A 41,238-nucleotide genomic window follows, 5' to 3' on the forward strand; every position below is an offset into this window, starting at 1 on the left:
TGCTCAAAAATTGAGCAGAAGCAGTTGAACACCTGGGTCAGTTTTCAGTCGGCAGAACAGCCTCTACTGGGTCAGTTTTCGGTCAGCGGCAACAAACCATAGCCTCCTTCGGCGTCAGTCGGTTGTAATCCAGATTCGTCACCACCACGACATCGACGTCTGGACGTTTGTCACCCAGGGGGCGGATGGCTGTTGACCTGCGAACGCTGCCTTGCAGGAAGGTAGCTACGACGATGCCCTTGAGTTTCTCATCGGACTCGAGCCGGCTTCGCAAGGTCTTCGACCCGACTTTCCAATCTTCCTGCTGTGAAGGCGTTGGCCGAATTCCCGCTAGGAACTCCGCGAATTGAGGTTTGAGTTCCATGTCATTGAACCTTGAAGGTGGGGTGGTAGCTACCGTCGACGCGGCGGTTGAAATCGAACTCGTAGAAAACGCATGTGCCCATAGCTTCGGCGTGTTGACCCACAAAGAAATTGACCGCATTCGGTGCCGCGCTAAATACGTGGATTTGAGCGCCGAATGGAACCCGAGCCTTGGCCACTGCCTTGGCAACGTCGTCCGCCAGGCGGGCGGCATGGGCCCCTCCCGCTACGGCGTTTTGGCCTGGCCCCTCTGTAGGCGTGATGTGCAAAATCTTGCCTATCGTCGGCTGCTTGGCGACGTAGTCCCGCACATCGTCCACAGCATCTCGAGATATGCTCAACACAAGCGCAATGTCTGGACCAGCATGGAGTTGTTCAACAGTGACATCGGTTGCGCTCTTATCTTTGCCGTCATCTGCCCGCCAAACAGATGTCCCTGAGCGCCCCTTCTGAACGAGCTCAACCTCCATGCCGGATTTCAGCCCGAGGCATCGTCCTGCCAGGAATGCGATTGAGGTATGAACGTCCAGAAACAATCGAATACGGCGTTCCGATTGCTTTATTCGCGCCAGGAACGACTCAACCGCGGGTTGAACTACAGATGCCCAATCCTCGCCTGGTCTGAGGTGACGGCCGTCAAAGTGCTGCAATAGTGAAAGAGTGTTTTCCGGTAGCGCGTCTATACGGTCGGTTGGACCATCTGCAAACGAGCGAAGGGCTACGTTGAGGAGATTCTCAGGAGGATCGGAACGAACCCAACCTTCCTCTTGGCAGAGGGTTTCGAACTGCTGGCGCGTAAACTGGTACAGGCCTTTGCTCTTGAGGGACCTTGCAGCAGCGTCGAAACGGAATTCGGAACTGTCATGGCAACTGATCAGGCCAACTACTCGGAAGCGAAGGTTCACTTCTTCGCGCAGCTGAGTCAGAGACCGCTGGGCGGTTGCAATATGAAGTCCCTCCAGCACCTTCTTCAGTTCGTCGTCCGATGCGAGCTTGAGATGTTCGCGCCACAGCTTGCGAACCTTGCCCATTTTACTGGTGTCCGTTTTGCCAACCGATAGCTTGTCAAGGCGCAGGGAATAGTCCACGGCTGAAATGATCTCACCCAGTGGATCGCCATCTTTAACGCTGTCGATCGTAACAAGGTGATAAGCAGAGTTCTGAGGTGCGCTCTTTTTTGCCTGCTTCAATCTTTCCAGGAGAGACACCGATTCGGCGCCGATGAAGGCTGGATTGATGAGATCTGCGTAGCCGAATCGACCTGCGCCAGTGACATGAAACTTGATCTGGTGGTAGTCAACCGAGATGCGCACCGGCCCAGTGCTCGCCCGCGGCGGGTCATAGCGAATAATCACGTCGTCGAACGCTTTAGGACCGTCAGCCTCGTAGGAGACTTCAATGACATGTGACTGATCAGGGTCCCTTAATGCAGATGCATGAATCCAGAAAAATCGGGCTTGATAATCATGCCCGTGCCATCCGGCCGAAACCGCGTTTGCCATGCTCAATTCCTTATGCAGCGTTATGGCGAAACGCTATCGCCTCTTCAATCTGGATTCAAGCCGAAACGCTGGTTACGTGATCTCTCGATCGGCAGGCGGGAGGATGCGAAACAATCAGGGGGGGCTACGAAATGATGTTGGCGCGAGAAATATAGCCTCGTTCGGTTGGCTGTAACTGACTGCTTTTGGCCAAAAGCGGACGTTGGCTCGTTTGCCGAGATACATCCCTAGCTCGTTCCTAGTTCGTTTTTCGTATTGGCGAAGTGGTACGTGCGCGGGGGCTGGCGAGACCAAAGCTCTCGTCGCAAGGGATTTGTGCTAAGCCGCGTTCACTAGGGGCGTCGGAGGCCCTACCGCTCCGACTTGGCGCCGGGCTTCTGCTCACCGGTATCGTGCGCGCTGGAAGACGCCTCGACTGGCGATGGGTTTTCTTCATCCAGCTGGCAAATCGTGCAGTTCTGGCTATCTGGGCGGTTGGTTTCGACATAGCGAACGCGGCGGCTTCCCGATTGCCGGTCTGCGCTCACGCCGAAACGGGGTCGATCTGGGCTCTTCATATTCAATTCCTCACGTAGCGAAATGGATTCTTGGTAACGTCGCCTGGAGGCTGCGAACGGTGATCGATTCCCCGGGCCTCACGGGGGCTGGCATGACGTGCTCAACCCTGAGGACTGTGCTCAACCTGTTCGCAATAGCGGCGGAAATTATCCGTCAGGTCGGGTGGGCAGACACCGCACTGGCGATTCCCCGGCACGGCATGATCGATGAACGCGGGATAGGGCAAGTTCAGTTCCGCCATGATGTCGCGGAAGCGCTCCAACGTTATCGCTTCACCGAGTCGGGGGTTGCGCTGCTTTTCCTGGGCGATGGTCGAGACTCGTCGACCGCTGTAGTCATGGCCGGGATAGACCAGGGTGTCGTCTGGCAGCGTGAACAGCTTGTTTCTAACGCTGTGAAACAGGTCGTCGGCGCTGCCGTTCTGAAAGTCAGTCCTACCGCAGCCGTCGATGAGCAACGCATCACCGCTGAACAGGCGATCACCGAGGAGATAGGCAAAATGCCCGTCGGTGTGTCCGGGGGTATGCAAGGGTGTGAACTGCAGGCTGCCGACGATGAAAGGAACACCTTCTTCAATGCCCACATCCGTGCAGGGCAACTTATCGATAGCCGGCCCCGCGATACGGCAGCCGGTCTGCTTCTTCAGCTCCAGCGCGGCGGTGATGTGGTCGGCATGTATATGGGTGTCCAAGGTGAACGCCAGCTGCAGGTCCAGCCTGGCCAGCTCGGCCAGGTCGCGGTCCGTTGCGGAAATGACCGGGTCGATGAGCACGGCCTGGCCGGTGTCCTCGCATCCGAGTACGTAGGTATAGGTGGACGACACGGGCTCGAACAGCTGGCGAAATATCATGATGGTCTCGGCGAGTGGTGAGTGTTCAGCGGTGCCTGTTCCAGCGCACTGAGCAGTGCATACTTTTCCTGATCGATCTCGCCCCGCGTGCGGATACCCAGCCGGCGCAAGATCGCCAGCGGCGGGCACCAGCCCTGCAAGCCGTGTTGCAGAAGAAACGGCAGCACGACGCCAGGCAGCAGAAACCACTTTCGGTTCGCTGTCAGGCCAAGTAGCAAGCCAGACAGCGCGAGCGAGGAGGCATTGACCTCGAGCACGCGTTCCACGTCCCACTCGCGATCCAGGGCGTCGATACGCTGAAGGATTGCGCTTCGCCCCATCCCGCTGAATCGACGAATGTTCTCGTCCGTTTGCCGATCGATTTCCTGGTTCACAGGTTGGGACGTTGAGCGGCGAACCCTGTCCGCCTGGTCATGATTGGTACTGTTTTGCTGTATCGATGACATGTTGATCTCCAGGTTCGCGCCGACGGGGTGGGCGCGGCGAGGTGAAAGTCACAGCGATGCCGCATAATTGTAGGGCGTGTGCGGGAGGTCGAGTTCCGACCGGGCGTCCGCTGCCGTGTTGATACGATCTATTGAAATATATATTGATAAATCGTATTGTCAAATCCACCTGACCCACCTGAACAAAATGGCCCACATGGCAGAAATCGATATCGAAACGCTTCGTCGCAGTGCCGCGGACGCCTGCGGCTTGCTGAAAGTGCTCGGCAACCCCGACCGCCTGTTGTTGCTCTGCCAGCTGACCCAGGGCGAGCACTGCGTGGGTGACCTCGCCAGTGCGACGGGCATTGTGCAGCCGACCCTGTCGCAGCAGCTCACGGTGCTGCGCCATAACGGCTTGGTCAGCACCCGACGCGAGGGCAAGCAAGTGCATTACAGCATCGCCAGCCCTCAAGCGATGGAGGTTATGCAGGTGCTTTACCGGCTTTACTGTCAGCATCCCGAACGCGAGGAACCCTCGGCATGACGATTGACTGGGCACATTTCACACCGTGGTCCTCGCTCGCAGGGGGCGCGCTGATCGGTCTTGCTGCGACCTTATTTATCCTGTTGAGCGGGAGAATCGCGGGCATCAGCGGCGTGATCGGCGGCTTGCTGCGGCCAGGCAAAGGCGATGTGCTCTGGCGTGTTGCATTCATTGCCGGGCTGGTGATCGCGCCGGTGCTGTTTCAGGCCGCGTTCGAGCAACCAGACATCGAAGTAGAGGCGAGCACCTTGACGCTGATCGCGGCTGGTGTGTTGGTCGGGATCGGCACGCGGTATGGCTCCGGTTGTACGAGCGGGCATGGCGTCTGCGGGTTGTCGCGACGGTCGCCGCGCTCGCTGGTCGCGACGGCCGCGTTCATGGCCAGCGGCTTTCTAACCGTGTTCGTCATCCGCCACCTGCTGGGCTGAGGAGTTGCCATGAAATTGCTGAGCGCCTTTGTAGCGGGGCTGGTTTTCGGCCTTGGCCTGATCCTGTCAGGGATGGCCGATCCGTCCAAAGTGATCGCCTTTCTCGATCTGGCCGGGCCGTGGGACCCCTCGCTCGCGTTCGTTATGGGCGGTGCGATTGCGGTCGCCAGTGTCGGGTTCTATTTCGCCTCCAAACGGTCCCGGGCGGTGCTGGGAGATATCATGCGAATGCCCACCGCCACCCGGATCGATCGCCCTCTTGTACTGGGCAGCCTGGCATTCGGAGCGGGATGGGGGCTGGCTGGCTATTGTCCGGGTCCGGCGGTCGCGACGCTTTTGAGTGGTCGGAGCGAACCCTTGATCTTTGTCCTCGCCATGTTGGCGGGTATGGCGCTCTACGAGTTGCAGACACGCTTCTCAGGGAAGCCGCAGTGATAGGTTGCAGTCGCTCTAAATCGAAAGGTGATCCAAGGCTTCCGGAGCGCAACGATGGTTGAGATCGGGCTTGGGCTATTGGTCGGCCTCGTCCTGGCGCTGACCGGTGCCGGCGGCGGCATCCTCACCGTGCCGTTGCTGATCTTCGTGGTCGGGCTCGAGCTGCATCAGGCCGCGCCAATCGGGTTGATGGCGGTCGGATTCGCGGCCTGGGTCGGGGCAGTGATTGGTCTGAGGGACGGCATTGTCCGGTACAAGGCGGCGGCCCTGATGGCCTGCTGTGGCGTGTTGCTCGCGCCCGTCGGCCTCTGGGTGGCCGCGCGGGTAGCGCACGATGTGCTTGCCGTGGTGTTTGCGCTGGTGATGTTCTGGGTCGCCTTCAGGGCATTCAGGCGCCCGCCGAGCGATGACACGACCCCGAGAGCCGTGCCCTGTCGGCTGAACCCGCAGACGGGCCGCTTTCACTGGACCTCACGCTGTGCAGCGACCGTCGCCGCCTCCGGCACCTTGGCCGGTTTCCTCTCCGGCTTGCTGGGGGTCGGCGGCGGGTTCGTGCTGGTGCCGGCGCTCAGTCGCTTCAGTGATCTGCCGATGCGTTCGATTGCCGCCACGTCGTTGGCGGTCATCGGCCTGGTGTCGGTCAGCGGCGTGTTGTCCGCCGCGCTGACGGGTGGCATCCAGTGGGCAGTGGCGCTGCCATTCTCGGCCGGTGCCGTGCTCGGGATGTTCGCCGGCCGCACGGTTTCCTCTCGCCTGGACGGGCGCCTGCTGCAGCGGGGCTTCGGATTGGTCGCGGCTGTTGCCGCGTCGGCCTTGCTGCTTCAAGTCGCCTTCTGATCGCGCACCCGCAGGTGGCAAGCCAGACACCTGCGCCGCGCGACCGGATAAGACCTTAGCCTTCCTGGACCGGCAGGTTTGCCGCCTTCCAGGCCATCCAGGAACCGGGGACATTGGCCACATCACGAAAGCCGGCTTTCTTGAGGATGCTGGCAGCGATGGAGGCGCGATAGCCGGATCCGCAGTAGGTGACGGTGGTCTTGTCCGGATCCAGCTCGTTGAGCCGGTCGGCGAGGTGCGCGACGAAGATGTGCCTGGCGCCAGGCACCCGACCCGCCGCAACCTCTTGGGGGCTGCGTACATCCAGCACCTGTACATCGGGCGCTTCACGACGTGCATTCAGTTCATGAACCGTCCATTCCTGAAGCCTGTTCAGCGGTAGCGCCGCGTTCTGCCAGTCCGTCATGCCGTTGCGCAGATAGCCGCGAATATCGTCCAGGCCTATCCGGTAGAGCTGGGTGACAGCCTGGTGGACATCGTCGGCCGATTCGCCCACCAGCAGGATCGGGCGAGCGTCGTCGAGCATCCGGCCCGCCCAGTTCACGAACTCGTTGCGCAGGGCGATGTTGACCGCCCCGGGCACGTGCCCGCCGCCAAACGCGAGGATCGAGCGGACGTCCACAACCTGCATGTCGTGCGCGGCCAGTGCCTCGAAGTCGGACGGGGCGAGGGGCGGCGGCAGGGCAGGGCCTTCTATCTGCACCGCTGGGCGCAAGTTCAGTTTTTTCAGGCGCGCGTAGTGACGGGGTGGTTCCGGCATGTCCGCCAGTAGCCAATCGATGAACGCGTCCTCGCTCCGCTGCTCGCGCAACGCGGGGTTGAAGAGACGCTCGCTGCCGAGCGTGGAGTGGCGACGGTCGCCGATAGACTTGCCGCAGGCCGAGCCGGCGCCGTGGCAGGGGTAGATTTCAATCCTGTCGCCAAGGGGCAGGTAGTGATCGAAAAGTGTGTGGTACAGCGCGCCGGCCAGCTTTCGTTCGCTGCCTTCGCCCAGCAGGTCGGGGCGCCCGACGTCCAGGTTGAACAGGGTATCGCCGGTAAACAGCGCGATCGGCTGGTCGCCCTGCTGGGCGTCGAACAGCTGCAGGGAGATATGTTCAGGCGTATGCCCGGGCGTGTGCATGACCTGCAGCGTGGCCTGCCCGAGCTCTATCGTCTCGCCACCGCTGACCTGGCGAAGCTCGAACTCGTAGTTATCCGCGCGACCGCCGATGATCTGTGCCCCGGTGCGCTTCGCCAGCGCCTGGGCGCCGGACACGAAGTCGGCATGGATATGTGTTTCGATGGCGTAGGCGATTCGCAGGCCTCGCGCCTTGGCCATTTGCAGGTAGATATCGATGTCGCGGCGTGGGTCGATGACCGCGGCTACCGCGGCCTTGCTGTCGCCGACCAGATAGGAAATCTGCGCCAGGCCGTCTGTATAAACAGGTTCGAAAACAAGCATTGCCACCTCCGACGATGGTTAACGGATTGCTCAGTCAGCTATTCGGACGGTGTGCGTGGCTGGACGTTCAGGTTATCGAGGTGCCGTCTTCAGGGAGCGGGAGCCTGCAGGCTGACCACCAACTCGACGATGAGGCCGTCCGCCTGCGGCTCGAAACGCAGATCGCAGGCACAGCGCTCGGCGATCGCCTTGACGATGGACAGGCCCAGACCACTGCCTTCACCTTCGCCGCTGCGCCAGAAGCGCTCCGTCAGACGCTCGAGCATTTCCGGCGGGATGGCCGGGCCGTGATCCTGCACGCTGAAGCGAACCCGGCGTTCATCCAGCTGTGAGAGCGTCAAGCGGATGGCTGTGCCGTGCCGGGTATGGCGGCGGGCATTGTCGAGCAGGTTGCGCAACGCCGCGACCGCCAGGGTGGGCGGCATCGCCAGTGGGTGAGGGCAGACATCTTGCGCCCCGCACAGCTCGATGTGCGGCCCGGGCTGCTGACTGGCGTCAGCGATCGCCAGCTGCGCGACGTCGAGGGCCGTGCAGCTGAGGCCGTCATTGAAGGACACGCGACCTTCGACCCGCGCCAGCATGAGCAGCTGTTCGAGGATCCGGTGCAGGCGATCCGTGCCGACCTCGGCCTGGGCCAATGCCCGTTTCGCGGTATCGCCCTCGGTCATGGCCGCGACCTGCAGGTGGGTCTTGATGGCGGTCAGCGGGCTGCGCAGTTCATGGGCGGCGTCATCGGTGAGCCGACGTTCGCGTTCGAGCATGTGCGCGATCCGCGCGAACAGCTGGTTCTGGGTTTCGACCAGGGGCGTCAGCTCTCGCGGCAGTCGCTCGATGTGCAACGGCTCTACCGAGTCGGCGCTGCGCTGCGCCAGGGCCGTGCGGATGCGTCTGAGTGGCGCAAGGCCGTTGCCGATTCCGATCCACAACACGATCAGGCTGCCCAGCAACGCGACGAACACCGGCAGTGCCGCGGCCAGGAGCACCGAGCGCTGGAGTGCGGTGCGCTCGTCAAGGCGATCGGCCGTGGTGATGCGCATGCCGTTCTGGATGAAGGTGAAACTACGCCAGGCGGTATCGCCAATCATCTGGTCGTGAAAGCCGGTGCGCTGAGCGTCGAGCGTGCTGTCTGGCGCCGCATGGCTGCGCGCCAGGATTTCACCCCGCAAGGAGCTGATCTGGCAGGCCAGGCCGTTTTCGATGCCAAGCTGTTCCGCACTCAGCCGGGTGATACCGCCTTCGCCCAGTTGCGGTTGCGGCAGTTGCACCAACAGACCCGCAACCATCCGCGCCGACGCAGCAAGGCGCTGATCGAGGGACTGCATCAACTGATTGCGAACATCGAAGAGCATCCAGGTCGCGGCCAGCGCCCAGAGCAGCACGAAGGCCGAGCCGAGGGTAAGGGTCAGGCGCAGGCGCAAGCTCATGGGTCGGGTGCCTCGGTGGACGCCGACGCATGGCCGGCCGGGCCCAGGCGATAACCGATCCCTCTGACGGTTTCGACGATGCCGTTACCCAGCTTGCGGCGAAGATGGTGGATATGGACATTCAGGGCGTTGCTTTCGACGTCATCGCCCAGTCCGTACACGGCGTCCTTGAGCTGCTCGGCCGATAGCACGCGGCCGGGGTTCTGCAGTAGCGCCTGGAGCAGCGCCTGTTCACGGCGCGACAGGTCCACGGGTTCGCCTGCCATGAAGGCCGCACAGGCGGCGGGATCGTAGCTTAGCGGGCCGTGTTCGATCATCTGCGTTGCCCGCCCGGCAGCGCGGCGCAGTAGGGCATGCAGGCGGGCAGCGAGCTCACGCAGGTCGAAGGGTTTGACGAGGTAGTCGTCAGCGCCCGCCTGAAGCCCGGAGACCCGCTCGGTTACCGCATCCCGGGCGGTCAGGATCAGCACAGGCAGCTCGAGGCCGCGGCGGCGCAGGCGCTGCAGAAAGCGCAGGCCGTCTTCGTCAGGCAGACCCAGATCGAGAACCATCAGGTCGAAGCTGGCTGTGCGCAGCAGCGAGTCGGCCTGCCCGGCCGTAGCGGCATGGGCCACGCTGAAGCCCTGGGCTTCTAGCCCGGCGACGATGCCACTGGCGATCAGTGCGTTGTCTTCTGTCAGCAGTACGTGCATGTGGGAATCGCTTGATAGGCAGCAGTCAGTATCGTCCGCCTGGATTAACGGCGCGTTAGCAGATGGTACGCCGAGTTGCTCGCGCCTCAACGTCGCTCGGCCTTACAGGTTGTGTCCATGCCTCGTTAATCGCCTCTTAATCCCGAGTCGGCAAGCTCGCCGTCGAATCTGGTAATCGGGTGTTGTGCATGCGAGCGCTTTTTATCTTTCTGGCCTGCTGCCTATGGTCTGTGCAGCTGGCGAACGCTTCGCCGTTCACCTTCGGTCAGAAGCAGCAGGACTTTCTGCCCGTGGATGAAGCGTTCACGCTGCACGTCGAGCAGCCTGACGCTGGCGGCGCCGTGCTGCGCTGGGATATTGCGCCCGGCTATTACCTCTACAAGGAGCGCCTGCGATTCGCAGGGCTGCCACCGGGGAACGAGCCCCAGTTGCCGCCTGGCGAGCCGTACCATGACGAGTATTTTGGTGATTCGCGAATCTATCGCGACAGCCTGGAAGTGCAGCTCCCCGATGCGGATCTCGCGTCGCTTGAACTCGGCTGGCAAGGCTGCGCCGATGCCGGCCTGTGCTATCCGCCGCAAAGCCGCACGGTAGAGCTGGGCGGCAGCAGCACCCCTCCGTCCATGCCGGTTCAGGCCGACGACCAGGCCCTGGCCAGCGGGCTACAGCAGCAGTCGCTGGGCTGGAGCCTGCTGATCTTCTTCGGACTCGGCCTGCTGCTTGCCTTTGCACCCTGTTCGCTGCCGATGCTGCCCATCCTGGCCGGCATCGTCGTGGGTAGCCAGGCCGGGCCTCGCCGCGGCATGGCGCTGGCTGGGGCCTACGTATTCAGCATGGCGCTGGTTTACGCCGCCCTCGGAGTGGTGGCGGCGCTACTGGGTGCGAATCTGCAGGGATGGCTGATGCAGCCGTGGCTGATCGCAAGTTTCGCTGGCCTGTTCGTGCTGCTGTCCTTACCTATGTTCGGCTTCTTCGAACTGCAACTGCCGGCGGGCCTGCGTGATCGGCTGGAGCAGGCCGGCCGCAAGCGCCGGGGCGGCAGCCTCGCCGGGGCCAGCGCGTTGGGCGTGTTGTCCGGGCTGCTGGTGGGCCCCTGCATGACTGCACCGCTGGCCGCGGCGCTGCTGTACATCGCCCAAAGCGGCGACGCCGTGAACGGTGGCCTGGTGCTGTTCGCGCTGGGCCTGGGGATCGGTACGCCACTGGTGCTGCTGGTGACGGTGGGCAATCGCTTCCTGCCCAAGCCTGGGCCGTGGATGGATCGCGTCAAGGTTTCCTTCGGTTTCCTATTTCTGGTCGCCGCCCTCTACGTGCTTCGTCCGCTGTTGTCCGACCCGCTCTGGGTAGGGCTGTGGGGCGCGCTGCTGGTTGTGGGTGCCAGCGGGCTGCTGCACCTGTCGCGGGAACTGGTGCGGCATCAGGCGCTCAGCCGCGCGGTGGCGTCGCTGGCCGGCGTCTGGGGCGTAGCGCTGCTGCTCGGAGCGGCTGGCGGCGCACAGGATGTCATGCGGCCGCTCGGTGTATTCACAGGCGGCGTTGCGTCCTCGCAAGGTGCTGAGCCTGCCCACGGATTTGTCGGCTTCAGCGAGCCGGCCGACCTTGATCGTGAGCTTGCTGCCGCCAGGGCCGCGGGCCAGTGGGTGCTGGTGGACTACTACGCCGACTGGTGCGTGTCCTGCAAGGTCATGGAAAAGGAGGTGTTCGGTGACGCCCAGGTGCAGGCAGCGCTCACCGGCGTGCGGATTCTGCGGCCGGACGTGACGCAGACCGATCCCGCCAGTCGCGAGCTGCTGAACCGCTATCAGGTCATGGGGCCGCCGACGCTGCTCTTCATCGGCCCGGACGGGGAAGAGCGGCGAACCCAGCGCATCACCGGCGAGGTCGATGCGAATCAGTTTCTGAACAGATGGAACCAGACAATGGAGCGTGGCTGATGCTGACGATCAACCTGGGGCCATTGGCGCTTGCCGTCCCACATGTGCTGATGCTGGTGAGCCTGTTTATAGCGATGCTGACCGGCTGGTGGGTTGGGCGGCGCAGCGAGCGGAATCCGGAACAACAGCTCTTCAGGCTGCTGCTGGTGGCGCTACTGGTCGCGCGGCTGGCCTTCGTGCTGGTGTACGTCGAGCATTTCCGAGATGAGCCCTGGCGCGTGATCGACATACGTGACGGCGGTTTTATTGCCTGGCCGGGCTTGCTGGTGGCCGTTCTGTTGGGTTCCTGGCTGGCCTGGCGCGACAGCGGGCTGCGCCGACCGCTGGGCGCAGCGGTGCTGGTGGGTGTGCTCAGCTGGGGGTTCGGGACCTTTGCGTTGCACGCGTTCGAGCAGGGCACGCGACTGCCTGAGATGGGCCTGCGGGACAACCGGGGTAAACCCGTCGCCTTGCAGGATTACGTTGGCAAGCCGCTGGTGGTCAACCTGTGGGCCACTTGGTGCCCGCCCTGCCGGCGTGAAATGCCGGTCCTTGCGCAGGCGCAACAAGAAAACACCGACGTGACCTTTCTTTTCGTCAACCAGGGCGAGGGCGAGCGATTGATCGCCGACTTCCTCGAAGCCGAAGGGCTCGGTCTGGAAAACGTTCTGCTCGACACCGGCGGTCGTCTGGGCCAGCACGTAGGGTCTGCGTCGCTGCCCACCACGCTTTTTTATGACGCCGAGGGACGCCAAGTTGGCAGCCATCTCGGTGAACTGTCCCGTGCCAGCCTGGCGCGCGCCCTTGAGCAACTAGAGGTCAAAACCCAGCCATGAAACCGGTACGTTCACTTTCGTTTTTTATCTCAACGCTCGCCTTACTGCCGACGCCCTGGGCGCTGGCCGAAACGCTGCCTCCCGCGGTTCAGGCCATTGAAGCGCGCGGAGCCAAAGTGGTCGGCAGTTTCGACGCGCCGGGAGGATTAAAGGGCTACGCAGCGCGTTACAACGGACAGGGCATTGCGCTGTATCTGACACCGGACGGTGATCATGTCGTGGTCGGCAGTTTGCTGGATTCCGCTGGCGAAGACCTGACCAAGGCACCGCTGGAAAAGCTTGTGTATGAGCCGATGAGCAGCGAGATGTGGCAGCGGCTCGAAAGCAGCACCTGGATTGCTGACGGCGCGGCTGAGGCGCCACGGGTTATCTACATGTTTTCCGACCCGAACTGCCCGTTCTGCAATATGTTCTGGAAACAGGCGCGGCCCTGGGTCGAAGCGGGTGACGTTCAGCTTCGCCACGTGATGGTCGGCATGCTGCGCCCGGACAGCGCCGGTAAATCCGCGGCACTGCTGGCCGCGAAGGACCCTGAGGCGGCGCTCAATGAGCACGAGGCCGCGGGCAAGGCCAGCACGCTCAAGGCCATCAAGCGTATCGCGCCCGAGGTGAATGAACAGCTTGAGGCGAACCTCACCCTGATGGGCGAAATGGGCGCCTCGGCCACCCCGGCTATCTATTACCTAGATGAGCAAGGGCGTCTGCAGCAGCATCAGGGCGCGCCTCGTCCCGAGGCGTTGAATGGCATCATGGGGCCGTTGTCCAAACGCTAGCAACACGACACGGTCAGTCAGCACCGGCACCTATAACAAGAATGATCTGGAGGCTACATGAACGTCCCCCTCTGGCCCTTGGCCGGGCTCTTCCTTGCGATTTCGGTGTCCGCGCACGCCGCGGATGCCGCTGCGGTGTACAGCAAAGGCGGGGCCAACACCGCCGCGATGGCGTGCGCTACCTGCCACGGCGCCGAGGGCGAAGGCATGGCCGCTGCGGGATTCCCCCGTCTGGCCGGCTTGTCGGCGAATTACATGCGCAAGCAACTGGCTGATTTCGCATCCGGTGCGCGGGCGAATCCAATCATGCAGCCCATTGCGGCAGCCTTAAGCCGTGAGGAAGCCGAGGCCGTCTCGACGATGCTGGCTGACAAGCCGCAACCGCAGGTCGAGCGAATCGACCGCACCGCGTTGGTCGACGGGCCTGGCGAAACCCTTGCGCTGCGCGGCGCCTGGGAACGCAACATCCCCGAGTGCGTTGCCTGCCACGGCCCCAGCGGAACGGGCGTCGGCGACGCCTTCCCACCGCTGGCCGGGCAGTCGGCACAGTACCTGTCGTCTCAGTTGACCGCCTGGCGTCAGGGCACCCGCAAGAACGACCCCAACGACTTGATGGGCCACATCGCGCGTAGCTTGACCGAGGACGAGGTAATGGCGGTCTCGACATACTTCGCAGGCCTGACCGACAAAGGAGCAGCCAAATGAAGCCCCATACAAGCGCACTGCTGTTGATGTCATTGGCCTTCCCGGTGCTCGCGGACGACATCGCGATGGAAGATCAGTCGCAGATCCTGACCGGGGCCGGTGATCCCGCCAGCAGCAAGTACTTCCAACCGCCCAAGGAAAGCGAACTGCCTGACAACGCCTACGGGCAGTTGGTACAGCAAGGGCGCGCCATATTCGTCGATACCAAGACGCATGCGCCCGACTATGTGGGCAACGGCCTGGCCTGTGCGAACTGCCACCTCGAACAAGGCCGGAAAGCCAACTCTGCGCCGCTCTGGGCTGCCTACACCATGTACCCGGCGTACCGAAAGAAGAACGACAAGGTGAACAGCTATGCCGAGCGCCTTCAGGGCTGTTTCCAGTTCAGTATGAACGGCAAGGCACCCGAGGCTGACGGCCCCGTTATCGCCGCGCTTTCAGCCTATTCCTACTGGCTTGCAACCGGAGCACCCACGGGGCAAGAGCTGCCCGGTCGGGCCTATCCGGAAGTGCCACAACCCGAAGGCGGCTACGACCTGGCGAAGGGAGAACAGGTCTACGACGCACAGTGCGCCGTCTGTCATGGGCCAAACGGGGAAGGGCAGAAGTCTGGTGACCTTTATGTATTCCCGCCACTCTGGGGGGCGGACTCGTTCAACTGGGGTGCTGGCATGCATCGAATCAACACGGCTGCGGCGTTCATCAAGGAAAACATGCCACTGGGCAAAGGCGGCACCCTGTCAGATGAAGACGCCTGGAACGTGGCGGCCTTCATGAACAGCCACGAGCGACCGCAAGACCCGCGCTTGATTGATGGCTCAGTCGAGAAAACTCGAGATAAGTACCACGCCAATGACGGCGTGAACCTTTACGGCAAGACCGTTAACGGCAAGATGTTGGGTAAGGGTATCTGACAGCCAAGGCGCTGGTGTCGCTACCTGCGTTTTGCGGTCGATTATCTCAACTCATGGCTTAGGTGGGCAGCTTACCGGGCTGTCCGCTTTTGGCCGGTTGCAGCCGGTCAGACGTCTAGCTCGGTCTGTTACATCAGCGTAGGTTCTGAACCCTTTCGAGATGAAACGCATGGTAAAGATAGCCGGTGCAGGCAGCAGATCTACGATCTGCCTTCCACCGCGCGGAAGGTCAGCTTGCGAAGTATTTATTCCTTTACCTCACCACCCGAGGTGCGTAGTAATCGCTTAGTGCGGCCTCGTACCGCCCTAAGCAAATTTCGCAAATTTATTTAGGTAAATTACTCAGAACCCAGACGTTGAGAGCTTGCCGCAGTTCTTCATTCATATTTGAGTATGCCTGCTGCAGCATAGCTATTAGTCTTTCTTTATCAGACATTTTGGGTAGCCAATCATCAATGCATAGATGATCCACATTACGCCCAATGCGGATTGCAGCGATAACTAGGTCCGCTACAGCTCGTGTGTGGTTTGCAGAGTATGCCGCATCGCCTACGAATTCTATATCCAAGCTCTTTAACAGCTTAGAGCATTCGAACACACCGACATCACCTAGAAAGGCTGTCGTATCTATTTCGCAACCCAAGCCACATATGAAGCCAGTTGAACGTCTAGACCTCTGTACAAAGAAAGTTTGTAGGAAGTGCCAGTCCCCAGTTCCTGCGGCAGACGGAAGGTTTAGAGCGGCAATCCCACTGAGATACCTGTTCCGCGTGGTTTGAGGGATAACAATGCTAGACATAAGATCGAATCCATCACTAGCGTCATGTTCTGATCAATGAAGCCTTGCGCAGCATAAGACTATGATTGGTATACGCCTCACTGCATCCGGCGAGAGTGAGTACACGACGATTTCATAAGCCCCGCATATTGCTCTTATCATTCACTGAGCTAATAGGAGCAGAGTCATCTAGAAAGATTATTTTGCCAATAAATTCATGCATTTTCTCAAAGCTCCCAAAGAGAAGATGTAACACCCTCAAACTAACAGAAAGCTCATCTTCTAATGAATTGAATTTGGTACCAATTAAGCTTCGCTGGATATCCGAAATAGCTCGTTTTTTTAATTCTAGTAGATAATTCTTGTCATATCCAAGCTGTGATGTGGTGTAGTCCGCGAGCCCTTCGAAACCGATGCCTAGCCATCTTTTCTCGCTTTGATAAATGCCCGCTATAAAACTTGAGTAACGGTGCTCATTAATATCAAAATTTTCAAATTCTTCCCAATCATTAAAACTCAGACCACACTTGCAGTTATGCCAAAAACCGTCATCGGTTTCATTAAAAATTGAAAAACTTTTCGCACATGCTTGGCATTTATCTACCAAACGTACATTACAGTGTGAGCAAACAGTTACACGATGAAACTGATGCACTTTTCTCCAATAGCTAAATCCGTTTTGTTCCATGTCGTGCTTAGAGCATCTAAGGCAGATTTTAATGCTATGGTGAGCTATGTAGGAGTTTCTAACGGATCTGGTGGCTGAACTGTAATTGGACAAATATTCTACGTTTTTACCTGTAGTTAAATAAGCATGGACATCGTACCCAGTGCAAGAGCTTAGCAACAATTCTAAGCTATTAGCTGTGGTTCCAGTATTTAGTTCGGATAGTTTGGCAATGCTTTGCTTATTTATATGCCACTGGTTTATGCCGAATTTGGCATCGTGAAAATGTCTACTAACCGAACCGCTGACAATTCTGTCTCTAGCTAGAAGCGAATTTATCGTCTCGCCTGCCTGAGGTCTTACGACCAAACTGGATAACATCTATCACATCCGAAATAGCGATGGCCGAACGAGCTAGCCTTCGTGACCAGACCTTGAAACAGGTTTTATCCCCCAGAGACAGTTTTTATCCCTGAGGAACACTTGGTGGTTTACAAATAATTCTGACAATTTCAGCCCCTTGGATCAGGGGCTGGGCCCGCTTTGAAGTTAGCATTGAGATAATAATATTTCGACAATTCGCATGGTGAGAACGATTAGATGCAGGATTTTTGCCAAAATATTCTGACAAATCTCAACACCCAAAGAGCGTAAACGGTTGGCTACCAGAATTTCCCGCCAGAGTAAGCTCACTACGGTAAGCAGTTTCGCGGGATTCGGATGCACCCGCTCTGAGGCCAGCGAGTGTTTACGATCAGCTCGCAAATCGTCTGCTGGGTCTGTTCTTCGGAATCGCGCCGGATGATAAACCTTCCACCGTTGCAGATTTTGTCATCGTAGGGCCACGCTTCGAAGGCTGCTTCCTCGCATCACTTGAATATTCTAGCGTCTGTTACTCCACAGGCCTTCGCTGTACACATACCGACCCATGTCATGGCGATTTGCTGGTCACTTAGGAGCTCGGGCTTCGACCTGCGGACCTCCTTCATTCCTCCCGCAGCCTCGGGGTACGCAAACATCCCACCGAATTTCGTCACGCCATGCTTGTAGTTGAAAGTATTGATATCATATGGACCAAAATGTCTAAACACTGACCTTAGAGGTAATGATAAATGTCCCGACTGGCAGAGTACCGTAAACTGGAAGAGCAATTGAAGTCGCAAATGGCCGAACTTGAGGCCATGAGAAACGACAAGAGCCTTAAAAAGGATATGGAATTTGAAGATAAGCTTCGCTCGCTGATGGGTGAATACAGCATTACTCTACCTAGTTTGATCAATATTCTTGACCCGCAGTTTGGGACTCGTCGCGCTCCGGTTCAGCAAGGCCCGACACCACGCCGTGCTCGTCAGGTCAAGACATACAAGAACCCTCACAGCGGTGAAATAGTTGCGACCAAAGGTGGCAATCACAAGGTCCTGAAAGGCTGGAAAGCAGAATATGGAACGGATGAGGTCGAAAGCTGGATCCAGTGATAGCTTAGATCCCTCTGGTTTCAATAAGAGGTCTAATTAAGGCCTCTTAAGTTACGCATGAATATGCATTGGCCGATCCGCCGAGCAGCACAAAGCAGTACGCCACGGATTAGCAGAGGTGGCCCGCTAGTTATATTGGCCATATCGCAAATCGCTAAATAGCGTGATTTTTAAAAGCCTGGCGCCTCGATCAGATAGCCCATTCCGCGAGCAGTTTGTATCAGCTTCGGCTCGAACTCATCATCAATCTTTGCCCTTAACCGGCGTACCGCCACCTCGATTACATTGGTATCGCTATCGAAGTTCATGTCCCATACTTGGGAGGCGATAAGTGACTTTGAGAGCACTTCCCCGCGACGCCTAAGCAATAGCTCAAGAAGTGCGAATTCCTTTGCAGTTAGGTCTATGCGTTTCCCCGATCGCGTAACCCGTCGTCTCAGCAAGTCCATCTCAAGGTCGAGGAGCTTGAGTATCGTTTGGTTGGGAGCATGGCTGCCGCGGCGAAGCAGCGTGCGTATCCTGGCAAGCAGTTCGGAGAAAGCAAACGGCTTGATGAGATAATCATCAGCGCCCAACTCCAATCCCTTTACTCGATCCTGAACCCCGTCTCGGGCGGTAAGGAATAGCACTGGAACGTCATTACCGGCAGCGCGGACATTCTTTAAAACCTGCCACCCATCCAAGCCAGGCATCATCACATCTAAGATGAGCAGGTCGTATTCCCCGTGAAGCGCGTGCTGAGCAGCATCAGTCCCGTTCTCTACTCGATCGACAGTGAAGCCGGCCTCCGTGAGCCCCTGCTGTAGGTAGGTGCCTGTTTTCGGCTCGTCTTCAGCAACAAGAAGCTTCATAAGGTACTCCTGCAAGCATTTAGAACAGTGTGGCGGTTGTCGGTCCTTGCATCCAGTACCTTACAGAAACGTAATGCTCGCATCATCTGTCTGACAGCTTCTAGCGTTAACGTCTACACCAGCAGTTGCCTCCACACTCTGCTTTTTGGCCATTTCCATGCTCCTTTGGCCTATTGGCGCCTTGATGGCGCCTTTTTTTTTGCATGCTGGAACAGAACCTATTTACAGCAGGTAAAGATGCCATACACGCAACCTGCGCTTTCGCTTGTACTCACTTCTTCTGCGTTACTGACGAAACCGTAATGTTTCGATCAGGTTTCTGACAGGGACACTCGGTTAGCTTACACACAAGCCCAAGCCTCTGTTAATGGAGCTGCGCTGGGTCTCCCGTATCTTCGTAAACAAAGGTAAAAAGTCATGAAACTTTTCAAATCCCTTTCTGTACTGCTCGCCATCGCAGCAAGCTCTTCCTATGCAATGGCAGAAGGTGGTGGTGATCGTACCTTTGCTCGTATGGAGCAGGCTCGCCAAGTAGCGATCGCTAGTTATCAGGCTGACCAGAACGACCAAGCCCAGGAGCTAGCCGCGAAGGAAACTTCAGCGAAGCACGCTCATGCTAATTGCTGAAGCGAAACCGTACGCAGATTTGACTGCGCAGCTCTTAACTGTGGCAGCTTCTGCGATGTTATAGCTGCCACGGTGCTGGTATAGGCAGAAATGTTTGTAGAACCGGCGAAGCCGTTATAGCTACTTCGAACCATGGCTCGTCAAAAACCTAACCTAATATCTTCGCACCGAGCAGACCAAGTTTATACTGGCTAGTAGGTTACAACCCTCTTGAGCGGCTAAGATTTGATAATTATCCAATCTCATGAGGCCTTCTAGACTGCCCGCAAAGCCTGGAAAGATCCGCTGAAAAGCAGTGAATGAGCAACAAACTGCTAATGAACTGCTAGATTATGGCCGGACCTTTTTAGCGGCTCTTATCCAGCCCGCGGTTTAAGTAAAGCCAGCTAAAGTGACCGGAACTCTGATCGCAGACGTTTTCGGGGCGCTTTAAACTTACAAAAATGTAATCACGCGTTTTTCTTCGGCATGCCATATTTACGAATAATGGCGAGTCGCTTGATAAGACAGACCGTGCGCGAGCTTCTAAGATCGATTAACGCTGGCAACACCAACCCTAAAGGCTGGTTTCGGCTTGGCTCCTTAGCTTGATTGGAACGTACACATGCAACGTAAAACCTCTAGGCGAACCTTTGTTAAAGGCTTGACTGCCGCAGGCCTCCTTGGCGGTCTTGGCTTGTGGCGAGCTCCGGTCTGGGCAGTGAGTAGCCCAGGCCAGCCCAGCGTACTAACCGGCACGGAGTTCGATCTGCTGATTGGGGAGACGCCGGTCAATATCACCGGCGCGGCCCGGACAGCGATGACTATCAATGGGACCATCCCAGGGCCGCTTCTACGTTGGCGTGAAGGGGATACCGTCACGCTGCGCGTCAGGAATAAGTTGAGCGAAGATACATCGATTCACTGGCACGGCATGATCCTGCCGGCCAACATGGATGGCGTGCCTGGATTGAGCTTCCACGGCATCGCTCCCGATGGCATGTATGTCTACAAGTTTCAGGTTAAACAGAACGGTACCTATTGGTACCACAGTCATTCAGGCCTACAAGAGCAGCTTGGTGTCTATGGTCCCTTGGTCATCGATGCGAAGGATCCCGAACCGTTCAGCTATGACCGCGACTATGTGGTGATGTTGACTGATTGGTCCGATGAGGATCCCGCTCGAATCCTTTCTAAGCTCAAGAAGCAGTCCGATTATTACAACTTCCACAAGCGCACTGTCGGAGACTTCATTAACGACGTGAGCGAAGACGGCTGGGCCGCTACGATTGCGAATCGGAAAATGTGGGCTCAGATGAAAATGAGTCCCACCGACCTCGCCGACGTAAGCGGCTACACCTATACCTATCTAATGAACGGCCAAGCACCCGACGGGAACTGGACCGGCATCTTTAAGCCCGGCGAGAAGCTTCGTCTGCGGTTCATCAACGGCTCGGCCATGAGCTATTTCGATGTCCGCATTCCAGGGCTGAAGATGACTGTAGTCGCAGCCGATGGCCAATACGTCAACCCAGTTAGCGTCGACGAATTCCGCATTGCCGTGGCAGAAACCTACGATGTGATTGTCGAGCCTGCGACCGAGGAGGCTTACACGATCTTCGCCCAATCGATGGATCGCACAGGATACGCCCGTGGCACGCTAGCGGTTGCCGAAGGGCTGAGCGCTCCTGTTCCAGAAACCGATCCTCGACCACTAATCACCATGGACGACATGGGGATGGATCACGGCAGCATGGGCGGTATGGCGGGCATGGACCATGGCGGCGACATGGGCGCGATGGACCATAGCAACATGTCCGGCATGAACCACGGTGACATGCAAGGGATGGGCGACATGGGCGCAATGGCCGGCATGGATCACAGCAAAATGGGTGGGATGTCCGGGATGGACCACTCTGGAATGGCTGGGATGAGCGCAGGTATGCAATCGCACCCGCCCTCAGAGTCCAATAACCCACTGGTGGACATGCAGACCATGAGCCCAACTCATAGGCTGAACGATCCCGGTATTGGCTTACGAGACAACGGCCGCCGAGTCCTGACCTATAGCGACTTGAGAAGCACTTTCCCCGATCCGGACGGCCGTGAGCCCAGTCGGACGATCGAACTCCATCTCACCGGCCACATGGAGAAGTTCTCTTGGTCATTTGACGGTATAGAGTTCTCTGATTCGGAGCCCCTGCGGCTCAAATATGGCGAGCGGGTACGCATCACTTTGGTCAACGACACCATGATGACCCATCCGATTCATCTGCATGGTATGTGGAGCGATCTTGAGGATGAGAATGGAAAGTTCATGGTTCGCAAGCACACGATCGACATGCCTCCAGGTTCGAAGCGCAGCTACCGCGTGACAGCCGATGCACTCGGGCGTTGGGCTTATCACTGTCACCTACTGCTTCACATGGAAATGGGCATGTTTCGTGAAGTCCGAGTGGACGAGTAAGAGGAACTTTATATGGGAAATTTTATGAAGCGTAAAACTCTTATCGGCAGCGCGTTAATGTTCAGTCTGCTGGGCGTAATGAATATATCAGCTGCGTTTGCAGAGCAAACGCATGATCAGCACAAGCAACCATCGGCTTCGTCGCAAAATTCAGGCAACAAGCCGGCATCTCAGACACAAGGCTCCTCTAACTCAGAAATGGACCACGGCGACATGGGTCATGGCTCGATGGACCATGGTGAAATGGACCATGGCAAGATGGATCATGACCCGAAGGCTACTGGTACTGAGGTGGATTCGCACCATGACCACTAGATCTTCTCGCTTTGCTCTTATTGCGCTCGGAGTTTCGTTGAGCGCAGCGGCTGGACGGATAGCCAACGCCGCCGAGATGATGGATCACTCGATGCATCAAACCCCTCCTATTCCGGCAGCTCAAGCCCCTGCATCTTCTGCCAAGCCCGCGGCAATGAATCATGGCTCCGGTGGGCAAATGGACCATTCTGCAATGGGTCATGGTGCGATGGACCATAGCAAGATGAACCATGGCCAAATGAAGCATGACGATACGCTCGAAATGCCCGGCGTGGTTCATCCCTCGTTCATTCCAGTATTGACCGATGCGGATAGAGAAGCGGCTTTCCCTGGTCTTCAAGGTCATACGGTCCATGACAAGTATCTGGCCTGGTTCCTTCTGCTAGATCAACTTGAGTACCAGGACGCAAATGAAGGTAGCACCCTCAGTTGGGAAGCTACTGCCTGGGTTGGTGGCGATATCAATCGGTTCTGGTTTCGCTCGGAAGGTGAGCGAACGAATGGCGTTACTGAAGACGCGGAAATTCAGGCGCTTTACGGGCGTGCAATCAGTCCCTGGTGGGATGTAGTAGCAGGTGTTCGCCAGGACTTTAAGCCCGAGTCGCCGCAGACGTGGGCGGCTTTAGGCGTCCAGGGGATGGCGCTGTATGGGTTTGAGGCGGAAGCCACCGCCTTCGTCGGTGAAGGTGGGCAGACAGCAGCACGTTTTGAAGGCGAGTACGACATTCTCCTAACTAACCGGCTCATCCTCCAACCGACTGCCGAGCTCAATTTCTATGGCAAGGACGATCCTGCACACGGAGTGGGCGCTGGTCTCGCAAATACAGAGGTGGGGCTCCGCCTCCGATACGAAATCGTTCGTGAGTTCGCACCGTACATCGGCGTCACGTGGAGCCGGGCATACGGTAATACCGCTGATATGGCGAGAGATGACGGCGAAGACCTAGATGAGGCGCGGTTCGTTGCTGGCATCAGGCTTTGGTTTTAAGGTCCCTCGATGAAAAGAATAATTATTAGCTTCGCTGCCTTCTGTGCTCTAGGCCTGTTGGTAGTGGCCGGAGTTGTTTTCTCAGGACTGATTAGCGTTGCCGCGGATGATCCTCATACGGGAGTCGTGCACGCATTCCTGGAAACTGCTCGCAATCGCTCGATTGAGGCTCGCTCCGAAGACATAGCCGTGCCATCTCTCGACGATGAAGACCAAATCCGCGCCGGGGCGGGGAACTACGACTCGATGTGTGTGGGTTGTCATTTGGCGCCAGGCATGGCTGAGACCGAGCTAAGCAATGGCCTTTATCCCGCTCCTCCCAGCCTGGCTGAGGCGGGGCTATACGATGACCCAGCAAAAACATTTTGGGTCATCAAGCATGGCATTAAGGCCACTGGGATGCCCGCGTGGGGTAAAAGCATGGCTGACCCGTACATCTGGGGAATGGTGGCTTTTCTGCAGAAGCTTCCTGAGTTAGATGAAGGAGCGTATCGAGCACTCGTTGCGTCTAGCGGTGGTCACCAGCATGGTGGTGGGGAGACCCCAGCTGGGCATAGTGAGCAACACGGCGAGATGGCCTCGGGCGACCACCATCAGGGCGACAGTGGCGGCTCGGATCACCATGGCTCCAGCAGCACAGGTGGAGCATCCGGCCAATCAGGCTCCGGTCATCATGGTAATAACGAAAGCGATGACCATCATGCGTCCGAGGAGCCCCAGGCGGTTGAGCACAGCAATGGCAGTGACAGTGCCGATGCGGAAGGCAAATCCCCTTCAAAAAACCATGTGCACGCAGACGGGAAGCAACACGAGCACTAACATCCGGTATATGTGTGCCTATGCGGTTCTGATCGAGGCTCTAAGAAAGGCGGTTCAGCAAGCAGAGGATCGGCCCTAGGCCATCCTAGTCGACGCAACGGTACCGGAGGGCTTTGCAATTGCTTCCTTCCTAAAAGTTAGGCCGCAAGGCCAGTAACTTACCTAGTTAAGCGGCTTGCGCTCCGGCCGTTCCCCAACGAATACTCCCAGTCGTGGCGACAGGGAGCTCCCTCATTTTCAACTCAATCATCTCGAACAGACTAGCGAAGCCGTACAGGCAATCTGACGGCCACATCGCCACCAACTGCGCCCGCAGATCCCCGGTGCGGTTGGACTTACCTTACAACATTGTAATGAGGTTTTTCGAAACGGGCTCGGTAGGAGCGTGTCGTAATTCAGTGTCTGCTAACAGGCTGATGAGCCATATCGGCCAGTAAGCAAACGACGAAATACAACTATCGAACCCTGGAGAACGTAAATGACAAACTCAATGTTCGCATCCTGTATCCAAGCTTGTTCGAACTGTGCCCTAGTGTGCGAAATGTGCGCCTCTGCTTGCCTACGCGAGGATGATGTAAAAATGATGGCTCGCTGCATCGAGCTTGACCGCGACTGCGCGGACATTTGCAGGTTGGCTGCCACACTGATGAGCCGCGAAAGTGAATATGCTAAGGAGTTCTGCGCCCTTTGCGCCAAGATCTGCCGTGCATGCGGAGAGGAATGCGCGAAGCATGAAATGGATCATTGCCAAGAGTGTGCGAAGGCGTGCATGAACTGCGCTGAGGAATGTGAGCGAATGGCAGGATAACATCCGTAACTCACTGCTCTGGCACTACTAAATTGGGAGTGTCAGAGCCCCTCGAAGAATAAGAAAAGCCATGGTGCGCTTAATGTTCGCGCCTCCATGACATATCGAAAAAGTGCGTACGATACCCGCAACTGCCAAGAGCGAATCAATCCCTGTCCAGCAGCATTTCATTCCAAAGCGAAATACGAATAGTTACGCGCTAGCAACTCTTACTTAGCCACCGATGATCGCCACCGTAACGGTCTATTCTCTTGCCACTGTCTCCCGATTGAGCGCTGAAAACTAATTGAGTGAATTAGCATGAAAGCTCCTGGCAAAAAGGCGGTCCAACAACAACCAAGCGGGCCATGCGACCTTATTTTGCTGGGAGAAAACGAAAATGGTTTTGCGAATATTCCCATCGCAGCGATTGGCTTTGCTGCTAGTACTGCTCGCCGTTCTGCAACTCAGTGGCTGCGCCGTTTCCCCGCGCCTGAAACCAAGCGACCAGCCAAGCGTTGCTCGCAAAACCTTTGTCATCACTGGTGCCTCCAGTGGCTTCGGCCGCGGCGTGGCGCTCAAGCTTGCCGCTCTGCAAGGCGACGTGGTGCTAGCGGCCCGCCGGACCGACGTGCTCGAAGAACTGGCCGCGCAGATACGCATGGCTGGAGGATCGGCACTGGTGGTGACCACCGACGTGAGCAACCCGAACGAGATGCAGGACTTGGCACGAGCCGCCATCGAGCGTTTCGGCAGGATCGACGTTTGGATTAACAACGCTGCGGTCGGAGCGCTGGGTCGTTTCGAGGACGTTCCCGTCGAGGACCATGCGCGGATCGTGGATGTCAATCTTAAGGGCATGATCTATGGCAGCCACGCAGCCATGCGCCAGTTCAGAGCTCAAGGCTTCGGCACGCTTGTCAACGTGGGCTCAGTCGAGAGCGAGATACCGCTGGCTTATCATGCCTCCTCCGCAGCGACCAAAGGTGGTGTCATAAATCTCGGCGCGGCAATCGCTGAGGAGATTCGCCTGAGCGGTAGCGAGACCATCAATGTCGCCACCGTCATGCCCTGGGCTGTGGACACACCGTTTCTGGTAATCAATTTGCCCTTTCTAGTTCATTGATCAGGGACTTCATTTCTGCGATTTCTCGGCGCTGAGCGTCGATGATTTCGTCAGCTAACTTGCGGACGCGAGGATCTGAAATCTGAGCTCGTTCACTTGTTAGGATTGCTATGGAATGGTGGGGGATCATGGCCTTCATGTAGTCCGTGTCGTCTACCGTCGCTTGCCCACGTACAAGCCATAGTGCAATGGTAAAAGCTACTGCACTTCCTGCCAATATCGCTAGGTTTATTGACTTACGCTTATACATGTTGAGCATGAATGCGAGCATGACTACTGCCATTACCGCGCCCATCACTAATGCCATCCAAGCGCGAGTCTCGCTCCAAAAAACATGCTCGAACGAGTAAGTATTTAAGTACATCACGCCATACATAATGATCGTAGACGTGGCTACCATCGCTGCAAAGCGCCAGTAAGACATTTGCATAGTTAGACCTCTTTAATGATTGCTGCTGGATCGGCGACTCAACGTGTTCGCGCAGCCCTGCTTAGAAGTGGCTTTCGAATGCTCTCCTAAAAACGGACAAGCCGAAGATGATGAGGTTTCGATTTTTTGAGAAGCTTACAAAAATGTAATCATCGACCGCTTTAAGACCGGCTTAAAGCGCTGCCAGCGCTGTACTACGCGTAATGTTCCCCTGAACTAATCAATCGCTAATAGCTTATAAGCAGACAATACCAACGTCGCGCTATGGACCACTGCGCGAAAGAGCGGGCCCACTAAGATGGCCTTCAAACCTTGAGACCCGACTACTCGGCTTAGCAAGCCCAAAGAGTTATCGTGAGCAATAGAACACTCGGAGAGAACAATTCAGCACCCAGCATATGCCACGTTCTTGTCGAGTGTGACCGCAGGGTTAGTATTCGCACATTAGATGTGTGGCGGCTAAGACGGCTGGGTGTAGCTGGCTCCAAAACTGAGCGGCGAGGTTATTCTGTCCCAAGCCGCGCCTTTCGTGGCGCGCGGGACCTCACTCACTTTGAAACAACAGACCTTCGATTCGATCATGTTCTTCCGGTGTTGGCAGGGCAGATGAGTCAACATTGCCAATACTATTTGGCTGACCATTTTCTGGTGGGCCAACTTCAGGGTGGTAGGCGCCATCTGCGTCGAAAGCAACCCAGCCGTACAATTCTCGGATGACTTCGGAAGGATGGCCATCTTCCATTGCCACATACCAGTCCGCCAATCGGAAACGCTTACCGGCAAGCTTAGAAGTAGCCATTTCGGCTCGAACCAGCGCCAGATATAGCGGGTGCGGCAGTTCCTCTACGGCGCCGGTTTCGTCGAGCAAGAACGTGAACGAGGCGTGCGACCGTTGCTCTGTAGAACCGGCTCGCTCCTCTTCCTCGCCTAAGGTAAAAACGGGAGCAAAACCGCCCCCCTCTGTTCTGAAGTTGGTCGTCTGGCCTTGGTAGACCCTGGCAGCGTTCCACTGCACCTCGCCAGCATAAGCGTAAGCGCGCAGATCAAACTTCATCGATCGTACCTGAGGGTCGGCGACGATTCTACGCTCGCCAGGAGCTACAAGGGACTGGGCCACGTAGTTTCCGCCAACGATTTCTTCCCAAACGCGCTTGGTGAGCTTGTCTCCTCGGTATGCACCGCGACTACCATACCCGCTGACAGGCTTGAAAAAGAGGCTACGGCGGTTTTGCCACAGGTGCTCTGCATTACCATGCCCGACAGGAACGGTAAGCGGGACGTATTGGGCCAATACGGTTCGGATTTGCTGATCAACGCCAATCTCTTCCAAAAAACGTGCGTTGGTTAGGTCAACCAACCTGCGTTTGTCGGCGTAAAGGGCATAGGCCTGAGGGTGTGGCGTTACCGTCACGACATCAGCCAAATAAGCGCTGCGCAGCGCGCTGCAATTGTCGCCTTCCAGATAGAAATCGGTGAGTCGGTTGTAGACGAGATCCACAGGCTTTCCGTCGACCAAGAGGGACTCGTTGTGAAAGGCCAGATCGGCTGGGTCTGCGATTAGGCAGTCGATTCCTGCTGACTCGAATAACCGCTGAAAAAGAAGGAACTCCGGATACAGATATTGGGCTTGTGGGCTTTCATCCAAGATCACCACGCGCGTGAGCGGACGTTGCTCGCCGCTCGTAGACCATTCCTGGGCGAACATATCCAGAATCGAACGCTCGAAGCCGCCGGGTCCATCCTGACCTGGCGAAAGCCCGACTACGCCGCTGCAACAACTACGCTGCGCGCGGGCGAGCAATACGTTTAGCATCGCTCCGCCCGCATTTGTGTTTATTTCGATGAGCCCAAGCTTGTCATCATCCAGATGGAAGTCGTAGCCAAAGAAGACGCCGCGCGCACCCCGAGGATCATGTCGTGCAATAGGAGGTGCAGAATCCAGAGCATGCTCACGCCAACCGGGCGAACTCACGGTCTGCTCGATGGCCTGAATAACCTCATTAACCTGGCGCAGCCGCAAGGATGAAACAAAGACCGGTCGTGCTGCAAACACATGGGGGCAACGTGACTTCAATAGCTCCGACAGCTCTGAATTCCCAAGCTGTTCGGTCAATGAGTTTACGAGCGCAGCTTGATCTAGGCTTACGCAGAAGCACGCTTCGTTGAGCGCTGCGGCTGTCGAACCGCATTTTCTTGATGAGGACGCTTGCACGTGAAACCTCCAGAACCAAATATACAGGTACGAAAGCCTTGGCCTCCTCCGGTTCAGCCGGGCATTTGTATAAGCGTAGATCAGCGTCGTTGCCAGCACTTTGCCATTAACTAGACATCAGCCTTGGAAGCGTCATTGTGAAAGTCGTGTGCCCCTCAGCTGATTCGCAAGCGATGCGCCCCTTGTGGGCCTCAACAATCGACCGTGTGATAGCCATGCCGAGGCCCGCATTAAGGGTAGTACCTTCGCGCCTTGCGGTATCCACCCTGTAAAATCTGTCGAATATTCGAGTGTGAAGCTCGGCTGGAATAGTAATGCCGCGGTTGGTTATAGCTGTCGAAACCGAGTTACCACTCTCGCTTATTTCAACCCTGATAATGCTGCCTTCCTCTGCATACCGAACTGCGTTCGAGACTATGTTTGAGATGGCCCGTCTTAGCATTGATTTATCGCCATGTACCGACCCATCGCCTGAAAGCGCGATTTCGACCTTCTTGTCCTCGGCTGCGAGCTCGTAATATTCGATAACACTCGTGGTCATCTCAGCCATGCTGGCCCCTTCGGCACTGGGCGTAATCTTCCCATTGTCCGCTTTGGCGAGGAACAGCATGTCATCGACCATCTTTGACATGCGCCTAAGTTCTTCGAGGGCGGAATACAAGATATCCTTGTAGTCGGTATTTTCGCGGTCGCGCAAGAGCGCGACCTCCATTTGGGTCAGCATGCTGTTCAGCGGCGTTCTTAGCTCATGCGCGATGTCCGCTGAGAAACCTGACAACCTGAGGAATGAGTCATCCAAGCGCGAGAGCATTTCATTGAAGTTGTCTACGAGTTCATGAAGCTCGCCTGGCACTGACTCGGTTGGAATTCTGGTATCCAAACAATTGGCAGTTACTGTAGAGGAAGTCTTAGAGAGTTCATCGATCGGTTTTAAACCCTTCCTGATCAGAACCACACCTAAAGCGCCACTCAAAAGTGCACTGACCACCAGCGTATAAGCGAACCATTGCTGAATCATTTCGAAGAAGTGGACTCGATGCGTTACATCCAAAGCCAGATAGATGACTGTGTCTTGCCCTTCGACCCACTGGTTTACTTTTCTGGTAATGCCACTGTACTGATGCCCAGCGAAATTTACTGTCCAACGTTCCTCTTGGATGTCCGTGACAAGTGGTAGCAAGCTCTCAGAGAGATTGTGATGTGAGTAGACTGTCTTGCCGTCTACTACAACTGCAGTTGCGAAGCCAAAGGAGTGCTCAATAACGGCATCGATCCTTGAAGCGGTCTCAGGCCCAAATGCTGAGCTGTTGAGCAGCGTACGCTCTACTGCAGCGGCCTTTTCATTCAGCACTTGTTCATCTTTGCGTTCGAAATGGAGCTGGCAAAAATAATTGAAGCTGATTGCGGCCGCCATCAGCACAACCGTAACCACAAGCATGAAAGCTATCGCCATTCTGCTCGTCAGTGACACTTTTCCCATCAGTACGGTCCTAGTTAGGCCATCACTCACAAGAAAGCAGGCGGGCACCCAGAAAAGGTGCCCGGCCTGCTTCGATCATGTTTGCTCGCACTCTCGTATCCTAAGCAGCGTCTGAATTTTCGCCAGTTTGCGAGTGGCCGGCTTTGGCCCCCTCCATCATTTCACGACACTCTTTCATCATTCCATGCATGTCGCCCATCATTTCCATATGCTTGTCGCCGCTCATCATGCCGGTTTCTGAATGGCTTTGGTCCGATTTATCTACCGCTGCGAAACTCAGTCCGCTCGCCAGGGTGATTGCGATTGCTGTAACGGTGATGGCCTTTCGCATGTTAAATCTCAAAGTTCAGTGGGTTATTCGCTTTTGCTTAATAAGGTGTTTTCGCCAACGTTGGGCTCCTCGGGCTTGTCGCATTTACCGCTAGACATATGCTTCATGCATACGACCATCATCAACAAGCAGGGCAAGAGAAAGAGCAGGCTTGGCAGCGTTGTTGCCAACGCCGCAGTGCTTTGGTTCAGTAGCATGTAGCCAACCACAGCTGCGGTTAACCCCGTTACGACCGGATTGCGCTGCAGTACGCTTTTAATCTTGGATATTATGCCCCTCATCTAACTATCCCTCGGATATTAAGCTTGGCAGATTAGCCATTGTTCACGCCAACTGGGGTGCTCAGAAACTCTACCGTATGGATCTTCCCGTCAGGGGTCTTGACCGTCATCTCATACGTCTGGACTTGGGCGCTTGTTCTATAGTTTTGAATCATTCGAGTCGTGCCGGTCGCGCCAGCAGGTGCGATGCTCAGCACTTGGCCTTCTTTTACAAGCTCCTTAAGGGTGGGCTTTGCTCCTGCCGAGTCATTTAAGCGATTCAGCGTACGTTCGCTTCCGCCTTCGGCCATTGCAAGCGAGGAAGCAACGGTCAGAATAAAAGGAACGATTACTTTGGTTATGCGGTTCATGGTTTGCACCTCTTGGTTAGTTGATGCCTGTAGATTAAAGGCTTGCTACTTACAAGAAGCTGTTGCCAAGGTTACAAAGCTGTAATCCCTCATTTTCGTGTTGGTACGACCGCCGCGCCTGCGGCAGTCGTTTTCAACTTCTACTGCTTTTCGATGCGGGTAATGGTGGAATCCATGCCCTTCGAGGAGAACTCGAATTCGACCTGGTCCCCTTCTTTCAACTTTTGGAGCTGATCAGGCTTCGCTTTGAAGCCCATCGTCATAGAAGGCCAACCCAGCGCTTCGACCGGGCCGTGTGCAATGGTCACGGTGCCGCTCTCGGTGTTCACTTCCTTGACCGTGCCGATGGCTGTAGCGGTCTGTCCCGCCGACTTCTGGTCCATTGGCATGTTCATGCCTTTGTGATCCATCGGCATGCCGTCCATTGGCTCCTTGTCGGCGGCATAGGCGACTGGCACCAGGAAGAGTGAGGCAAGGGTGATGTGCTTAATGTTCATGGATGTTCTCCAGTGGGTTGGTTGCTTGCTGGGTGGTAACTCGCAATTGCCGGCGGCGCATCAGCAGGTAAGCTGCCGGCAGAACGAACAGGGAGAGCAAAGGGGCGGTGATCATCCCGCCCACCATGGGCGCGGCGATGCGGCTCATGATTTCGCTGCCGGTTCCGCTACCCCAGAGGATGGGCAGCAGACCGGCGATAATCACTGCTACGGTCATGGCCTTGGGGCGCACTCGCTGGACAGCACCTTCACGAATGGCGTCGAGCAGGACGCCTTCGCCATGGGCTCCAGCGTTAACCCGATCCGTCCAGGCGTTCTTCAAATACAGCAGCATAATGACGCCGAACTCAGCAGAAACGCCTGCCAGTGCGATGAATCCGATTCCTGTCGCTACGGATAGGTTGTACCCGAGCAGATATAGGAACCAGACGCCCCCGGTCAGAGCGAATGGCAGCGTAGCCATGATGAGCAGCGCCTCGCCAAAGCGGGCAAACGTTAGGTAGAGCAATACAAAAATGATCAGCAAGGTAGCCGGAACGACGAGCTTCAGCTTCGCGTTAGCGCGCTCCATGAATTCGAATTGGCCGGAATAGCTGATGCTCATGCCGGATTCGAGCTGGACCCCTTTGCTGATCTTTTCCCTCAGATCGCCCACCACAGCCGCCATGTCGCGGCCACGAACATCGACGTAAACCCAGCCCGACAGCCTTGCGTTTTCGCTTTTAAGCATGGGCGGTCCGTCTGTCACCTGTACTTTGGCCACGGTCCCCAACGTGATCTGGCTGCCTTGCGGCGTGTAGATCGGTAGGTTGCGCAGATCGGATATCGAGTCGCGCCACTCGCGGCCATAGCGGAGGTTGATCGGATACCTGGCGAGCCCTTCCACGGTTTCACCAATGGTTTGACCACCGATGGCACCGGCCACGATCGATTGCACGTCCGCGATATTCAGGCCGTAGCGTGCGGCAGCGACACGATCGATATCCACATCGATATACCTGCCGCCGGTCAGTCTCTCAGCAAGCGCCGAACTGACCCCAGGCACCGTTTTGGCGATTTTTTCCACTGCCTGGGTGGCTTTGTCGATCTGTGCCAAGTCAGTGCCATACACTTTCACCCCGATCGGGCTCTTGATACCCGTCGCCAGCATATCGATACGGTTTCGAATCGGCGGGATCCACAGATTGGCTAATCCAGGTACCTGTACGGTGCGATCCAACTCCTCAACCAGCTTGTCAGGCGTCATCCCAGGGCGCCATTGATCCTTCGGCTTGAACTGAATGGTCGTCTCGAACATTTCCAGCGGGGCGGGATCTGTAGCGGTGTCGGCTCGACCAGCCTTACCGAACACGTGTGCAACTTCTGGAACCGTTTTTATGAGCCGGTCCGTCTGCTGCAGTAGCTCAGAAGCCTTCTGAGCGGAGAGGCCTGGAAGCGCAGTGGGCATATAAAGGAGGTCACCTTCATCCAGCGGGGGCAAGAACTCCCCACCAAGGCGAGAGGCCGGCCACAAGCCTGTCAGGAAGACCAGAACAGCCACCAGCAGAGTCATCTTGGGCCAGCGCAGTACCGCGTCCAGGGCCGGCTTGTAGATCCAGATGAGGCCACGGTTGAGTGGATTACGGTGTTCGTCAGGGATTTTGCCCCTGATCCAATACCCCATGAGCACCGGAACCAGCGTGACAGACAGGCCCGCGGCGGCTGCCATTGCATAGGTTTTGGTGAACGCCAGTGGACCGAACAGCCGGCCTTCCTGCGCCTCCAGGGTGAACACTGGAATGAACGACAGCGTAATGATCAGCAGGCTGAAGAACAATGCCGGCCCCACTTCAACAGCCGCGTCAGTAATGACCTTCCAGTGCTCCTGGCCCTTCAAGGTGGAGTCAGGATGCCGCTTGTGCCAGGCCTCAATGTGCTTGTGGGCGTTTTCGATCATGACGATTGCTGCATCGACCATCGCTCCGATGGCGATCGCGATGCCACCCAACGACATGATGTTGGCGTTGATGCCTTGCCGCTGCATGATCACAAAAGCAATCAGGATGCCGATCGGCAACGACACGATGGCGACCAACGACGAGCGCAGATGCCACAGAAAAATCGCGCAAACCAACGCAACGACAATGAACTCCTCGATGAGCTTGTGCGTGAGGTTTTCAACGGCACTGTCGATCAGCTTGCTACGGTCGTACGTCGTGACGATTTCGACGCCTTGGGGCAGGCTCGCTTTCAGCTCATCCAGTTTGGTCTGAACGGCAGCGATGGTTTCCCGAGCGTTCTTGCCGCTCCGCAGGATCACCACGCCGCCGACTACCTCACCTTCACCGTCAAGCTCGCTGATGCCCCGGCGCATTTCCGGGCCGAGCTGGATATGCGCAACGTCCCCTAGCGTCACTGGCACGCCGCCGTCGAGACGCAAAGGAATGGCTCGAAAGTCTTTGAGTGTCTTGAGATACCCGGTCGCACGGACCATGAACTCGGTTTCTGCGAGTTCCAGAACACTCCCGCCGGTTTCACGGTTGGCTTCATCGATCGCCTTTGCAATCTGCTGCTGCGTCACGCCCCTGCTTGCCATGCGCACGGGATCCAGTACGACCTGATACTGCTTGACCATCCCGCCTATGGGCGCGACTTCCGCCACGTTGGGCAGTGTCTTGAGCTCATAGCGCAGGAACCAATCTTGCAAAGAGCGCAGCTGCGAGAGGTCATGTTTGCCCGTTCGGTCTACCAAAGCATATTGGTAGATCCAGCCGACACCTGTGGCGTCAGGGCCCAAAGCGGGTTTGGCGGCGGCGGGAAGCCGACTCTGCACCTGACTCAGGTACTCCAGCACCCGAGAACGGGCCCAATAGAGGTCGGTGCCGTCCTCAAACAGGACGTACACGTAGCTATCCCCGAAGAAGGAGTAGCCGCGGACCGTCTTTGCGCCGGGGACAGACAGCATGGTCGTCGTCAGTGGGTAGGTGACCTGATTCTCAACGATCTGGGGCGCCTGCCCGGGGTATGGCGTGCGGATGATGACCTGAACGTCGGAAAGGTCTGGCAATGCATCAACAGCGGTGTTTTTGACCGACCAGACACCCCAAGCCACCGCGAACACAGTAGCCAGCAGGATCAGAAAGCGGTTGGCCACTGACCACCGAATTATGGCTGCGATCATGGCTGGCCCCCCAGCTTCTCGATGTGCTCAATGACCAGGCCCTCTTCGCTTTCACGCGCGCCGACACGAACGCGATCGCCGGTCTGCAAACTTGTTAGGAGCGATTGATCGGCAACCGGAAAGGACATGGTCATGCCGGGCATGTTCAGCGTCTTGAACGGCCCATGCGAGAGGCCAACCATGCCATCTTCCAGGCTGACGATCGTACCTTCAGCCTCGTGCAGCGCAGGTTCTGTAGAAGTTGCAGGCTTCTCCAAGCCCTGAGCGGTCAGCCCGCGTAGGCTCGCCTCTGAATCGAGGAGAAACTGACCGGACGCCACGACCTTCTGACCGGCTTCCAGCCCTTCAAGCACCTCTGTCTGGTCATTGAACTCTCGGCCGATGCGGACCTCAACGGGGCGGTAACGGCCTTCATTCTCAGCCAACATCACCAATGCTCGCCGGCCGGTGCGAATGACCGCCTCGGATGGGATGACCAAGACATCTTCAACGTTGCGACTCAACGTCACCTCGGCCGTCATGCCGGGGCGAAGCCGCTGCTGCGGGTTAGGTAGTTCGACCCGGACACGCACAGTGCGGCTATTCAGGTTGGCTTGCGATAGTACGGCCTGGATCGTGCCTTCCAGAGATTCACCTGCAAAGGCGGGGAGGCGCGCGGTGACTGAGTGCCCTGGCGCCAGATTGGTGATCTGCGCCTCAGGCACAGCTATCTCTAGCCATACCGTCTCCAGTCCATTGACGCGTGCGAGAGATGCGCCGGCGGGTACGGTCATGCCCTCGCGAACGTCGAGGCTGTTCAGCACGCCGCCGATTGGGCTCGTTACGGTCCAAACGGGGCGCGCTTTACCGGTTCGTTCCAGTTGGGCAATGACATCCGACGGCATGCCGGCGAGGCGTAACCGCTGTCGGGCCGCTGCGAGCAGTTGGGGTTGGCCGACCCCTTTGAGCGCCAGGTACTCTTCCTGTGCGGCAGCCCATTCGGGAACCAAAAGATCGGCTAACGGCGCGCCTTTTTCGATGACATCCTCCGGTGCTCGGTCGTAAACGCGCTCGACAAAGCCACCGGCACGCGCCTGCACAACCGCCACGTCTCGCTCGTCAAACATCAACGCGCCTGTCGCTTCGAGCGACTGGCTGATCGATTCACGCGTTACGGTTGCCAAGCGCACGCCGAGATTCTGCGTCACGCTCGGGTCGATACTGATCGATGCCCCGTCGCTTCCCTCATCTGCATAGCGTGGAATCAATTCCATATCCATGAATGGCGACTTGCCCGGCTTATCGAACTTTTGCTGGGGTACCATAGGGTCATACCAATAGAGCACTTCCTTGTCTTCTTCTGCAGGCGATTGTCCGAAGGCTGCGGTAGGCAGACCGATTAGCGCTGCAGCGCTAATCATCAGAGGCAGACTGAAGGCGAGTACCAGCCGCTTGTGTTGGAATGTCATGGTCGGGTATCTCCAAAGGCGAAATGCAGGCGGGCATTGCTCAACGATCGATCGCGGGCGACGTCAATACGCCGTAGCCGGGTCTCCACAAGCTGTCGTCGCGCTTCGATCACAGCGGTCAGCTCACCGCTTCCGGAGCGGTAATCGGCCATGGCAAGGCGGACCTTCTCTTCAGCGAGGGGTAGTAAGGTTTTGTCGAGGCGGATGAGTGCGCGGTCCAGACGCTGATACTCAGCGAGGTCAGTACTCAGCTCTTGGTTGTACAGGCGCAAGGTCGCTTGGCGCTGAGCCTCGATCTGGGCAAGGCGAGCTCGTTCGGCCGCGATCTTCGGATCCTGCCGAGAGCTGGTAAACAGCGGCAGGTCGAAGCTGACGCTGAGGTTCACCATGTCGCCGTACTCACGGCCACGTCGCAGGTAGTCGACCCCCCAACTCCAATCCGGTGTTTTCTCTGCGATGGCCTGGTGAACCTTTGCCTCCGCTTCACGAGTCATCGGGTCGAAGGCGAGTAACGCCGGGTGCCGGTTCAGGTTGTGCTGATAGTTATCAACGGCGGCAAGCCATTGCGGCCAGTCACCTGTAAGCGGCTGGCCTGCTAGCTCGCCTATCCAGCGCCGGAGGCCGGCCCGCGCAACAGCCTGGTTACGCAGCAGCTCATCCTCTTGTTCAGCCAGCAATGCTGCCTCTTGCCTCGGAAGTACGCTGTCTGCGGTTTGTCCGCTGCCGCCAGCAATGCGGGCCTGAACAGCCCGCGAAAGGAGCTGATTCTCGCTGTAAAGCTGCTTGAAAAGGCTTAGCTTCTGCTCGACCGCGAAGCTAGCGATCCATGCCTCGGCGGTTGCTTGGCGCACACCGAGACGTTCAACCGTTTGCTGGGCGTTTGCGAGCGCAACACTAGCCTGCGCGGCCTCGACACGAGCGCGCCTTTTCGCTCGGTTTGGCACATCTTGCATGACCCCAACCATTTGCATGGTCATGGCCTCTTGCTCCAACTGCCAGCGAGCGTCACCTTCGATGGGCACGCTTTGCAGTCCAAGCTTAAGTTTAGGGTCAGGAAGCTCGCCGGCAGGGATTGCAGCGCTGCGTGCGGCCACCAGGTTGGCGGCTTGCGCATGCAGCGAAGGCGCGTCTTGCTCGGCCACGCTCAGAGCTTGTTCTAAGGTCAAAGCGGACGCTAACCCTGGAAACGAGAGCGCGCCCATGATCAAGGCGGCCACGTACGGCGGCGCCCAATAAATACGGGGTTTCATTTGCGAAGGATTCCTGATCTTTCATGCGAGCCAAAGGCGCGCGGTAGCCGGCCCGAATGCTCACTCGGGCGGTTCCTATAATTTGATCGGAATTAGACGCGGGGTGGATGCCAGACGGCGTCTAAAAGGCTAGAGGGGATCAGGCCGTTATAGGGAGTGGTCACGGGTTTAGCAGCAGGCATCAGCTGGGCTTTTATTGAGACAAGCTGAAGGATACTTGCAGTTTTGCATTCTTGGCCCGTCTTGCAGACGGTCGCCGTTCCATGCTCATTCGCTTCACAGCACTCGTGTTCAGCACCGTCATCGGCGCCAACCATCGAAGCGTGGTCGGTCGTCATGGCGCCCACACCTTCCATATCGGACATCACGTGATGCCCGGACGATCCAACCGGCATGAGCATTTCCGCTATCCCATTGATCGGAAGCGCAAGCACTAGCAGCAGGATAAGGAAGGAGCGCATGTAGGACTTCATATTTCCAGCTTACGGGGCAATTCATGAGCAATCAATGAGGCTTCGGTCGCTTCGCAACCGAAGCCTAAGCCTAAGCCGACAGGCTTCAAACTACACGCGTTTGACGGAGCCGGAGTGCGTTGAACACAACCGATGCTGAGCTGAGGCTCATGGCCAGGGCAGCAATCATCGGAGACAGCAACAGTCCGAAGAACGGATAGAGCAGACCTGCGGCAATCGGGATGCTCAACCCGTTGTACATAAAGGCAAACAGAAGGTTCTGACGCATATTGCGAACCGTCGCCACCGAAAGCGTGCGCGCGCGCAGTATCCCCATCAGGTCACCTTTAACGAGCGTAACTTGGGCGCTGTTCATGGCGACGTCAGTGCCCGTGCCCATCGCTATGCCGACATCAGCCCTGGCGAGCGCCGGCGCATCATTTATTCCGTCGCCTGCCATGGCGACTACTTTACCTAGGGCTTGTAGCTTAACCACCAGCGCCTCCTTGTCCTGCGGCTTCACTTCGCCATGCACCTCATCGATCGATAGCTCACGAGCCACCGCGCGGGCAGTGGTAAGCCCGTCGCCGGTGGCCATGATGACTTGCACGCCCTCCGCTTGGAGCCGCGCTACAGCTTCCTTGGAAGTCGGTTTGATTGGGTCCGATACGGCCAGCAAGCCGGCAAGTGCCCCATCAACAGCCAGGTACACAATGCTGGTACCGCTCTCGCGCATTTTTTCTGCCTGATCTCTCAACGGCTCGACGCTCACACCCGTATCTTCCATAAGCGCGGTGTTGCCTAGTTGTAGCTGCTTGCCTTCCACCAGACCACGGACTCCGATACCTGACCCTGACTCGAAGGTCTCTGGCTTCGCCAGCTGGATACCTTCGCTTCTGGCATGGTCTACGATCGCGTGGGCTAGGGGATGCTCACTACCTTGATCCAAGCTGGCAGACAAACGGATGACTTCCTGCGAGTCAAACGGCGTGACGCCTATGGCCCGATCGAAGACAGGTCGGCCCTCGGTCAAGGTTCCTGTTTTATCGACAATCAGCGTGTCTACCTTACGGACGTTCTCGATGGCGCCTGCGTCTCTGAAAAGCACTCCGCTTCCAGCCGCTTTGCCTGTGGCAACCATGATCGACATAGGCGTTGCAAGGCCAAGTGCGCAAGGGCAAGCAATGATCAGAACCGCAACTGCATTGATCAGGCCGAATACCCAGCCCTGCTCGGGTCCAAACAGGCCCCATGCAAAGAATGTCAGCAAGGCGATACCAATGACCGTCAGCACGAAATAACCCGCAACCGTGTCCGCCATTCGCTGCATGGGTGCTTTGGAGCGTTGCGCATTCGCAACCATCTGGACGATTTGTGAAAGCATAGTCCCGGAGCCAACCCTGGTGGCTCGCATGACAAGCGAGCCGCTCGTGTTCATCGTCGCGCCGATAAGCGAATCGCCTGTCCGCTTCGTCACCGGGACGGGCTCGCCCGTTAGCATGGATTCGTCGACGGCGCTCTCGCCCTCCAATACTTCTCCATCCACCGGTACCTTTTCACCAGGACGAACGCGCAGATGGTCACCCTCGTGAACATGTGTAAGCGGAATGTCCTCCTCGGAACCATCCTTGGCGATACGGCGAGCTGTTTTGGGCGATAGGCCAAGCAAGGACTTGATTGCCGAGGACGTCTGGGAGCGGGCCTTCAATTCGAGCAGCTGCCCTAAAAGCGTCAGGGAAATGATGACCGCGGCGGCTTCGTAATAAACGCCTATCCGGCCGCCCACAGTGAATGACTCTGGAAATATGCTCGGTAAGACGGTTGCTACGATGCTGTAAATATACGCAGCCCCTGTGCCAAGCCCGATCAACGTCCACATGTTTGGGCTGCGATGCTTAACTGATGCGAAACCGCGCACGAAAAATGGCCAACCTGCCCACAAGACAACCGGGGTCGTAAGGGCTAGTTCAACCCAGTTCTGGCTAGCGCCGTGAAACAGCGGTATCGCATGTCCCGCCATTGCCAACAGGGTTACTGCTACGGTCAGGGGCAGAGACCACCAGAATCGCTTCGAGAAGTCCTTGAGTTCGGGATTCTCCTCCTCGTCGAGTTCAGGGATCAGAGGTTCCAATGACATCCCGCAGATAGGGCAATCACCTGGACCCATTTGGCGGATCTCAGGGTGCATCGGGCAGGTGTACTCGGTCGTTGCATCACCGGCGGACGCCTTCTGTGCGGGCGGCGTGGATGCCTGAGGCGATGACCCATGAGCCTGCTGTGCAGCAAGATATCTAGCAGGATCAGAACGGAACTTGGTCCGGCACCCCTGGCTGCAGAAGCGGTAAGTGGTTCCTTGGTAATCCTGCTCATGCTCGCTGTTCTCTTTCACCTTCATCCCGCAGACCGGGTCTGTGAGCGGTGCTGATCCTTTCGTTTGGTCAGGCTGATGGTGGCAATGCGAGGAGGTCATGCGGGCTCCTTATGGATTGGTTAGCAACGAACAGCCTACTGCGGGGACGTTTGTGGTTTTTCCGATGCTTACAGCGTCCGACAACCAATATATGCAAAGCGTCCTGACCAAAGGCTGAAGTAACCATTACATTTCTGTCAGGTTCTCCGGTATGTCAGGTCGTACGAATGCTGAAGCGAGCTGCTGAAAAAAGTAGCTCGCGCGAATACCGCTTGCTGGCCTAGCCTATGCCTCCCTTATCCGAAGCCCGGCCGCTTTCTTTTAATGAATACCGAACCGTGCAAAGCCTAAGCGCAGGTGCTCTGTTTTGATAGAAGCCGTAATTTTTGATGTCTATGGCACACTCCTGCAAATCAGTGAACGACGGCGGCCATTTCGCAAGCTCTTAAAACAGGTACGCAGCCAAGGTCGTCAACCTAGGGCCGATGATGCCAGGACATTGATGACACGAAACTTGGGGCTGGCCGGCGCCGCCGACCTGTTTGGTACACAACTAGGTAACGATGAGCTTGCTATTTTGGAGCTTGATCTCTACGCGGAACTGGCCAGCGTGCGTCCCTATGATGATGCCCTGCGGGCACTGGAAAGCCTTAAGAGAGCGGGGCTGAAAGTGGCGCTGTGCTCCAACTTGGCTACCCCCTATGCCATACCTGCCAAGTTGCTACTGCCTGAGTTTGACGCCTATGCCTGGAGCTTCGAGGTGGGCGCGATCAAACCGGAGCCAGCGATCTACGAACATCTGCTAAAGCGGTTGGGTTGCAAAGCGTCTTCCATTGCAATGATCGGCGATACATTGGAGGCCGATGTGTTCGGTCCCGAAAGGCTGGGAATGCATGGCTTCCACCTCCAGCGCGATGCCATCCGTGGTCCTGACCGATTAGCTAGCCTGATCGAATTTGCAGACCACATTTTGGGCACGGGGACTGTCACTAGAACGTAGCACTAGCGCACATCGAGGTCGCCTCCAGCTATCGGCCTTCAGTTCAAGCACTCACAACTCGCTTGTAGTGCTTTTCCTGACGATGGCGCTCCCAAAGTCCGTTCGCGCATTGGCCGCAGCGGTTGTGATCACTCAGGCATTCGTAGAGCTGATTGGTTAAGCGGGGCTACCACCAACAGCGTGAAGGAAAGCCGATCAGTGCGGCTTCGTCTCGCTGATGGACTTTGCAGCCCACGTTCTACAATACCCACCATCCGCTAACGGCTAAAGCTGCGTCGCCAGTTTTAGCTGACGCCGCTAGACCCGGATGGCTTAGAGTAAGCGAACGGGCATTACACCTTGCCGGCGGATACCCAGTTGTGCGGCAGCAGCTCGACCAGAGCGCTGGCCTTCTGCGTCGGCAGTCGTGTGA

The 41,238-nt window shown here is 57.3% G+C and carries 39 protein-coding genes and 1 pseudogene; 19 read left to right on the plus strand and 21 right to left on the minus strand.

All coding sequences use genetic code 11. From position 1 onward, the window contains the following. Positions 1-82: 82 nt before the first annotated feature. From ACQKIK_RS22065 to ACQKIK_RS22085, 5 genes are all read right to left on the minus strand, one after another. Positions 83-364 (minus strand): SMODS domain-containing nucleotidyltransferase, encoded by a 282-nt coding sequence (locus tag ACQKIK_RS22065; protein ID WP_499137427.1) that lies wholly within the window; start codon positions 362-364, stop codon positions 83-85. 1 nt (position 365) lies between these two features. Beyond that, positions 366-1,865 (minus strand): SAVED domain-containing protein, encoded by a 1,500-nt coding sequence (locus ACQKIK_RS22070; RefSeq protein WP_064481019.1) that lies wholly within the window; start codon positions 1,863-1,865, stop codon positions 366-368. A 350-nt stretch (positions 1,866-2,215) separates the two neighbouring features. Then, positions 2,216-2,422 carry a hypothetical protein gene (locus ACQKIK_RS22075; protein ID WP_064481018.1) on the minus strand — a complete coding sequence of 69 codons (207 nt, stop codon included), beginning with the start codon at positions 2,420-2,422 and terminating at the stop codon, positions 2,216-2,218. 101 nt (positions 2,423-2,523) lie between these two features. Continuing rightward, entirely contained in the window at positions 2,524-3,273 is a 750-nt protein-coding gene (locus ACQKIK_RS22080) for an MBL fold metallo-hydrolase (RefSeq protein WP_003289374.1), read from the minus strand. Continuing rightward, positions 3,270-3,719: a hypothetical protein gene (locus tag ACQKIK_RS22085; RefSeq protein WP_003289372.1), complete on the minus strand. Its 450-nt coding sequence runs from the start codon at positions 3,717-3,719 to the stop codon at positions 3,270-3,272. The genes ACQKIK_RS22080 and ACQKIK_RS22085 overlap by 4 nt, the downstream gene beginning before the upstream one ends. 187 nt (positions 3,720-3,906) lie before the next feature. Here ACQKIK_RS22085 and ACQKIK_RS22090 point away from each other — a divergent pair, with 187 nt between their 5' ends. The 4 genes from ACQKIK_RS22090 to ACQKIK_RS22105 are packed head-to-tail and all read left to right on the plus strand — an operon-like array spanning position 3,907 to position 5,945. Beyond that, a complete protein-coding gene (locus ACQKIK_RS22090; RefSeq protein ID WP_003289371.1) occupies positions 3,907-4,245 on the plus strand; it encodes an ArsR/SmtB family transcription factor in 339 nt (112 codons plus the stop codon). Then, positions 4,242-4,673 (plus strand): YeeE/YedE family protein, encoded by a 432-nt coding sequence (locus ACQKIK_RS22095; protein ID WP_003289369.1) that lies wholly within the window; start codon positions 4,242-4,244, stop codon positions 4,671-4,673. The genes ACQKIK_RS22090 and ACQKIK_RS22095 overlap by 4 nt, the downstream gene beginning before the upstream one ends. A gap of 9 nt (positions 4,674-4,682) precedes the next feature. Further along, positions 4,683-5,108 (plus strand): YeeE/YedE family protein, encoded by a 426-nt coding sequence (locus ACQKIK_RS22100; RefSeq protein ID WP_003289368.1) that lies wholly within the window; start codon positions 4,683-4,685, stop codon positions 5,106-5,108. Positions 5,109-5,162: 54 nt separating this feature from the next. After that, positions 5,163-5,945, plus strand: a complete 783-nt coding sequence (locus ACQKIK_RS22105) for a sulfite exporter TauE/SafE family protein (protein ID WP_003289367.1) — start codon at positions 5,163-5,165, stop codon at positions 5,943-5,945. 55 nt (positions 5,946-6,000) lie between these two features. Here the strand turns inward: ACQKIK_RS22105 and ACQKIK_RS22110 are convergent, their stop codons facing one another. From ACQKIK_RS22110 to ACQKIK_RS22120, 3 genes are all read right to left on the minus strand, one after another. Next, positions 6,001-7,389 (minus strand): MBL fold metallo-hydrolase, encoded by a 1,389-nt coding sequence (locus ACQKIK_RS22110; RefSeq protein ID WP_023444731.1) that lies wholly within the window; start codon positions 7,387-7,389, stop codon positions 6,001-6,003. A gap of 89 nt (positions 7,390-7,478) precedes the next feature. Further along, positions 7,479-8,813, minus strand: coding sequence for a sensor histidine kinase (locus ACQKIK_RS22115; RefSeq protein WP_003289361.1), 1,335 nt, complete (start codon positions 8,811-8,813; stop codon positions 7,479-7,481). Further along, positions 8,810-9,505 (minus strand): response regulator, encoded by a 696-nt coding sequence (locus ACQKIK_RS22120; protein WP_003289360.1) that lies wholly within the window; start codon positions 9,503-9,505, stop codon positions 8,810-8,812. Before ACQKIK_RS22120 ends, ACQKIK_RS22115 begins: the two co-directional genes overlap by 4 nt. A 188-nt stretch (positions 9,506-9,693) precedes the next feature. Between ACQKIK_RS22120 and dsbD the strand changes: the two genes are divergently transcribed. Genes dsbD through ACQKIK_RS22145 form a run of 5 tightly spaced genes read left to right on the plus strand, consistent with a single transcriptional unit; the run spans position 9,694 to position 14,646 of the window. Next, the gene (gene dsbD, locus ACQKIK_RS22125) at positions 9,694-11,439 is read left to right on the plus strand and encodes a protein-disulfide reductase DsbD (RefSeq protein ID WP_023444732.1); all 1,746 of its coding nucleotides are present in this window, start codon (positions 9,694-9,696) and stop codon (positions 11,437-11,439) included. Then, entirely contained in the window at positions 11,439-12,254 is an 816-nt protein-coding gene (locus ACQKIK_RS22130; protein ID WP_023444733.1) for a TlpA family protein disulfide reductase, read from the plus strand. Before dsbD ends, ACQKIK_RS22130 begins: the two co-directional genes overlap by 1 nt. Beyond that, on the plus strand, positions 12,251-13,027 hold the full coding sequence (dsbG, locus tag ACQKIK_RS22135) for a thiol:disulfide interchange protein DsbG (RefSeq protein WP_003289357.1): 777 nt from the start codon (positions 12,251-12,253) through the stop codon (positions 13,025-13,027). The genes ACQKIK_RS22130 and dsbG overlap by 4 nt, the downstream gene beginning before the upstream one ends. 57 nt (positions 13,028-13,084) lie before the next feature. Continuing rightward, positions 13,085-13,732, plus strand: a complete 648-nt coding sequence (locus ACQKIK_RS22140; RefSeq protein WP_003289355.1) for a c-type cytochrome — start codon at positions 13,085-13,087, stop codon at positions 13,730-13,732. Continuing rightward, a complete protein-coding gene (locus tag ACQKIK_RS22145; RefSeq protein ID WP_003289353.1) occupies positions 13,729-14,646 on the plus strand; it encodes a c-type cytochrome in 918 nt (305 codons plus the stop codon). The genes ACQKIK_RS22140 and ACQKIK_RS22145 overlap by 4 nt, the downstream gene beginning before the upstream one ends. Positions 14,647-15,557: 911 nt before the next feature. On the opposite strand, the gene ACQKIK_RS22150 is transcribed toward ACQKIK_RS22145, so the two are convergent. Further along, entirely contained in the window at positions 15,558-16,472 is a 915-nt protein-coding gene (locus ACQKIK_RS22150; RefSeq protein ID WP_081262849.1) for a TniQ family protein, read from the minus strand. Between the two features lie 731 nt (positions 16,473-17,203). Here ACQKIK_RS22150 and ACQKIK_RS22155 point away from each other — a divergent pair. After that, complete coding sequence (locus tag ACQKIK_RS22155) at positions 17,204-17,566, plus strand: histone-like nucleoid-structuring protein, MvaT/MvaU family (RefSeq protein ID WP_014822230.1); 363 nt, start codon at positions 17,204-17,206, stop codon at positions 17,564-17,566. Positions 17,567-17,736: 170 nt separating this feature from the next. On the opposite strand, the gene ACQKIK_RS22160 is transcribed toward ACQKIK_RS22155, so the two are convergent. Next, entirely contained in the window at positions 17,737-18,417 is a 681-nt protein-coding gene (locus ACQKIK_RS22160) for a heavy metal response regulator transcription factor (protein ID WP_014822231.1), read from the minus strand. Positions 18,418-18,834: 417 nt separating this feature from the next. On the opposite strand from ACQKIK_RS22160, the gene ACQKIK_RS22165 reads away from it, so the two are divergent. The 7 genes from ACQKIK_RS22165 (at position 18,835) to ACQKIK_RS22195 (ending at position 25,525) form a co-directional block, all read left to right on the plus strand. Beyond that, positions 18,835-19,044 carry a co-regulatory protein PtrA N-terminal domain-containing protein gene (locus tag ACQKIK_RS22165; protein WP_023444727.1) on the plus strand — a complete coding sequence of 70 codons (210 nt, stop codon included), beginning with the start codon at positions 18,835-18,837 and terminating at the stop codon, positions 19,042-19,044. Between the two features lie 604 nt (positions 19,045-19,648). Beyond that, positions 19,649-21,490, plus strand: a complete 1,842-nt coding sequence (locus tag ACQKIK_RS22170; RefSeq protein ID WP_023444726.1) for a copper resistance system multicopper oxidase — start codon at positions 19,649-19,651, stop codon at positions 21,488-21,490. Positions 21,491-21,502: 12 nt separating this feature from the next. Beyond that, on the plus strand, positions 21,503-21,805 hold the full coding sequence (locus ACQKIK_RS22175; protein WP_014822233.1) for a hypothetical protein: 303 nt from the start codon (positions 21,503-21,505) through the stop codon (positions 21,803-21,805). Continuing rightward, the gene (locus ACQKIK_RS22180) at positions 21,795-22,793 is read left to right on the plus strand and encodes a copper resistance protein B (protein ID WP_064481005.1); all 999 of its coding nucleotides are present in this window, start codon (positions 21,795-21,797) and stop codon (positions 22,791-22,793) included. Before ACQKIK_RS22175 ends, ACQKIK_RS22180 begins: the two co-directional genes overlap by 11 nt. 9 nt (positions 22,794-22,802) lie before the next feature. Then, a complete protein-coding gene (locus ACQKIK_RS22185) occupies positions 22,803-23,612 on the plus strand; it encodes a c-type cytochrome (RefSeq protein WP_064481004.1) in 810 nt (269 codons plus the stop codon). Between the two features lie 478 nt (positions 23,613-24,090). Further along, complete coding sequence (locus ACQKIK_RS22190) at positions 24,091-24,420, plus strand: four-helix bundle copper-binding protein (RefSeq protein ID WP_041754615.1); 330 nt, start codon at positions 24,091-24,093, stop codon at positions 24,418-24,420. Positions 24,421-24,799: 379 nt separating this feature from the next. Next, a complete protein-coding gene (locus ACQKIK_RS22195; protein WP_014822238.1) occupies positions 24,800-25,525 on the plus strand; it encodes an SDR family NAD(P)-dependent oxidoreductase in 726 nt (241 codons plus the stop codon). Here the strand turns inward: ACQKIK_RS22195 and ACQKIK_RS22200 are convergent. From ACQKIK_RS22200 to ACQKIK_RS22250, 11 genes are all read right to left on the minus strand, one after another. Continuing rightward, positions 25,500-25,955 (minus strand): DUF305 domain-containing protein, encoded by a 456-nt coding sequence (locus ACQKIK_RS22200; protein WP_014822239.1) that lies wholly within the window; start codon positions 25,953-25,955, stop codon positions 25,500-25,502. The two genes, ACQKIK_RS22195 and ACQKIK_RS22200, sit on opposite strands and share 26 nt — an antisense overlap. Before the next feature lie 544 nt (positions 25,956-26,499). Then, positions 26,500-28,167 (minus strand): hypothetical protein, encoded by a 1,668-nt coding sequence (locus ACQKIK_RS22205; RefSeq protein WP_041754616.1) that lies wholly within the window; start codon positions 28,165-28,167, stop codon positions 26,500-26,502. Between the two features lie 106 nt (positions 28,168-28,273). Continuing rightward, entirely contained in the window at positions 28,274-29,647 is a 1,374-nt protein-coding gene (locus ACQKIK_RS22210) for a heavy metal sensor histidine kinase (protein WP_046164446.1), read from the minus strand. Between the two features lie 100 nt (positions 29,648-29,747). Then, positions 29,748-29,978, minus strand: a complete 231-nt coding sequence (locus ACQKIK_RS22215) for a hypothetical protein (protein ID WP_014822242.1) — start codon at positions 29,976-29,978, stop codon at positions 29,748-29,750. Positions 29,979-30,291: 313 nt separating this feature from the next. After that, the gene (locus tag ACQKIK_RS22220) at positions 30,292-30,609 is read right to left on the minus strand and encodes a co-regulatory protein PtrA N-terminal domain-containing protein (RefSeq protein ID WP_014822244.1); all 318 of its coding nucleotides are present in this window, start codon (positions 30,607-30,609) and stop codon (positions 30,292-30,294) included. Between the two features lie 140 nt (positions 30,610-30,749). Next, complete coding sequence (locus tag ACQKIK_RS22225) at positions 30,750-31,106, minus strand: copper-binding protein (RefSeq protein WP_014822245.1); 357 nt, start codon at positions 31,104-31,106, stop codon at positions 30,750-30,752. After that, positions 31,096-34,266 carry an efflux RND transporter permease subunit gene (locus ACQKIK_RS22230; RefSeq protein ID WP_064481003.1) on the minus strand — a complete coding sequence of 1,057 codons (3,171 nt, stop codon included), beginning with the start codon at positions 34,264-34,266 and terminating at the stop codon, positions 31,096-31,098. Before ACQKIK_RS22230 ends, ACQKIK_RS22225 begins: the two co-directional genes overlap by 11 nt. Further along, positions 34,263-35,714, minus strand: a complete 1,452-nt coding sequence (locus tag ACQKIK_RS22235) for an efflux RND transporter periplasmic adaptor subunit (protein ID WP_064481002.1) — start codon at positions 35,712-35,714, stop codon at positions 34,263-34,265. The genes ACQKIK_RS22230 and ACQKIK_RS22235 overlap by 4 nt, the downstream gene beginning before the upstream one ends. Next, positions 35,711-36,964: a TolC family protein gene (locus ACQKIK_RS22240; RefSeq protein WP_014822248.1), complete on the minus strand. Its 1,254-nt coding sequence runs from the start codon at positions 36,962-36,964 to the stop codon at positions 35,711-35,713. The genes ACQKIK_RS22235 and ACQKIK_RS22240 overlap by 4 nt, the downstream gene beginning before the upstream one ends. Before the next feature lie 92 nt (positions 36,965-37,056). Further along, positions 37,057-37,437, minus strand: coding sequence for a hypothetical protein (locus ACQKIK_RS22245; protein WP_014822249.1), 381 nt, complete (start codon positions 37,435-37,437; stop codon positions 37,057-37,059). Between the two features lie 85 nt (positions 37,438-37,522). Beyond that, entirely contained in the window at positions 37,523-39,886 is a 2,364-nt protein-coding gene (locus ACQKIK_RS22250; protein WP_064481001.1) for a heavy metal translocating P-type ATPase, read from the minus strand. Positions 39,887-40,193: 307 nt separating this feature from the next. Here ACQKIK_RS22250 and ACQKIK_RS22255 point away from each other — a divergent pair, with 307 nt between their 5' ends. Both ACQKIK_RS22255 and ACQKIK_RS22260 read left to right on the plus strand, forming a co-directional pair. Next, on the plus strand, positions 40,194-40,826 hold the full coding sequence (locus ACQKIK_RS22255) for an HAD family hydrolase (RefSeq protein ID WP_036998676.1): 633 nt from the start codon (positions 40,194-40,196) through the stop codon (positions 40,824-40,826). Between the two features lie 34 nt (positions 40,827-40,860). Next, positions 40,861-40,986 (plus strand): annotated as a pseudogene (locus ACQKIK_RS22260) (arsenic resistance protein); the annotation flags it as partial. Positions 40,987-41,238: the final 252 nt, after the last annotated feature.

It is taken from the genome of Pseudomonas sp. NPDC047961 (genome assembly GCF_050272435.1).
In the GTDB taxonomy this organism is placed as follows: domain Bacteria; phylum Pseudomonadota; class Gammaproteobacteria; order Pseudomonadales; family Pseudomonadaceae; genus Stutzerimonas.

What these genes read in the sequence shown, in the direction of transcription:
- ACQKIK_RS22110 (WP_023444731.1), bottom strand. Translation starts at nt 7,389, where the DNA reads ATGCTTGTTTTCGAACCTGTTTATACAGACGGCCTGGCGCAGATTTCC.
- ACQKIK_RS22080 (WP_003289374.1), bottom strand. Translation starts at nt 3,273, where the DNA reads ATGATATTTCGCCAGCTGTTCGAGCCCGTGTCGTCCACCTATACCTAC.
- ACQKIK_RS22105 (WP_003289367.1), top strand. Translation starts at nt 5,163, where the DNA reads ATGGTTGAGATCGGGCTTGGGCTATTGGTCGGCCTCGTCCTGGCGCTG.
- dsbG (WP_003289357.1), top strand. Translation starts at nt 12,251, where the DNA reads ATGAAACCGGTACGTTCACTTTCGTTTTTTATCTCAACGCTCGCCTTA.
- ACQKIK_RS22115 (WP_003289361.1), bottom strand. Translation starts at nt 8,813, where the DNA reads ATGAGCTTGCGCCTGCGCCTGACCCTTACCCTCGGCTCGGCCTTCGTG.
- ACQKIK_RS22070 (WP_064481019.1), bottom strand. Translation starts at nt 1,865, where the DNA reads ATGGCAAACGCGGTTTCGGCCGGATGGCACGGGCATGATTATCAAGCC.
- ACQKIK_RS22095 (WP_003289369.1), top strand. Translation starts at nt 4,242, where the DNA reads ATGACGATTGACTGGGCACATTTCACACCGTGGTCCTCGCTCGCAGGG.
- ACQKIK_RS22100 (WP_003289368.1), top strand. Translation starts at nt 4,683, where the DNA reads ATGAAATTGCTGAGCGCCTTTGTAGCGGGGCTGGTTTTCGGCCTTGGC.
- ACQKIK_RS22130 (WP_023444733.1), top strand. Translation starts at nt 11,439, where the DNA reads ATGCTGACGATCAACCTGGGGCCATTGGCGCTTGCCGTCCCACATGTG.
- ACQKIK_RS22210 (WP_046164446.1), bottom strand. Translation starts at nt 29,647, where the DNA reads ATGGGAAAAGTGTCACTGACGAGCAGAATGGCGATAGCTTTCATGCTT.
- ACQKIK_RS22085 (WP_003289372.1), bottom strand. Translation starts at nt 3,719, where the DNA reads ATGTCATCGATACAGCAAAACAGTACCAATCATGACCAGGCGGACAGG.
- ACQKIK_RS22235 (WP_064481002.1), bottom strand. Translation starts at nt 35,714, where the DNA reads ATGACATTCCAACACAAGCGGCTGGTACTCGCCTTCAGTCTGCCTCTG.
- ACQKIK_RS22245 (WP_014822249.1), bottom strand. Translation starts at nt 37,437, where the DNA reads ATGAAGTCCTACATGCGCTCCTTCCTTATCCTGCTGCTAGTGCTTGCG.
- ACQKIK_RS22200 (WP_014822239.1), bottom strand. Translation starts at nt 25,955, where the DNA reads ATGCAAATGTCTTACTGGCGCTTTGCAGCGATGGTAGCCACGTCTACG.
- ACQKIK_RS22180 (WP_064481005.1), top strand. Translation starts at nt 21,795, where the DNA reads ATGACCACTAGATCTTCTCGCTTTGCTCTTATTGCGCTCGGAGTTTCG.
- ACQKIK_RS22230 (WP_064481003.1), bottom strand. Translation starts at nt 34,266, where the DNA reads ATGATCGCAGCCATAATTCGGTGGTCAGTGGCCAACCGCTTTCTGATC.
- ACQKIK_RS22215 (WP_014822242.1), bottom strand. Translation starts at nt 29,978, where the DNA reads ATGCGAAAGGCCATCACCGTTACAGCAATCGCAATCACCCTGGCGAGC.
- ACQKIK_RS22090 (WP_003289371.1), top strand. Translation starts at nt 3,907, where the DNA reads ATGGCCCACATGGCAGAAATCGATATCGAAACGCTTCGTCGCAGTGCC.
- ACQKIK_RS22250 (WP_064481001.1), bottom strand. Translation starts at nt 39,886, where the DNA reads ATGACCTCCTCGCATTGCCACCATCAGCCTGACCAAACGAAAGGATCA.
- ACQKIK_RS22160 (WP_014822231.1), bottom strand. Translation starts at nt 18,417, where the DNA reads ATGAAGCTTCTTGTTGCTGAAGACGAGCCGAAAACAGGCACCTACCTA.
- ACQKIK_RS22075 (WP_064481018.1), bottom strand. Translation starts at nt 2,422, where the DNA reads ATGAAGAGCCCAGATCGACCCCGTTTCGGCGTGAGCGCAGACCGGCAA.
- ACQKIK_RS22195 (WP_014822238.1), top strand. Translation starts at nt 24,800, where the DNA reads ATGGTTTTGCGAATATTCCCATCGCAGCGATTGGCTTTGCTGCTAGTA.
- ACQKIK_RS22190 (WP_041754615.1), top strand. Translation starts at nt 24,091, where the DNA reads ATGACAAACTCAATGTTCGCATCCTGTATCCAAGCTTGTTCGAACTGT.
- ACQKIK_RS22120 (WP_003289360.1), bottom strand. Translation starts at nt 9,505, where the DNA reads ATGCACGTACTGCTGACAGAAGACAACGCACTGATCGCCAGTGGCATC.
- ACQKIK_RS22240 (WP_014822248.1), bottom strand. Translation starts at nt 36,964, where the DNA reads ATGAAACCCCGTATTTATTGGGCGCCGCCGTACGTGGCCGCCTTGATC.
- ACQKIK_RS22175 (WP_014822233.1), top strand. Translation starts at nt 21,503, where the DNA reads ATGGGAAATTTTATGAAGCGTAAAACTCTTATCGGCAGCGCGTTAATG.
- dsbD (WP_023444732.1), top strand. Translation starts at nt 9,694, where the DNA reads ATGCGAGCGCTTTTTATCTTTCTGGCCTGCTGCCTATGGTCTGTGCAG.
- ACQKIK_RS22225 (WP_014822245.1), bottom strand. Translation starts at nt 31,106, where the DNA reads ATGAACATTAAGCACATCACCCTTGCCTCACTCTTCCTGGTGCCAGTC.
- ACQKIK_RS22165 (WP_023444727.1), top strand. Translation starts at nt 18,835, where the DNA reads ATGAAACTTTTCAAATCCCTTTCTGTACTGCTCGCCATCGCAGCAAGC.
- ACQKIK_RS22185 (WP_064481004.1), top strand. Translation starts at nt 22,803, where the DNA reads ATGAAAAGAATAATTATTAGCTTCGCTGCCTTCTGTGCTCTAGGCCTG.
- ACQKIK_RS22220 (WP_014822244.1), bottom strand. Translation starts at nt 30,609, where the DNA reads ATGAACCGCATAACCAAAGTAATCGTTCCTTTTATTCTGACCGTTGCT.
- ACQKIK_RS22065 (WP_499137427.1), bottom strand. Translation starts at nt 364, where the DNA reads ATGGAACTCAAACCTCAATTCGCGGAGTTCCTAGCGGGAATTCGGCCA.
- ACQKIK_RS22150 (WP_081262849.1), bottom strand. Translation starts at nt 16,472, where the DNA reads ATGTTATCCAGTTTGGTCGTAAGACCTCAGGCAGGCGAGACGATAAAT.
- ACQKIK_RS22170 (WP_023444726.1), top strand. Translation starts at nt 19,649, where the DNA reads ATGCAACGTAAAACCTCTAGGCGAACCTTTGTTAAAGGCTTGACTGCC.
- ACQKIK_RS22145 (WP_003289353.1), top strand. Translation starts at nt 13,729, where the DNA reads ATGAAGCCCCATACAAGCGCACTGCTGTTGATGTCATTGGCCTTCCCG.
- ACQKIK_RS22140 (WP_003289355.1), top strand. Translation starts at nt 13,085, where the DNA reads ATGAACGTCCCCCTCTGGCCCTTGGCCGGGCTCTTCCTTGCGATTTCG.
- ACQKIK_RS22155 (WP_014822230.1), top strand. Translation starts at nt 17,204, where the DNA reads ATGTCCCGACTGGCAGAGTACCGTAAACTGGAAGAGCAATTGAAGTCG.